This window comes from Luteimonas sp. KH_071 (assembly GCF_057838005.1).
In genome coordinates, this window is record NZ_CM174458.1 from 398,264 (window position 1) to 453,352 (window position 55,089).

Below are 55,089 nucleotides of genomic sequence, written 5' to 3' on the forward strand. Positions count from 1 at the left end.
GAAGACTGGGCGGATTTTCGCGCGCTGTGGGACGACGCGATCCGTACCTCGGCCACCACCGTCGGCATCCGGGGTAGCGTGCGCGACAGCCGTCCGCCGTCGCTGGATCCACCGGGGGTGGTCGTCATTGTGCGCGTCGACAGCTACCGATACGTCTCGACCGGCGCGCGCTACGGCCTCGGCGTGATGACCGGCAATGCACACATCAAGGCCAGCGCGCAGTTCATCGAAATGCCCAGCGGCAACGTCGCGGCGACGCGGACCTACGACACCACGTCGAGCGCATGGCAGGGCATCTTCGCGCCGATGACGGTCAAGCAGGTGCAGGCCATCACGGATCAGATCGTCGCCGAAGCGCGCGGGGGCTGATGCCGGAGACGCAAAGGGCCGCACACGGCGGCCCTTTGATTCGGAGAACGCAGGCGATCAGGCGCCGACGCGCGTGCGTACCTGCGTCACGTCGCGCACTGGCCGCACCTCGATGCTGCCGGTGCGCGCCCACGGGAACCCGCCGGCGATACGCAACGCCTCTTCCTCGCTGTCGGCTTCGATCAGATTGAAGCCGGCCAGCATTTCCTTGGTCTCCGAGAACGGACCGTCGAACACCTGCGTGCGGCCGCCGCGCGTGCGCACGGTCTTGGCGGTGTTCGCGTGCTCGAGCTGCTGGAACCCCAGCAACGTACCCTCGGCCTGCAGCGCATCGGCATGCTGCAGGCAACCGCGCATCATCGTGTCGTACTCGCCCTCGGCCAGACCGTCGAGCAGGGTGTCGTCGGTGTAGATCAGCAGCAGGTACTGCATCGGGCGCGTCCTCAGATGGGCGGATCAGGCGTCGAGATGGAAATAGGGTTCCACGGTGCCGCGCAACTTGACGGTCAGTGGCTGGCCGCGGCGATCGAGCGCACGGCCCGCGGCCACACGGATCCAGCCTTCGCTCACGCAGTACTCCTCGACGTCGCGACGCTCGTTGCCGTTGAAGCGGATGCCGATGCCGCGGTTCATCGCCGCCTCGTTGTAGTGCGGGCTGCGCGGGTCGTTGGAGAGATGGTCGGGCGGCGTATCGGTCATGGCGTCGGAATGCGGTGTGGAAACTGCGCGCAGGATACCGCCGCCGCGCGCAGGCTTCACCTACGACGCTTCGCCGCGTCCCTGCCGGCGCGCGTTCGCGATCACCGCGCGCACCAGCGCGCGATCGTCGTGACGCGAGATCGGCATGGCGCCCAGTGCGATCGCACGTTCGCGCATCGCCGCGGTCACGTCGTAATGCGCACCGCTGGTACGGTCCTGGAACGCGCGACGCGGGATGCCGAGCAATGCGGCGAATGCATGCAGTTCCTCAAGTGTGTCGGCGAGCAGATGCGCCCAGCGCTCGCCGCGCCAGGGATGGACCGCATCGTCGACATAGACGGTCATGAACGTGCCTGCACAACGGCATCATCGCCGTTCATGAATCATAGCCGGCGCGTGTGGCGACGCATGCATCGGGCGTTGCGCCCTGCCATTGAATTCTGATCACCGCGGCACCTTTGCCTGCAGACACCGCGTCCGGCGAGCGGAAGCGCGTGCGCGTTGCATTTTCATGGGCGCGTGAAAACCCCTGTTTTCGAGCCGTTTTCAGCAGGTTTGGAACTTCGTGGATTTGGGTGTTCGTGCAGAAATCATTAAGATGGCCGGTCTGCATTGCATATACGAGTTAATCGAGGAGGGCAGACCCGTCGTGATTTCGCGCGGTTTCAAATGGTTGTTGTGTGGTGTGTTCGTGGCTGCGGCGCCTGCCGTGTCGGCGCAGGAAAGTGCGGAGGAGACACCTGGTTTCGAACTCGGCGGCGCGGTCCGCTTCAACTACGGCTGGCTCGATTACGGGCCCAGCAGCGGTCCCGAGCTCGAACTGCTCCGGGTCGATGCGCGCGGTAACGCCGGCCCGGCTTTCTTCTCGCTGCAGTACCGCTGGTACGACGGATTCGATGCCGTGCACCATGCGTACGCAGGCTGGAAACTCGAAGACGGGACTCGGGGCGCCACCTCGGACATCCGCGCCGGCATCCAGCAGGTGCCGTTCGGTCTGCTGCCCACCGCTTCGCACAGTTTCTGGTTCGGCTCGGGCTATTACCTCGGTCTCGAAGACGATTACGACCTCGGCGTGGTCTGGCAGCGCCAGTCCGGCGCGCACCAGTGGCACGCGGGTGTCTTCGCCGGCGACGAGTACGGTACCGGCGCGAACTTCGACCGCTACTCGTTCGATGTCGCGACGACCGAAGACCTGCCCTACCGCGAGCGTGAACGCGGCATCGTGCGCTACGAGCACAGCAGCGAAGCGAACGGCTGGGAAACCACGTGGGGCGCATCGGCATTCGCCGGCCGTATCGAGAACCGCATCGACGGCGGCAAGCACGACCACACCGGCGGCGCCGTGCACGGGCAGTGGGTGCGCGGTCCGCTGACGCTGCAGGCGCAGTGGGCGCGTTACCGCTACGACAATCCGGAGCCGCGCATCGCGATGTCGGCCTTCATGTTTCCGTTCGAGATCGCGTCGGAAGCCGACGTGCCGACGTTCAACGTCGCCTACGACGTGCAGCGCACCGGCTGGTTCGACAGCATCACCTGCTACAACAACGCCAGCGCGACCTTGCCGGTCGGCAGCGACCCGGGCCTGCGCGATTCGATCCAGAACGTCACCGGTTGCAGCTTCGGCAAGGGCGTGATGCTGACGTATGTCGACTGGATCGCCGGCAAGAACATGTGGTTCGCCGGTGGTCCCGGCATCGGCGTGCGCGATCCTGCGAACGACGGCTGGCACTCGCGGCTCAACGTCAACGTCGGCTTCTACTTCTGATTTCTGGCCGGGCCCTGTGCCCGGCATTTCACGTGTCGCCGCGCAGACGCCGGCACGTTTCACCGGATGTCCACCGTCCTGCGGCAGTCTGCAGGGCGGCGTCGCCCGTCCCCTTCCAAAGGAAAAGGCATGAACGAACCCAACCCGCGCCCCGGCGCAACGCCCGAACCGGAAGTGCCGGAAGCCTGGCATTCGCGCATCCTCGGTCCGGTCTTCTATCCGTCCGCACTGATCATCCTGGTGCTGGTCGCGCTGTCGTTCATCGCGCCGGATGCATCGGAGACCGCGTTCAACGCGGCCAAGGAATGGGTGGCGGTGGACGCGGGCTGGTTCACCATCCTCGCGGTCGCGGGCTTCCTGGTGTTCATCATCGGCATGGCGGTCAGCAGCTTCGGCCGGCTGAAGCTGGGCCCGGATCACAGCACGCCCGATTACAGCTACCCCACGTGGTTCGCGATGCTGTTCGCGGCCGGCATGGGCATCGGCCTGATGTTCTTCGGCGTGGCCGAGCCGATCATGCATTACGCCGATCCGCCGGTCGGTGACGCCGAGACAGTGGCCGCCGCGCGCCAGGCGATGCGCATCACCTTCTTCCATTGGGGCGTGCATGCATGGGCGATCTACGCAGTGGTCGCGTTGTCGCTGGCGTACTTCTCCTATCGTCACGGCCTGCCGCTGCGCATCCGCTCATCGCTGTATCCGCTGATCGGTGATCGCATCCACGGCCCGATCGGCCACGCGGTCGACACGTTCGCGGTGCTGGGTACGATCTTCGGTCTGGCGACCTCGCTGGGCCTGGGCGTGATCCAGATCAATTCCGGCCTGAATTACCTGTTTGGCGTCACGGTCAGCACCAATGTCCAGGTCGTGCTGATCGCCGGCATCATCCTGATCGCCACCGGCTCGGTGTTCACCGGTCTCGACCGGGGCGTGCGCCGTCTGTCGGAGTTCAACATGATCCTGGCGGTCGGCCTGCTGGCGTTCGTGCTGGTCATGGGGCCGACGGTGTACCTGCTGCAGGCGTTCGTACAGAACACCGGCATGTACATCTCCAACGTGTTCTCGATGACGTTCAACCTCTACGCCTACGACCAGCGACCGACGTGGCTGGGCGGCTGGACGCTGTTCTACTGGGGCTGGTGGATCGCCTGGTCGCCGTTCGTGGGCATGTTCATCGCGCGCATCTCGCGTGGCCGCACGATCCGCGAGTTCGTCGTCGGTGTGCTGCTGGTGCCGCTGGGCTTCACGTTCCTCTGGATGACGATCTACGGCAACAGCGCGCTGTACCAGGTCATGGTCGAGGGCTCGACGGAACTGGTGGCCGCGGTGTCGGCTGACAGTTCGGTGGCGATCTTCCAGTTCCTCGAAGACTACCCGCTGTCGACGCTGACCTCGGGTATCGCGACGCTGCTGGTGGTGATCTTCTTCGTGACCTCGGCAGACTCGGGTGCGCTGGTCATCGACATGCTCTCGTCGAAGGGGGAAGAAGAGTCCCCGGTATGGCAGCGGATTTTCTGGGCACTGCTGGTGGGCGCGATCGCGATCGCGTTGCTGATCGCAGGCGGATTGAGTGCACTGCAGGCCGGCACGATCGCCTCCGCATTGCCATTCACCGTGGTCATGATCCTGATGTGCTGGGGCATGGTGCGGGCGATGCGGCTGGAGGTCGTCAAGCGCAACAGCATGCGCGATGCGCGCATCGCACCGGTCGGTCTCGGTGGCGGCGGCGACTGGAAGGTGCGCCTGCGCGCGCTGTCGCACAACCCGCCGCAGAAGGAGGTGCTCGCGTTCCTGTCGGGCCAGGTGAAGCCTGCACTCGAGGACGTGGCCGCGGAGCTGCGCAAGCAGGGTCTCGAAGTCCGCGTCGAGGAAGGCGAGGACGGACGCGTCTGGGTGGAAGTGGGACATGGCGCGGAAATGGACTTCTTCTATTCGGTGCGCCCGATCCCGTACGAGCCGCCGACCTTCATGCTGCAGGATCCGCGCCGCAAGCGCCGCGACGATGATCGCTTCTATCGCGCGGAAGTGCATCTGCGCGAAGGCGGTCAGGACTACGACGTCATGGGCTGGCGCAAGGACGAATTGATCCACGACGTGCTCGACCAGTACCAGCGTCACATGCATTTCCTCAGCGTGGTGCGTTGAGGGCGCTGCGCCGCCGGGGTGATCTCACGCGTCGGTTGATTTGATCGGGAAAAGGCCGCGTGTTTGCACGCGGCTTTTTCTTTGATTCGATTCGATGGATGTTGCAGCGCGTTGCCTGGGACTGGCGCGGAATGGGGTTTCCAGACCTGAGTGGCGGCCTAAGTTTCTGCTTCCGATTTTTCCGCTTTGCCTTTTCCTTTTCCTTTTCCTTTGCGCTTGTTCTTGCTCCTGGCTTTGGCTTGGCTCTCAGCTTTTGACTTGAATCGAGCCGTAGAGCGAGCCGAGCACCGGAGCCTGGCGTGGCCGAAGAGCAGCCCATGTCTGAGCGCAGCGAGTTTGGGCTGCGTGCCGCGTCAGGCGAGGAGCGGAGGGCACCGATGCGGTTTCATCGCATCGGCTCGCGTCCGGCGAAGACGGTTTTGCTTACTTTTGCCAAGACAAAAGTAAGCCGCGCGACAGCGCGGAAGCCCTGTCTTTGATCTTCGCTCCTGCGGTTGATCCATTGTTTTGTTCAGAAGATCAGAGTCGCAAAGCGACGAGCGACGAGCGACGAGCGACGAGCGACGAGCTAAGAAGCTGGAGCAAGTGCAGGGCTTTCGCCCGCTGCGCGTGCGAGTCCCTTTTGGATGGACCCAAAAGGAACCAAAAGGTCCCTTCGCCGGACGCGATCCGCCGCGATACAGCCGCGGCGGTCCCCTGCGCTTCTCGGACGACGGGGTACGCAGCCCAAACTCGCTGCGCTCAGACATGGGCTGCTCTTCGACCCCGCCGCCCTGCGATGCTCGGCTCGCTTTACGGCTCGATTCAAGTCAAAAGCTGAAAGCCGAAGCCGAAGCCGAAGCCGAAGCCGAAGCCAAGCCAGAAAACGGGGCCGAGAACCGAGGCCGAAAGTGCAGCACCGGTGACGATCGTGAGCACGCCCATCCGACCGCGGCGTGCTTGAGGCAAGCGCGTCGTCGCTGACCACAACGGGTCTGGCGCGCGCAAGAAAAAAGCCGCGCGATTGCGCGGCTTTCTCAAGCAGAGCGAACCGTCAACGCTGCGCGATCGCAGGCCGCAGATCACGCCGCAGCCAGTCGTCGACCAGCTGCTTCTCGTAGCGCAGCGCATCGCTGTTCATCGCGCTGCCGGCGCGGTTGAGGAAGCCCATGTCGCGCAGCTCGCGCGGGCCTTCCGCGATCACGGTGCCGGTGGCGTCGCGCAGCACGAAGTCGAGATCGATCCGCGGCGGGTAGTGATCCTTGATGATCCGCACGTGATCCATGCGCGGGCCGTTCCAAGGCTCGTACATGCCGGCGCGGCGGATGTCGCGGATGGTCACGTCGAGCGTGCTGCCGGCCGGTAGTTCGCGCTCCGCGCGCTGGCGCACGTACCGCGCGATCTGTTCGACCCAGTCGCCTCTGCGCGCTTCCCAGCGATTGCCGCTGAAGCGGATATCGGAGAACGCTTCGGGATCGGTCCACGCCACCGCGACCGGGCTGTCGCCGGTGAGGCTGCGCGGCAGTTCCGGATCGGTAACGTCGTTGCCGGCAAGCGCCGGCATCGCGAGGGCGCTGAGCGCGGCGGCGAGCAGCAGGGGCAGGGATCGGCGATTCATTGCAGGGACTCCCGACTGCGCAGGCAATGTGCGCAGGATGTAGGACTGGAATTCGAGCATGCGCCGGGCGGGCTTAACCGGCAATCAAGTGGTCGGCGCGGTTCAGGGCGTCAGGAACGCGTGCGGCTGTGCGCGTAATGCGCGCAGCAGGGGCAACGCGGCGGCCGCATAGGCGGGGATCGAAAGGCACCAGCACACGAGGAGTGCTGTCGAGGCGCCGCCCGGCGGAACGCGCATGAACGCGAGCATCAGGGTCGTGATCGTCAGGATGCCCAGTGGCAGCATGGTGAAGAACATGCGCACCGAATCCAGGCGGCGCCCCGCGAGGACAGTGGCGCACAGCACCAGGCTGCCGGCACAGACGCCGATCCACAGCAGCCCCATCAGCGCGACGTGGACCGCAGGCATGGCGCGGAACCAGACCAGCAGCAACTGCGCCGCCAGCGCAACCAGCAGCAGGCGACCCAGCCGCAGTCGCAGGCAGCGCAGCAGTGCGTCGCGTGCGCGATCGGGTCCGCCGAGGCCGGGCAGCAGGGCCAGCTCGGAGAACTCACCCGACGGCCGCAGCCGCTGCCGATGCAGGCGCAGTGCGAGTGTCCAGCCGGTCGCGAGCAGGCCGACCAGTCCGCCGACCACCAGCGCATCCCGGATCAGCGCGCTGTCGTCGTGCAGCGGCAGCACGAACACTGCGGCCAGCAGCACGGTCACCAAGGCCCATTGCTTCACCGCTTCGCGCGGTGCGACCCGACCCATCGCGCCGCCCAGGCAGGCGCCGATCGCGGAAGCGGGGTCGTGCGGGCCGGCATCATCTGCACGCGTGACCGGTGCCAGCCATCCGGCGCGGGCCTGCCATGCGTTGGCATCGGTGTCTTTGTCCGGCGTCGCGCCGAAGTCCATCGCGTTCTGCGGACGTGCCAGGACCGCCGGCCGGCGCCATTGTGGCACCGCATCCAGATCCCGCATGCGCACCACGGCCGACCAGCGCCAGACGACCAGCAGTGCCGTGCACACAAGCGACGGCAGCAGCAGGTCGGACGAGAACCAGGAGGCATCGGTGCCCACGAAGCGCTCGATGAGGGGACGCAGCATCGAGGCGCCGATGCTCGGCAGCATCACCAGTGCACACGCCAGCGGCCATGGCACCAGTACGAACAGCAGACCTCCCAGCGCACCGAGCATCGGCAGGCCGATCGCCTGCAGCGGATCGGCACCGCCCAGCAGCACGAGGGCCGCGCCCGGGACCACGACCGTCGCGCAGGCGCCCAACAGCAGGGTGCGTGCGACCGCGACGCGGATGCCGGGCAGGCACCATTGCGAAGTCTGGGTCTGCAGCAGTGCTAGGCGGCTGAACCAGCCGCTCCACAGGACGACGTTGGCAATGGCGACGAGACCGGTGAGCGCGATCGGAATCTTGTTCGCATCGCGCGCGACGAACGCGATGACCATAGCCGCCACGGCGAGCAGCGCGACGCAGACGCCCATCCAGACGCGATGCCGCAGCGAGGTAGAGGCCGCCATCACCGCCAGCGCGGTGGTCATTGGGCCCGCAGGCGCGTGCGCGGCCACGGCGCTCATGCCGACACCTCGATGAACAGATCCTCCAACGACAGCGCCTCGGCACGCACACCGGGTACGCGCAGCAAATCGGGCCAGGGTGCGTCTTCGCCGCGCAGCACCGTGATCGACAGGCCGCCGTAGGGATGCGGACGACGTGAGACTTCGCCGGGCACGTCGTCGCGCAGCTGCGCAGCCACCGCTTCGGGCACGTGCAGGCGCAGGTTGCGTTCCTTGAGACTGTCGAGCTCGCTGTGCAGCAGCAGCCGGCCTTCGTGGAGGAACGCGACATGCGAAGCGACGCGTTCGAGGTCGGACACGATGTGGGTCGAGAACAGCACCGTGGTGCCGGACTCGCCGGCGCGCGAGGCGATCTCGCGCAGCAGTTCGCGGCGGCCCACCGGATCCAACGCCGAGGCAGGCTCATCGAGCACCAGCAGTTCCGGTTGCGGCGCGAGCGCGCGCAGGATCGCGACGCGCTGGCGCTCGCCGGGCGAGAGCTTGGCCAGCATGCGATTGCGCGGCAGCTGCCAGCGCTCCAGCGTCGCGTCGACGTAGGTGGCATCCCAGCGCGGATAGAAACGCCCGATGAAATCCAGCATCTCGCCGACCTTCAGCCAGGCCATCGCCTCGGGCTGCTGTGGCACGTAGCCGAGCCGTTGCTTGATCGCATCGGTCAGGCGCAGTGCGGGCACGCCCCATACGCTCGCGCTGCCGGCGTCGGGTTCGATCAGGCCGAGCATCGCCCGGATCAGCGTGCTCTTGCCGGCGCCGTTGCGGCCGATCAGCCCGAGTACCACGCCGGGTTCGATCGCCAGCGACACGCCGCGCAGCACGCTGCAGTGGTCGTACTGCTTGATCAGACCTTCGACGGCGAGGGGCGCCGCCGTGTCGAAAGCGGTGTGGGAGCGTTCGAGCATGGCGTTCATTGCGGATCCTCCGTGAGTCGGGTCTTGAGACGGGCGAGCAGGGCGTCGGCCGGCAGTTCGAGTTCGCGCGCCTGGCGCGCCAGCGCATCCAGCGCTGGATCGATCAGGGTCCAGCGCGCGGCGAGATCAGGCGGCGCGACGAAATCGGCCACGACCATGCCCTTGCCGCGCAGGCGCAGCAGCACACCCTCGGCTTCCAACTGGCTGTAGGCCTTGGACACGGTCATGGGATTGATCGCATGCAGCGCGGCGACGTCGCGAACCGAGGGCAGCGCCTCGCCGGGCTGCAGCACGCCGCCCGCGACCAGCCGCCGGATCTGACCGGTGATCTGCCGGTAGAGCGGCTCGGCGGCATTGGGCTGGATCGAGAGCAGGCTTGCGTCCATGTGTATCAATACAACAATACACTTGCGGCGGTGTCAAGCGTGGTGGCCGCCAGGGCGAAAATGCATGCGACGCCCACTCGCCGACCGCTAAGCTCTGGCGCATGCGCATCCCCGTGCTCCGGACAATCCTGATCCTGTCGCTGCTGATGTCCCCGCCGCTGCTCCGGGCCGCTGACGCGACACTCGATACGTTGTCCGCCGCGGCGCCGGCACTCGATCGCGAGGTGCTGTCGCTCGCACTCGACGCACGCGCGTGCGCGGCACGCGGGCACGAGGTCGGACGCCGGCTCGCGGTCATCGACTATTCGCGTCCATCGACCGAGGTCCGCATGTGGATCTTCGATGTACAGGCCGGTCGTCTGCTGCATGCCGAGCACGTCGCGCATGGGCGTGGCAGCGGTGACGACGTGCCGACCGTGTTCTCCGATGTCGAAGGCAGTTACCAGTCGAGCCTGGGTCTGTTCGCGACCGCCGAGACCTACACCGGACAGAACGGCTATTCGCTGCGCATGGACGGACTCGAGCCCGGCATCAACGGCCGCGCGCGCGAGCGGTTGATCGTCATGCACGGCGCTGATTACGTGGATCCGACCCAGGCACGTCGGCAGGGCCGGCTCGGCCGCAGCTGGGGATGTCCCGCGGTGCGCGATGAAGTGGCGCAGGCGGTGATCGACGATCTCAAGGGCGGCCAGTTGCTGTTCGCCTACGCCAACGATCCGGCGTGGCGGCGCGACTCGAAGCTGCTGCGCTGCCCGGCACGCTGAATGGACCACGTGCGGCTTCACGCGGCTGGCGCGCGCGCGCCGTGAGGATGCGGCGTCTCGAGCCCAAGGAACGACGCCATGCCCGCCCACTGGATCCGCACTGCCCGCGCGCCTGTCTGCGCATTCGCCCTGCTGCTGGTCGCCGCGCCCGCATTCGCGCAGGACGCGCCCGCACGCGATGACACTGCGCAGAACGCCGAAGCGTCCTCGGCGCTGACCGCCCAGTCGGTCAATGCAGCGGACATGGACGCCGGCGATGCGGCGATGCTGCGCACCCAGGTGCTGCTCGATCGTGTGCATTTCTCGCCTGGCGAAATCGACGCACGCGGCGGTACCAACACCACACGCGCGATTGCCGCGTTCCAGCGCTTTCGCGGCATCGAGGCGACCGGCGAACTCGATGCGCGCACCTGGGAGGCATTGACCGGCGACGATACGCCCGCGCTGCTCGCGCACACGCTGACGGCCGAAGACGTCGCCGGCCCGTTCGTCGCGGTGCCCGACGACATGATGGCGCAGTCGAAGCAGGACGCCCTCGGCTTCGAGAACGTCGTCGAAGCACTCGGCGAACGCTTCCATGCATCGCCCGCGCTGCTGCGCCGGCTCAATCCCGGCAGCGACTTCAAGGCCGGGACGCGCCTCGTCGTGCCGAACATCGCCGAGGCCGCGCCTCTGGCCGAGCCTGCGCGCGTGGTCGTGAGCAAGTCGGATTCGGTCGTGCGCCTGGTGGATGCCGGCGGCAAGGTCTACGCGCAGTTCCCGGCGTCGACCGGTACCGAGCACGATCCGCTGCCGATCGGCGAGTGGAAGATCGAAGGCGTCGCCACCGATCCCACCTTCCACTACAACCCGGACCTGTTCTGGGATGCGGATCCGTCGCACGCCAAGGCCGCGTTGCCGGCCGGCCCCAACAACCCGGTGGGCACCGTGTGGATCGATCTGTCGAAGCCGCATTACGGCATTCACGGCACACCCGAGCCGCAGAATATCGGCAAGACCCAGTCGCACGGCTGCATCCGCATGACCAACTGGAGCGCGCGTCGCGTTGGCGATGTGGTCAAGCCGGGTACGGTCGCGCTGCTCGAGGAATAAGCGATGAAACGGCCGGGAACCTGGATCGCGCTGATTGCGGTGCTGCTGCTGGTCAATCTCGCGTGGTTCGTCTGGCAGGACGGGCCGTTGTTGGAGCGGGGCGCGAGCCAGGCCGATGACGTGGTCGATGCGGTGCCTGCGCAACCGGTTCCCGGCAATGCGATTTCCGGGCGCACGCCACCACCCCCCACCGCAGCGGTGATCGACGCGCCGGGCGCGGGGCCGTCACCAGGTCGGCCGACCACGCAGCCGACCCCTGCACCTGTCCTGGATGCCGCATCGCCTGCAGGTCTGCTGTTGCCGGTGCAGGGGATTGCCATCACCGACATCCAGGACACGTTCGGCGATGCGCGCGGCAGCGAGCGCCAGCACGAGGCGCTCGACATCATGGCGCCGACGGGGACGCCGATTCTCGCGGTCGCCGACGGCACGATCGAGAAGCTGTTCACCAGCGACCGGGGCGGGCTGACGATCTACCAGTTCGAACCCAGCAGGCAGTTCGCGTACTACTACGCGCATCTGCAGGCCTACGCGCCGGGGCTGGCCGAGGGCGTCACCGTGAAGCGGGGCGATGTGCTGGGTACCGTCGGCAGCAGCGGCAATGCCGATCCTGCCGCGCCGCATCTGCACTTCGCCATCTTCCGGCTGACACCGGAGAAGCAGTGGTGGACCGGCACACCGGTGAACCCCTATCCGCTGCTGCGCGATGCGGCGGGGGTATCGGCCGCCCGGTGACGGCCGCGGGAGTGCTGTAACGGCCCTCGGTTGCCGCTCCCGACGCGGCATCGGGCAGCCGGCCCGGCTCGGAATGACGCGCACGAAAAAAGGAGGCGATCCGAAGACCGCCTCCTTCCGGAGACACGCGGACCAGACGAGGAGTCCGCATGGAGTGCGCCCATGCCGGCATCGCCTCGAAGGCGATGCCGGCGGATGGGTTACGGCATCAGGACGGTATCGATGACGTGGATCACGCCGTTGCTCTGGCGGACGTCGGCGGTGGTGACCGTGGCCACATTGCCCTTGGCATCGGTCAGCGTGACCTTGCCGCCGTCGGCCTTGGCGGTCAGCTCTTCGCCCTGCACGGTCTTGAGCATCGCGCTGCCACCACCGGCCTGGATCTGCTGCGTCAGCGCAGCGGCGTCGACGTTGCCGGACACGACGTGATAGGTCAGGACCTTCGCCAGGTCGTCCTTCATTTCCGGCTTCAGCAGGCCGTCAACGGTACCGGCCGGCAGCTTCTCGAATGCGGCATTGGTCGGCGCGAACACCGTGAACGGGCCCGGACCCTTCAGGGTGTCGACGAGGCCTGCGGCCTGGACCGCGGCGACCAGCGTGGTGTGATCCTGCGAGGTGGACGCGTTGGTGACGATGTCGCGGTCGGCGAACATCGGCGCGCCGCCCACCATCGGGTTCTCGGTCTGTGCGGAGGCATCGGCCTCGGCGGACATCGCCGGATCCATGGCCGTGGTGTCCTGCGGCGCGGCAGCGGGGGCCTCGACCGGCGCGGTGGCGGCTGCGGTGGTCTCGGTGGCGGCGTCCTGCTGACAGGCGGTCAGGGCGGCGATCGAGGTGAGCAGCATCGTGGCGAGCAGATTGCGCTTCATGTCGGATTCTCTTGATGTCGTCCGGAGACGGGGATGAGGCCTGCCACATCTGCGGCAGGATCGACATGCACTACGCACATGCAGGGCGCACTGGATGCATCACGCGGCGCTAACATTTACAACGTGCGTTGCGATCAGCGCAGCAGCGGCTGCAGCGCGGGCCACACATGGTCGAGCAACTGCGCCTGCACTGCCGCGGTCGGATGCAGGTTGTCGTCCTGGAAGTTCGCGCGATCATTGGCGATCGGCTCAAGCAGGAACGGCAGCAGCGCGGTGTCGAAAGTTTTTGCCAGCAGGCGATAGTTCTCTTCGAAGCCGCGGGTGTAGTCGGCGCCGAGGTTGGGCGGCATGCGCATGCCGACCAGCAGCACCTGCGCGCCAACGTGCTGGGACGCGCCGATCATCCGCGCGAGGTTGCGGCGCGCATCGGCCAGCGGCAGGCCGCGCAGGCCGTCGTTGGCACCGAGGGCGATGATCACGATGTCGGGCTGCTCGCGGACCACGGCCTGGACGATCCGGGATGCGCCACCCGCGCTGGTTTCGCCCGAGATGCTCGCATTGACCACCCGCCAACCGGGCGCATCGCGCTGCAGGCGCTGTTGCAGCAGCGACACCCAGCCTTCGCCAGCGGACATGCCGTAGCCCGCGGAGAGTGAATCACCCATGACCAGAATGGTCCTGGCATCGCCGTCCGGCGCGGCTGCAGGCGACGCCGACTGCGCCTGTGCTAGAACGGGCAGGGCCAGCAGGCACGCCAACATCCAGCGCGCACAGCGTGCTTGCATCCGGCGGCGCGCGGCCGCAGTTCCCTCAGTCATTCCCACATCTCCGGTCGGTCCGGCGACGCCGCTGCTTGGCGACGTGCGCGGCGCTGGTTCGAAACATCGAAGGATATCTATGCACGACGGTACCCCCACGCAAGATGAAACCCCGCGCGCGGGCCATGCACTGGATGTCGCAGGACTGGGCAAGCGCGTGGCACTGCCGTCGGGCGAGCTGACGATCCTGCAGGACGTGGGCTTCCGCATCGGCCATGGCGACACGGTGGCGATCGTCGGCGCGTCGGGTTCCGGCAAGAGCACGCTGCTGTCGCTGCTCGCCGGCCTCGATACGCCGAGTACCGGCACGGTGGTGCTCGATGGTGCGCCGATCTCGACGCTCGACGAGGACGGCCGCGCGAAGGTGCGCGGCGAGAAGGTCGGCTTCGTGTTCCAGAGCTTCCAGCTGCTGCCGTCGCTGACCGCGCTGGAGAACGTGATGCTGCCGCTGGAACTGCGCGGCGATCGCGAGGTGGAAGGTCCGGCCCGCGACGTGCTCGCGCGCGTGGGACTGGCCGAGCGCCTCGGCCATTACCCGCGCCAGCTCTCCGGCGGCGAGCAGCAGCGCGTGGCACTGGCGCGTGCGTTCGTAACCCGACCGTCGCTGCTGTTCGCCGACGAGCCCACCGGCAACCTCGATACCGCGACCGGTCAGTCGATCATCGAACTGCTGTTCGCGCTCAATGCCGACGCCGGCACCACCCTGGTGCTGGTCACCCACGACGATCACCTGGCGCAGCGCTGCAAACGCCGGTTGCGCATCGACAGCGGCCGGCTGGTCGCCGACGAGGCGATGCCCGCATGAGGACCGCCGCGCTCGCGTGGCGCCAGCTGCGCCGCGACTTCAAAGCCGGCGACATCCGCATCCTGTTCGCCGCGCTGGTGCTCGCGGTCGTCGCGGTCACCGCGGTCGGCTTCGTCACCGATCGCGCCGAGCGCGCGCTGGCGATCGAAGCCAACCGCCTGCTCGGCGGCGACGCGGTGGTACGCGGCGACGCACCGATCGAAGGCGCGATCCGCGATGCGTCGACGGCCCCCGGACTCGAATCGGTCGACACCGTCGAGCTCGACAGCATGATCCGCGTCGGCGCGGGCGACACCGCGAATCTGCAGCTCGGCGACGTGCGTGCGCTCGGCGACGGCTTCCCGCTGCGCGGCAGCTTCCGCATCGCCCGCGCCGACGGCGTCGAACGCGATGCCGAGGCCGTGCCCGAGCCCGGCACCGCATGGATGAGCCGCGCCGGCGCCGACACGCTCGGCGCGTCGGTCGGCGACACCGTGTTTCTCGGCGACCGCAGCTTCCGCCTGACCGCGCTGGTGCTGCAGGAACCGGATGCGTCGATCGATTATTTCAACGTCGCGCCGAAGGTGTTCCTGCATCTGTCCGATCTCGAGGCCACCGGCCTGATCCAGCCCGGCAGCCGCATCCGCTATCGCCTGGTGATCGCCGGTGACGCGAACGCGGTCGACGTCTTCGCCAACGCCGCGCGCGCGAACATTGGCCGCGGGCAGCGCGTGGAAACCATCGGCGATGCGCGCCCGGAAGTGCGCTCCTCGCTTGATCGCGCCGGTCGTTTCCTCGGCCTCGCCGCGCTGGTCTCGGTGATTCTCGCTGCGGTCGCAGTGGCGATGGCTGCGCGCCAGCACTCGGCCCGGCATCTGACGTCCGTCGCGGTGATGCGCTGCATGGGCGCGCAGCAGCGCACCCTGGTCGGCATCCATGTCGGCGAGCTGCTGCTGCTCGGTGTCATCGCCTGCACGCTGGGCGTCGTCGTCGCCTTCGGCCTGCAGTGGGGTATCGGCCGCTGGCTGGAATCGCTGCTGGGGCTGTCGATCCCCGCGGCCGGACTGATGCCGGCGCTGCAGGGCTACGGCGTCGGCCTCGTCGTGCTGATGGCCTTCGGTGCGCCGCCGGTGCTCGCGCTGCGCCGTGTGCCGGCCTTGCGCGTACTGCGTCGCGATCTCGGTGGTTTCGAGCCGAGTGCGTGGCTGGTCGGCGGCGCCGGTTTCGTCGGCCTCGCCGCGCTGCTGTGGTGGAAGGCGGGCTCGGCGACGCTGGGCGGCGCGATGCTCGCCGGCATCGCGGCGACGTTCGCGGTGCTCGCATTGCTCGCCTGGGGCCTGATCCTGCTGGTGCGCGCGCTGCGGTCGCGGCTGCGCGGCAGCCTGCGCTACGGCCTGGCCAATGTGAGCCGGCGCGCAGGCACCAGCGTGGCCCAGGTCACTGCACTCGGCCTCGGCCTGATGGCGTTGCTGCTGCTGACCTTCGTGCGCACCGATCTGCTCGACCGCTGGCAACTCGCGATCGGCCAGGACGCGCCGAACCGCTTCATCATCAACGTGCAGCCCGACCAGCTCGATCCGGTACGCGCCTTCATCGCCGATCAGGGGATCGATGCGCCGGTGCTGTTCCCGATGATCCGCGCGCGTCTGATCGAGCGGAACGGTGAGCCGGTGCGCGGCGAGGATTTTGCCGGCCGCAGCGGCGACGAAGCGCAGGATCGCCAGGCGCAACGCCGCGCCGAACGCGAGTTCAACCTGTCGATGCAGAGCGATCTGCGTGACGACAACCGGGTGACCGCAGGCACATTCTGGGGCGAGGCCGCGCCGGCATCCTCTGAAATTTCGGTCGAGGAAGGCTTCGCCAAGGACCTGGGCTGGCAGCTCGGCGACCGCATCGTCTTCGACATCGCCGGCCAGCGCTTCGAAGCGCCGATCACCAGCTTCCGCAGCATCGAGTGGGAGAGCTTCCGGCCGAACTTCTTCGTCGTCGCCTCACCTGGCGCGCTGGATGCGTACCCGGCCAGCCACATCACCGCGGTCCGCGTGCCGACCGACAAGCCGCGCTTCACCGCCGATCTGGTGCAGCAGTTTCCGAACCTGTCCGTGGTCGACATCGACGCGGTGCTGACCCAGGTGCGCAGCACGGCCGACCAGGTGTCGACGGTGGTGCAGGTGGTGTTCTGGTTCTCGCTGGCGGCCGGCGTACTGGTGCTGCTGGCGGCGGTCAGCGCCAGTCAGGACGAGCGTCTGCTCGAAGGCGGCGTGATGCGCGTGCTCGGCGGAAAACGCGCGCAACTGCGGTTGGCGCAGGCATCGGAATTCGCAGCGATCGGGCTGCTCGCGGGACTGGTGGCGTCGATCGCGGCCTCGGTACTGGCCGGCGTGATCGCCGTGCGGGTATTCGACCTGCCGTGGACACCGAACTGGGCGTTGGCCGCGGCCGGCGGCGGCATCGGCGTGCTGATGACGTTGTTGGCCGGACTGTGGGCGACGCGCAAGGTGCTGGATGCACCGCCGTCGGTGACGCTGCGCGCGCTGCAGGAGTGATGGTGATGCGCGCCCGGCAGCGGATGCCGGGCGCGCTCCAGGCTCAGCCCACGATGGTTTCGCGGGCCCCGAAACGCCGCGCGTAATCACGCTCCTCGCTGACGCGCTGTACGTCTTCGTGTGCGATGTCCGGGCCGCCATAGACCGCGTAGACAACCTCGTCGTCGCGCCTGCCGATCGCATGCAGGCGATAGCGCGACTGGCCGCCACCGGTGTCGGGCGGATAGCGGTGCGGCGGCTCCGTGCCGTCTAGATCGAGCTCGCTGTTGTCGATGGTGCCGCCAACGAACAGGGCGTGGATGGGCATGCAGATCTCCTCTGTGGGGTTCGGTCCATCGTGCGGAGGGCGATGTTGCGGTTTCATCAATCTTGCGTTCGCGTCGCGTGCGAAGCCGGGCGCGGCCGGCGCACTGGCGGGGCCGGTAGAATCCACGGCCGTCCCACCCTGTCCGAACCGATGTCCGATCCCGCCCTCGACGCCCTGTTCCTGCCGCTTGAACAGCGCCAGATCCCGTGGCCCGACGATGGCGCGCTGTTCCTGCGCGCGCGTCCGGGTGTGCCGACGACCGGCGGTCGCTGGCCGGGTCTGGTCTGCGAGCAGAGCTTCAAGCCGCTGCATGCGGCCCTGCAGCGCGCGGGCCTCGATGCGTTGCCCGGCGACGCCGACGATGTGGCACTCCCTCGCAAGCCGCTGGTGCTGGTGCTGCCGCCGCGCCAGCGCGACGAATCACGCGCGGTGCTGGCGCGTGCGCTGCAGTCGGTGACGCCGGGCGGTTGGGTGCTGGCCAGCGTGTCCAACGATGAAGGTGCGAAGTCCGCGCAGGACGATCTCGCGAAGCTCGCCGGCAACATCGGCGCGCTGTCGAAGCACAAATGCCGCGTGTTCTGGGCGCAGGCCGGCGACACCGTGGACACCGCGCTGGTCGAGCGCTGGGCCACGCTGGACCGTCCGCGCGAGGTACTCGGCGGCCGGTTCCACAGTCGCCCGGGCGTGTTCGCTTGGGACCGCATCGATCCGGCCTCCGCGCTGCTGGCCTCCCATCTGCCGGCCACGCTGGGCGGGTGCGCCGCCGATCTGGGCGCCGGCTACGGCTATCTGTCAGCGGAACTTCTGCAACGTTGCAAGGGCATCACCGCGCTGGACGTCTTCGAAGCAGAAGGCCGCGCGCTGACGCTGGCGCGCCGGAATCTTTCCGCACTCGGCGCGGGCGCGACGCTGGCCTACCACTGGCACGACGTGACCACCGGCGTGCCGCAGGGCTACGACGTCATCGTCAGCAATCCGCCGTTCCATGCGCATGGCCGCGAAGGCCGGCCCGATATCGGCCGTGCGTTCATCGGCGCCGCCGCGGTCGCGTTGAAGCCGGGCGGCGCGCTGTGGCTGGTCGCCAACCGGCATCTGCCCTACGAGGAGGTGCTCGATGCGCGTTTCAGCGAGGTCAACGAGGTGGCGTCCAGCGGTGCGTTCAAGGTGATCCACGCAGTGCGCGCCCGCGCGACGCCGGCGAGGCGCCGCGCATGAAGCTGGTCAAACTGCTGGCTAATCTCGGCTACGGCAGCCGCAAGCAGGTCGCGTGGATGTTCCGCGAAGGCCGGGTGACCGATGCGACGGGCGACGTGCTGTACGCCGACGACCAGGTGGGTCACGACGACGTGCGCGTCGACGGCGAACCGCTGGATCCGCCGCTCGGCCTGACCCTGTTGCTGCACAAGCCGTCCGGCTACACCTGTTCGACCAAGGACACCGGGCGCCTCGTCTACGACCTGTTGCCGCCGCGTTTCCGGCTGCGATCGCCGGTGCTGTCGACGGTCGGTCGACTCGATCGAGAGACCAGTGGGCTGCTGCTGTTCACCGACGATGGCCAGCTGCTGCACCGGATCATCTCGCCCAAGGCCGCGTTGCCGAAGGTCTACGAGGCCACGCTCGCCGAGCCGTTGCGTGGCAACGAGGCCGTGCTGTTCGCCAGCGGCGCGATGCTGCTGGAGGCGGACAACACGCCGCTCAAACCCGCGGTGCTCGATGTGCTGTCACCGACGCAGGCGCGGCTGACGATCACCGAAGGCCGCTATCACCAGGTGCGGCGCATGTTCGCCGCGGTCGGCAACCACGTCGTCGCGCTGCATCGCAGCCGCGTCGGCGGACTCGCGCTCGATGATCTGCCGGAAGGCGCGTGGCGTGCGCTCGATGCCGCGGATATCGAGAGGCTGATGACCGCCCATGGTTGAAATCGCGCCGCTGCCGTTCCGACCCGCGGCGGTGATCTTCGACATGGACGGGCTGCTGCTCGACAGCGAGCGCGCGATTCTCGATTGCTTTCGTGAGGCCGCGGCAGAGCGGGGCGCGGACATCGAGCCCGACTGGTGGCTGGGCATGACCGGCCGCGGAGATGCGGTCTGCCGCGCGTTGCTGGTGGATCGTGTGGGCATTGCCGCGACCGATGCGTTGCTGGCAAGCGGACACGCCCGCTACGTGGCGATGGCCGAGGCCGGCCTGCCGCATCGACCGGGCGTCGTCGCGTTGCTGGAGTTGCTCGTCGCGCACGACATGCCCCGTGCGGTCGCGACTTCGACGCGGTCGTCGCTGGCGCAGCGCAAGCTCGAAGCAGCGGGACTCTCGAAGTATTTCGACGTGGTCTGTACCAGCAGCGATGTCGCGCAGCCCAAGCCGGCGCCCGATGTCTACCTGCTCGCCGCCGAGCGCATCGGCGTGCCGCCGGCGCAGTGTCTGGTACTGGAGGATTCGCCGACGGGCGTGCGCGCCGCGCTCGCGGCGGGCATGACCGCGGTGCAGGTGCCGGATCTGCTGGCGCCCGACGATGACGTGCGCGCGCTCGGGCATCGCATCGTCGCGTCGCTGGAGGACGCACAGGCCCTGCTTGCGCCGTGGCTGATGGCGAAGCAGACAGACTGATCGACGTCGCGGGTTTCGCTGTGTTCTAGCCAACCTGCAAAGCACACGTGCCCTCACCGCAGGATGCGCAGAGCGCAGCGAAATCCGGCGGCTACACGCCTCAGGTCTGCGGTCGCAACCGCGCCAGCTCGCTCGCGCGCTCGGTGGTCATCTGACGCCTGCAATCCACCGACATCACCGTGGCCAAGGTACCGCCCTCCGGGTCCGCCAGGAACCTGCAGTTCGCGTCCCTGTACTGCACCCACAGCCGCTGCGCGGTGCGCAAACGGGCCTGTTGGCCTTGGGTCAAAGCGGCCAGCGTTTGACGGTACTCGCTGTTGAGGCGTGCATCCTGCAGCACAATCTCGGCGTCGATGCAGTTGAGCATGTCGACGGTCACGCCTTCGGAGGCGTCCATGCACCGGGCAAAACCTGCAGACGCGTCGTCGGCAGCCACGGGCCCGGCATGTGTCGTGGCCAAGGCCAGGAGCACCAACGGAAGTACGTTGCGGAACGGATTCGACATGGCGATGTACTCAGCGACGGTCGGCAAGTGCAGTGTGGGCACAGCGTCTGCGGACGGCGTGAACAGACGCAATAACTAGTCAGGCGTGCTCGCCGGTGTGGTCGAGCATGTCGCGCAGCATGTCCTGCACGTGGGCGTCGTCGGCTTCGTACAGGATCTGGCGTGCCTGACGCTCACCGCGCACCAGCCGCGCGCCGCGCAGCAATCGCAGGTGATGGCTGACCAATGGCTGCGAGGCGCCGGTACGACGTGCGATTTCGCCGACGGCGACTGGACCGTCGAGACAGGTCAGCAGCACGCGCAGACGCGTGGGATCGCCGAGCAGCTTGAAGGTCTCGGCGAGGAGCGCCAGCCGCGTATCGTCGACGGTCATCACCGCGTAGGCCCCGACGCGTGCGGCGTGTCGTGCGGGTGGTCGCGCATGCCGTCGTGATCGTGGTGATGCGCGTGATCGTGCGCATGCGCATGCGCATGCGCATCGCCGCTGCGCTGTCGCTCCAGCGCGCATTGCGCTTGTGGTACGTGTACGACCTCGACAGTCGCGTGCCCGATCGCGAACCGCTCGGCGAGCGCGCGCTTGACCGCAGGCACCACCAGCGCCGGCTGCGCGTCATCGGCCAGCGTGAGTTCCAGTGTCGCCAGCACCTTGCCCGAGGTGATCGACCACACATGCACGTGGTCGACATCGGCGACGCCCGGCACAGTGTGGCGCACGTGATCCTGCAGCACGGCGATGTCGATGTCCGGCGGCACGGCTTCCATCAGGATGTCGAACGCGCTGCGCAGCAACGCCCAGGCGCTGCGCAGGATCAGCAGACACACCAGCACCGACAGGATCGGATCGATCGGCATCCAGCCGGTGAAGTGGATCACCAGCGCGGCGATGATCGCCGCGACCGAGCCGAGCAGATCGCCAAGCACGTGCACCGTCGCGCCCTTGATGTTGACGTGCGACTGGTCGCCGCGATGCAGGATCCAGAACACCAGGCAGTTCACCAGCAGGCCGACCACCGCGACCGCGAGCATCGGTCCGGCCAGCACTTCGCCCGGACTGCGCAGTCGCTGGATTGCTTCCCATACGATCCAGATCACCAGCGCGAACAGCGTGACCGCATTGACCAGACCGGCCAGCACCTCGAAGCGCATGTAGCCGAAGGTGCGCCGCGCATCGGACGCGCGCCGCCCGATGCGGAAACCCACCCAGGCCAGCAGCAGCGCGGCGGCATCGGTGAGCATGTGGCCGGCATCGGCGATCAGCGCCAGCGAACCCGACAGCACGCCACCGACGACCTCGACCAGCATGAAGCCCGCGGTCAGCGCGAAGCCGGTCAGCACCACGCGTTCGTTGGCGGCGGAGACTGACGGCGCATGACTGTGGCCGTGTGCGTGGCTGTGATCGTGGTCGTGCGACATGGGGAAGAGGGGCGAGCCGGGATGAACGCTATTGTATAAACATATTTTTATGTGTTGATAGCCTGCTGGCCAGTGGTCCCGCCCGTGCAGCGTTCGGGTCAGGAATTCCCTGCACCGGCGCGGGCATTGCCCGCTCGCGCGCCTGCGCTACCCTCGACCCGATCGCGTACGGAAGCGCCGAGGTCGGAATGGACACGAAGGATCAATCAGGTCGCCACGTCCGCACGTTGCCGTGGCTCGCCCCGGCGGCCGGATGGTGGATGACATTGTGGCTGGCGGTATCGATCATCGCCCTGTCCGGCTGCGTGCTGGCCGTCCCACCTGCCGACACCTCGGGCGAGCGTGCCGCGGCCGCGCGCGCCTTCGACGATCCGAAACTGCAGGCGCTGGCAGCCGCAGCCGGGAGCGGCGATGCGGCCGCGGTCCGCCGACTGATGCGTGACGAAGGTGTCGATCCCGACGGCGTCTTCTGGGGCCGCGACGGCGGCACCCCGATGCTCGCGTGGCCGATCTATCGCGGCAATCCCGACGGTCTGCGCGCAATGCTGGAAAGCGGTGCGGATCCGAATGTCTTCAAGACCTACGAGACGAAGGATCGCGGCTCCCGGCACCACAACAATGCAATGGTCTGGGCCGCACAACAGAAGGATCCCATCTATCTGCAGACCCTGCTGGAACACGGCGGAGATCCGGACACGCGCAATTCCAACCGCGAAGCGCTGCTGTTCCAGGCTTTCGTACAGGGCAACCAGTGGCAGAACGTGCAGTTGCTGGTCGAGCGGGGCGCTGACGTCAATGTGCAGGCCTCACCCGGCAGCACGATCCTCGCAACCTATACCGGTCTCGGCGGGTTTCGAATGGCGCATTGGCTCCTGGAGCACGGCGCCGACCCGTCATTGCAGTACTCGTTCAGCAGGCCGGTGCAGCGTGCCGACTCGCACGCGATCGAAGCGATCTTCTGGCACCCCGGAAATCCCGATGATCCGGACTGGCAGACCAAGTGCCAGCGCTGGTTGTTGGCGAATGGCTTCGAGCGGCCGCCGATGCCGGAGCACTTCCGGAAGATGCGGGCGACGTTCGGATTTCCTGACAGCGAGGATCAGATTCCCCTTCCAGACATGGATGACGACGGAGGCGAGACATGACGACGCAACATGCGGAACGGCAGCGTCTGCTGGATGCGCTGCGCTCCAGCGGATTGAACGATGCAGCAGCCGAAGCGGACAGGCTCGAGGCGACCCATCACGCGCAGGAGATGGCCGGTCTGTCCCATGACGGCTACGACGCGGCCAAAGGTGCCGGTGAGCCACCGCCGGGCTGGATGCGCGTCAGTGCGACGCCTGCTCTGCTGCGCGAGATGCTTCCCGGGCTTCAACTGGACGATGGGCAAATCCTGGATCTGCTGCACCCTGAGAAATCCGGATTCCGTGCAGAGATCTATGTTCCGGACCCCGCTGTACTCGGGCCCGGCTTCAAGCCGACGCTCGTCTTCAAAGGATCGAGAGGCCATGTTGTCGAGAATGGCGAGCTGCGGGACACCTCGCTCGAGGATTTCATCGGCAACAACCTGCCGCAGTCGATCGGACTGGAAGCCGATTACTACACCAGGTCTATGGCGTTGGCGGAAATGCTCAAGCGCGCAGGACTCGATTTCGATATCACCGGTCACAGTCTGGGTGGCGGTATGGCGTCGGCAGCCTCCGCGGTAACGGGCATGCGCACGGTCACCTTCAACGCTGCAGGGCTGCATCCCGATACGGCACCCAATTTCCTGAAAGGACGGGACGGACCGTCGCTCTTCGACACGAAAGACACCGTCACCGCCTGGCAGGTGCAAGGCGAAATCCTCAACGACGGCGTGCAGCAGGACATCCGTGGCATGAGCGAGCTGCAACGCGATCGCATGGCGACGCTGATCACCCATGGCGCGGCCGCCGTGCAAAGCACGCCGGCGGGCCGTGACTATCTCGAACAAAGGCTGCTCCCAAGCATCCCCGAAACCTCACATCCCGCCGTGCGCGCACTGCTCGAAGCGCTCGAGCGCGGCGAAGCCGCCTCCATGATTCGGGATATGCCCGAGGCCGCAGGCAAACGCATGCCGCCGCTGATCGCGATGACGCAACAGGAACAGACCCTCGTCGCGCGCGAGAACCGCGCCTCGATGGCTGAGCTGCATCAGTTGGGCGGACCGATCCTGACTGTGCTCGCGATGGGCGCGCGCGGTGCGAATGCCGGCGCGCAGGCGGGTGAAGTGATCGCCAACGGAGGCCGCGCGCTGGGCGACGGACTCGCGAATGCGGGTGATGCGGCGCGCACCGGAACAGCGCTCGCCGGCGCCCACATCGACCGGACCTGGCAGGGCGCCGGCGTCGTGCTGTCGCAGGGCACGCAGGCGATGGGGGAATTCACCGCGCAGGCGCGGATGGTGGGCGCGCATGGCGCGGCGGCGATTGATCATGCGCAAGGCTGGGCGCAGGCAGGTGTTGCGAGCGCGCGTGGCGGTCTTCTGCGCAACGTGGGGGATGCGGCGGGCGTGTTCTCCGACAGATGGCGCGAGGGTCTGTACGCGCGCGCGGAGCGTGTCGAGACAGAAGGTGATGCCGCGCTGGAACGCAACCGAAGCGAAGCCGCGGCTGCGATCGAACAGGGGCGCGCTGCGGCGCAGGGCCGGCGCGAGATGGCCGGCGCCCTCGCAGACGGTGTCCAGGTGGGCACTGGCGCGGTCGGCACCCAGGCGCGCAATCAGCTGGTCTACGTCGGCGAGCGGCTGGATGCCGGCTTCGATGTCGCAGGCGCGCAACTCACGCAGGTGACGGCGCAGGCGCCAACGGCCGGTGCGGGGCTCGGCGGGCTGAGCGGCGTGATCGTCGGCGGCGCACTCAGCTTCGACCCGCGCACGCCGCAGGGTATCCAGAGCTGGTCCGGTGCGATCGAACTTGTACGCGAGGCCGGCCCGGCGCTGTCAGAAGCGGTCGGTCGCCACGGCATGGCATCGGCCGTGCTGCCCAGCCTTGAGCGTCACGTCGCCGAACAGGAAGCGGCCGCGCGGGAGATGCTGCGCGAACCTGACCGGAAGGTCGAAGCGCCAACATTGCAGGCGCAGTCCGCGCTGCTGTCAGGTGGCACAGGCGCCGCGTTGGAACGTCTGTTCTCGGCGGTCAGGCAGGGGGATACGGAGACCGCGAAACAGGCGTCGTCCGCACTGATGGAGACGGCAGGCGCGCAGACATGGCTGGCCGAAGGTCAGGCGCGACTCACCGCGCGCGATCAGGCCGCTGCGCAGACGCCTGAGGTGGAACGACAGCAGGCCCTACAACCGCAGGCACTCCAGAGCCTCCCCGAGCACACAGCGCCAGCGCACTGAGCTGACGTCTCTGCCGTGGCCAGGGACGCGACGCGACCGCGCTTGGCGCTGCTCTCAGTTCGCCTCGGTGAACAGCCGCGCCCATCCAGCATGTCCCAGTGTTTCGAGCGTGCCGAGATTCCGGTCGATGATGCTGTCCGGTTCCGGGTACGCCTCCACCGCGCGCGCCACACTCTCTTCGCGCAGCAGATGCAGCGTCGGATACGGCGCGCGGTTGGTGTAGTTGCCGATGTCGTCGGGGGCGGTGCCGGCGAACTGGTAGTCGGGATGGAAGCTCGCGACCTGCAGCACACCGTCGAGCTCCAGCGCCTCGACCAGACCATCGGCCTCGTCGAGAAAATCGTTGTAGTCGAGGAAATCGCCCAGCACCTGCGGATGCACGATCAGCGTGGTGTCGATCTGGCTGGCCGGTGTGTCGCGCAGGCGCAGCAGCTCCTCGCCGAGTTCTTCGAGCAGGGCTTCTGGCGTGGTCGCGTCGCTCAGCACGAAACGCACCTGGTCCTTGACCACGACGGCCTTGGCAAACGGGCACAGGTTCAGCCCGATCACCGCGCGCTCCAGCCACAGGCGGGTGTCGGCGATCGGGTCGGCGCTCGGAAACATGCGGATCAGTCGCGGAAGTTGTCGAACTGCAACGGCAGGTCGAACTCGGCGCCGCGCAGCAGGGCCATCGCGGCCTGCAGGTCGTCACGCTTCTTGCCGTTCACGCGCAGCTTGTCGCCGTTGATCTGGCTGTCGACCTTGAGCTTGGCGTCCTTGAGCGTGTTCTGGATCTTCTTGGCCAGGTCGCGCTCGATGCCCTGCTTGACGGTGACGGTCTGCCGCGCGCCGGCGAGGTTGGTCTCGATGTCGCCGAACTCCAGGCACTTCACGTCGATCTTCCGCGCGGCCAGGCGCTGGCGCAGGATTTCGGTCATCTGCTGCACCTGGAAGTCGCTCGGCGCGGATTGCTTGATGGTCGACTCGTCGAGTTCGTAGGAGGCCTCGACGCCCTTGAAGTCGAAGCGCGTGGTCAGTTCGCGATTGGCCTGGTCGACGGCGTTGGTCAGCTCGTGGGTGTCGACTTCGGAGACGATATCGAAGGAAGGCATGGGGCACCTGCAGGTGGGACGAAGGCGCGCAGATTACCGCACGGGCGGTATGGGCTGTTCCGCCACTGCGGTGTCAGCGACGTGCCAAGGAGCGCAAGATGGCCAATCCCCCAACCGCCATGAAGAGGGCGCCGCCATGCTCGATACCCCCGCCTATGCTGCCGCCGACGCCAGTTCGCCGCTGGCGCCGACCACGATCCAGCGCCGCGCGCCGCGCGCCCACGAGGTCCTGATCGATATCGCATTCTGTGGCGTCTGCCATACCGACCTGCACCAGGTCCGCGACGAGTGGGGCGGCTCGATCTTTCCGATGGTCCCGGGCCACGAGATCGTCGGCCATGTCGCCGAAGTCGGCAGCGAGGTCACGAAGTTCAAGATCGGCGACACCGTCGGCGTCGGCTGTTTCGTCGACTCCTGCCGGTCCTGCGCGCAATGCCAGTCGGGCGAGGAGCAGTTCTGCGAGCAGGGCATGACCAGCACCTACAACGCGATGGAACGCGACGGCAGCGCGCCGACCTACGGCGGCTATTCCACCCGCATCACCGTCGACCAGGACTACGTGCTGCGCGTGCCGGAATCTCTGCCGCTCGACGCCGCGGCGCCGCTGCTGTGCGCCGGCATCACCACCTACTCACCGTTGCGCCATTTCGGCGTCAAGGCCGGCGACGCGATTGCGGTGGTCGGCCTCGGCGGTCTCGGCCACATGGCGGTGAAGTTCGCCGTCGCGATGGGTGCACGCGTGACGGTGCTCAGCACGTCCGAATCCAAGCGCGACGATGCACTGAAGCTCGGCGCGCACGATTTCGCCGCGACGCTTGACGAGGCGACGTTCAAGACGCTGGCCAAGACCTTCGACTTCATCGTCGACAGCGTGTCCGCGCCGCACGACTACAACGCCTACCTGTCGCTGCTGAAGGTCGACGGCACGATGATCCTGCTCGGCGTGCCCGACCAGCCCGCGCCGGTCGCCGCAGGCTCCTTGATCATGCAGCGCCGCCGCCTGACCGGCTCGCTGATCGGCGGCATCCGAGAGACCCAGGAGATGCTCGACTTCTGCGCCGAACACGGCATCGTCTCCGACATCGAGCGCATCGGCATCGCCGACATCAACACCGCCTACGAGCGCATGCTCAAGGGCGATGTGCGCTACCGCTTCGTCATCGATACGGCGACGTTGAAGGGCTGAGTGCTCTGCACCTTCCCCCGCGAGCGGGGGATGAGAGTGGTCCGCTTGCGCGGCACCGCCGCGTGGATCGATCGAATGCCCGGCGTGCTTCGCCGGGCCGGGCAGGCCGGGATGGGGGCGAACCGTGCGTGCCGGAGCAATACACCGGGCGCGATCTCACCGACGAACTCGCACGAGCGGAGGCAGTGCCGGACTCGGACCGCTTGCCCCACCCAACCCTCCCCCGCGGTGCGGGGGAGGGTTGGGTGGGCTGCTTGCGGAGACGCAATGCGGATCGGTGATTGGCTGGATGATATAGAGAGTTCAGCACGTCCCGACGCAGCCCACCTCGCCCGCCCATGCGAGGATGCGCATCCGCACCACCGCCTCACCCATCGTCATGTCCGCTTCTTCCGCCCCCACCGATGCCCGCGCCGCCGCGATGTGGATGTTGTTCGCCGTGCTCGCATTCGCGGGCATGGACGCGGGCATGAAGTGGATCGCCAAAGACTACTCCGCGTTCCAGGTCGCCACCTTCCGCAGCCTGACCACGCTGCCGCTGATCGTCGGCTGGCTGCTGCTGCGCGGGCGCGCGGGCACGCTGCTGCGCATCCACTGGCCGTTGCATCTGCTGCGCGGGATTCTCGGCGTCGGCATGATCGCGGGCTTCGTCTATGGCCTGGCGCGGATGCCGCTGTCGACGGCCTACGCGATCGTCTTCGTGTCGCCGCTGATGGTCACCGCGCTGGCCGTGCCGCTGCTCGGCGAGAAGGTCGGGCCACGGCGCTGGACCGCGATCGCGCTCGGCGTCGTCGGCGTGCTGGTCGTGCTGCGACCGACCGGCGAAGGCATGGCGACGCTGGCGGGTCTGGCGGTCGTCGGCGGTGCGCTGTGCTACGCGATCGCGTCGATCACCGTGCGCAAGCTCGCCCAGCGCGACAGTCCCGAAGCGCTGGTGTTCTGGTTCCTGGTGTTGATGGCGGTGTTCGCCGGTGCGCTGGCATGGCCGGATTGGCAGCCGCTGCAACGTGAACACGGGTGGGTGCTCGCGCTGATCGGCGTGACCGGCGCGCTGGGCCAGGTGGGCCTGACGCATGCGTTCCGGCTCGGTGAGGCCAGCCAGGTCGCGCCGCTGGAATACACCGCGCTGCTGTGGGTCGTGCTGCTGGACCTGTTCGTCTGGCAGGTGTTGCCCGACGGCATGACGTGGCTGGGCGCCGGCATCATCGTCGCCAGCGGCCTCTACATGTTCCGTCGTGAAAAGGTGCTGTCGGAAGCTGGCACGGTGGACGCGGAGATCAAGCGTCTCGACGGGACCCCGCCGCCGTAAGCGCGTCCCCTTTCATCGTGGTCGCGCGCTGGATCGCCGATCATGCCGTCCTCGATACGCCGGAATCTGCGAGACCTCGATGCCTCTTCTGCTGCTCGCTGTGGTCCTGCTCGCCATCTTCGCGCTGCTGCTTCTGCTGTGGCCGCTGGCGCTGTGGAACCGCTATCGCGTCGGCACGTCGCGCCGGCGCCCACCACGCTGGCTGACCCGGCTCAACGCCTGGCTGATTCCGGCGTCGGCGCTGGTGTTCCTCGGCGGCATGGGTATCGCTCAACTGTTCGTCGCGCACGCGTTTCCGTATGCCGCGCTCGGCGTGCTGACCGGACTGGCGCTGGGTGGGATGGGCTGGGCTCTCACGCGCGTCGAGCACCGCCCGGGCCAGGTCTGGTACACGCCGAACCGCTGGCTGGTCCTGGCGCTGACACTGGTCGTTGTTGCGCGGGTATTCGCCGGTATCTGGCAGGCCTGGGAGCGCATGCGCGGCGATACCGCGGCGCTGGCCGCGTGGGGACCACTGGGCGAGCCGGCCGGTCTGTTCGCGGTCGCCGGGCTTGTTGTGGGTTACCACGCGATGTATGCAGTGCTGCTGCAATGGCGGCTGGGCCGCTGGCTGTAACCGGCTTCGCGTTCGAATCCGGAACCCCGAAACCAGCCCAAAAAAAGACCCGCCGAAGCGGGTCTTCCCTGGTGCACGACTCTGGGAGAGAGGTCAGAAACGTGCGCCGATACCGACACCCACGGTCCACGGGTCGAGCTTGAGCTCCTGACCGGTGGAGACGCCCGCCTGGTTCACGTCAGCGCGGCTGCGCAGGTAACGCGCATCGGCACGGGCGAACCAGGTGGGGGTGATGTTCATGTCGACGCCAACGGTACCGATCGCGCCCTTCGGCGTGGACAGGCTGACGTGCTCGCCGCCCGGGTTGAGGTCTTCGCCACTGATGTTGGAGTGGTGATAACCCAGACCCACGAACGGACGGAAGGTGTTGTCCGCTTGGCCGAAGTGGTACTGGCCGCTCAGCGCGATCGGCTGCTGCTCGACGGTGCCGACCTTTCCGGCATCGTTGCGGACGCGGTGGTCGAACTTGTCGAGCGCGCCCCACAGTTCGGCGCTGATGTTGTCGGTGAAGTTGTACGAGACCGACGCGGTCGGTGCCGGGCCGCCATCGACTTCGACGCCGTCGTTGGCACTGCGGTTGGTCGGCTCGAGCAGGGTGGCGCCGCCGACGACCGAGAAGCGCTTGCCGGACGCGGTGTCACCGGCGTCCTGGGCGAATGCGACCGACGAAACAGCGAAGCTGGCCAGAGTGGCGAGAGCAAGAACGCGCTTGTTGGACTTCAGCATGGGGTGTGCTCCTTCTTGAAGGCCGGACCGTGTCGCGGGGCCGGCGTTGCAACGTGTCGCGGCGTGCGGGGGCAGCGCTGCGACCTTCCTCTGCGGGAAGGCGGCGCCATGCTCGCAATCGGAACCTGAATAGACGATTTCCGCTTTCTGAAGCGTGCACAACGCTTCACGATGCCTTCGGAAACCTGCGCGGGCAGTTCATCGGAAAGCCGCTTTCGATGCGGCTGGCGCCCAGCTGCGGAGTCGGAAAATCGATGTACGACACACGAACATCGCGAACGTGACGCAGCGTTCTGTCATCGGCGTCTGGCGCACACAGGGGTCCGAGGTGGGCCGTACATGCATCGCATTCCATGCGCGTCCGTACGCGATGCAACAGTTGGCGTGAACCCTGCTGGGCCGCACAATAGCCGGTCACGAGATGCCCGGAGGGCCGCATGGCCGACCTGAAAGAAGCACGCGTTCCCGACATTGGCGGGTTTGACGATGTCCCGGTGATCGAGGTGCTGGTCGCCGTCGGCGATACGGTGTCGGTCGACCAGGGGCTGGTCACGCTCGAATCGGACAAGGCCACGATGGAAGTGCCGGCGCCGTTCGCGGGCGTGATCAAGGAACTGAAGGTCAAGGTCGGCGACACCCTGTCGGAAGGCGGCGTGGTCGCGATCATCGAAGCCGACGGCGGCGACGCTCAGGCCGAGGCACCGGCGAAAGCCGAAGCGCCAGCGAAGACCGAAGCCCCGAAGGCCGAAAAGCCTGCCGCCGAGAAAGCCGCGCCGGCTGCGAAGGCCGAGGCGCCGAAGGCACAGTCCGGCGGTGGCGGCGCCCAGGAATCGAAGGTCCCCGACATCGGCGGTTACGACGACGTGCCGGTGATCGAAGTGCTGGTCGCGGTCGGCGACACGGTCGAGAAGGATCAGGGGCTGATCACGCTGGAATCGGACAAGGCCACAATGGAAGTGCCGGCCTCGGTCGCCGGTGTCATCAAGGAACTCAAGGTCAAGGTCGGCGACACGCTGTCGGAAGGCGCCGTGGTCGCGATCATCGAAGCCGCGGGCGATGCACCTGCCGCGGCGTCCGAGCCGGCGGCGGCGCCGGCCAAGGGCACCGACGACAACGCGGTCGAACCCGTCGCGGCGCAGGCCAAGCCCGACAAGATCGCCGAAGCCTCGATCGAGCATCGCGTGCCGGGCGGCGGCAACCCGCCGGTGCGCTTCGATGCCGATGCGATCCTCCCCGACAAGGTGCCCTACGCGAGTCCAGCGGTGCGTCTGTTCGCACGCGAGCTCGGCGTGGATCTGACCCAGCTCAAGGGCAGCGCCAAGGGCGGCCGCATCATCCGCGAGGACGTGCAGTCCTTCGTCAAGAATGCCTTGCAGGGCGGTGGTGCGAAGACTGCCTCCGGCGCGCCGGCATCGGCGGGCGGCGGTCTCAACCTGCTGCCGTGGCCGAAGGTCGATTTCGCCAAGTTCGGCGAGGTCGAGGTCCAGGAACTGGGCCGCATCCAGAAGATCTCGGCGGCGAACCTCGCACGCAACTGGGCGATGATCCCGCACGTCACGCAGCACGACGATGCTGACATCACGGATCTCGAAGCGCTGCGCGTGCAGCTCAACAAGGAAAACGAGAAGGCCGGCGTCAAGCTGACCATGCTCGCGTTCCTGATCAAGGCCTCGGTCGCGGTGCTCAAGCAGTATCCGCGCTTCAACAGCTCGCTCGACGCGACCGGCGAGAACCTCACGCTCAAGAAGTACTTCCACATCGGCTTCGCCGCCGACACGCCCAACGGTCTCGTCGTCCCGGTGATCCGCGACGCCGACAAGAAGGGCGTCATGGAAATCTCGCAGGAGATGTCCGCACTGGCGAAGAAGGCGCGCGACGGCAAGCTCGGCCCGGCCGACATGCAGGGCGGCTGCTTCTCGATCAGCTCGCTCGGCGGCATCGGCGGCACCAGCTTCACCCCGATCGTCAATGCACCCGAAGTCGCGATCCTCGGCGTGTCCAAGTCGGCCATGAAGCCGGTCTGGGACGGCAAGGCCTTCCAGCCGCGCCTGACCCTGCCCCTGTCGCTGTCCTACGACCACCGTGTGATCGATGGCGCAGCCGCGGCGCGCTTCACCGCGACGCTGGCGCAGCTGCTCGGCGACATGCGTCGCGTGCTGCTGTAAGCGTGCCGGTGACCAGCGATACCACGCGGGAAAAGGCGCGGCTGACCGTCCGTCATGCGACGGTCGCCGACATCCCGGCGATCGTCGCGCTGTCGGACACGGTCTACGGCGAGGAAGGCGGCTACACGGCCGAGATGCTCACCGGGCAGGTCGCCCAGTTTCCGCAGGGCGTGTTCGTCGCCTGCTACGAGGATGTGGCGGTCGGTTACTGCGCCACGTTCCGGATCGACGAGGCGAGCGCGATGGCGCCGCACCGCTGGACCGAGATCTCGGGCGGGGGCTATGGCGCGCGCCATCTGACCACCGGTGACTGGCTCTACGGTATGGAAGTCTGCGTGGATCCCGCGTATCGCGGGCTGCGCATCGGTCGCCGTCTGTACGAGCTGCGCAAGCGCCTATGCCAGGAACTCGGCCTCAAGGGCATCGTGTTCGGCGGGCGCCTGCCGGGCTTCTCGCGCCGCGCCAAGGCCTACGGCAACGACGCCCACGCCTACGTCGCCGACGTGCGCGCGGGCCGGATTCGCGATCGCGCGCTGAGCTTCCAGCTCAGCAACGGGTTCGAGTTCATCGGCCTGTTGCGCAATTACCAGCCGGCCGATCGCGAATCGCGCGGTTACGCGGCGCACCTGGTCTGGCGCAATCCGAAGATCGACCCGAACGTGCGCACGACCGGCACCGCGCGCCAGCTCCCCGATTCGGTGCGCGTGGCGACGGTGCAGTACCAGCAACGCCGCGTGGCCTCGTTCGAAGAGTTCGCCACCCAGGTCGAGTACTTCGTCGACATCGCGGCCGATTACCGTGCCGATTTCGTCGTCTTCCCCGAGCTCTTCACGCTGCAGTTGCTGTCGGTCGAGAACAAGCCGCTGTCGCCGCAGGATTCGCTGTTGGCGCTGACCGGCTACACCGAGCGCTTCGCCGCGCTGCTCAGCGAACTCGCGGTGCGCCACAACATCAACATCATCGGCGGCTCGCATCCCACGCGGACCAGCGACGGCCCCGACGCGAACGTGCGCAACATCTGCTACGTCGCCCTGCGCGACGGCTCGCTGCACACCCGCGACAAGCTGCATCCCACGCCCAACGAGCGCACCTGGTGGGGCATCGGCGGCGGCGACAGTGCGCGGGCGATCATGACCGACTGCGGGCCGATCGGCGTCATGATCTGCTACGACAGCGAGTTCCCGGAACTCGGCCGGCACCTGGTCGACCAGGGCGCGATGATCCTGTTCGTGCCGTTCTGTACCGATACCCGCGAAGGCTATCTGCGCGTGCGCTACTGCTCGCAGGCGCGCGCTGTGGAAAACCAGTGTTACGTGGTGCTGTCGGGCAACGTCGGCAACCTGCCCGGCGTCAACAACTTCGACATCCAATACGCGCAGAGCTGCATCCTGACGCCCTGCGATTTCCCGTTCGCGCGTGACGGCATCGCCGCCGACACCACGCCGAACGTCGAGCAGGTCGCGTTCGCCGATCTGCGTCTCAACGATCTCGTCGTCGCCCGCAACGACGGCACCGTGCAGAACCTCAACGACCGCCGCCACGATCTGTATTCGCTGACCTGGGCCCGTCGCCCGGCGTCGCGCATCGCGGCGCCGGACCCCACGCAGCAGACTCCGGAGAACCCGTGATGGCCCAGACCCTCGAAGTGAAAGTCCCCGACATCGGCGGCTATGACGACGTGCCGGTGATCGAGGTGCTGGTTGCGGTTGGCGACACCGTCGCCAAGGACCAGAGCCTGGTCACGCTGGAATCGGACAAGGCGACGATGGAAGTGCCGGCCTCGAGTGCGGGTGTCATCAAGGAACTGAAGGTCAAGGTCGGCGACACGCTGTCGGAAGGCAGCGTGGTTGCGGTGATCGAGGCCGAGGGCGATGCGCCTGCCGCCGACACGAAGGCCGCTGCGCCCGAGAAGACAGAAGCGGCACCTCCGAAGAAGAGCGAATCGCCCGGTAGCCATCCGCCGGTCGCGCGCTCGCACGCTGCGCCGGCCGAGCCGGATGCGGTCAAGGCCGCGCCGTCGTCGGGCCGCACTGCCGATGTCGAATGCCGCGTCGTCGTGCTCGGCTCAGGCCCGGGCGGCTACACAGCCGCGTTCCGCGCCGCCGATCTCGGCCTCGATACCGTGCTGATCGAGCGTTACGAAACGCTCGGCGGCGTCTGCCTCAACGTCGGCTGCATTCCGTCGAAGGCGCTGTTGCACGCGGCCGAGGTCATCGACCAGGCCAAGCACGCCAGCGACTATGGCGTTGATTTCGGTACGCCGACGATCGCCCTCGACAAGCTGCGTGGTTACAAGGAAAAAGTCGTCGGCCAGCTGACCAAGGGCCTGACCGGCATGGCCAAGCAGCGCAAGGTGCGCGTGGTCACCGGCGAAGGCCTGTTCGTGTCGCCGAACGAGATCGAAGTCACCGGCGCCGACGGCAAGACCCAGCTCGTGCGTTTCGAGCAATGCATCATCGCCGCCGGCTCGCAGGCGCTGAAGCTGCCTGGCTTCCCGTGGGACGACCCGCGCGTCATGGATTCGACCGACGCGCTGGAACTCGCGGAAACGCCGAAGAAGCTGCTCGTCGTCGGCGGCGGCATCATCGGGCTCGAGATGGCGACGGTCTATCACGCGCTCGGTTCCGAAGTGACGGTCGTCGAACTCGCCGACCAGCTGATGCCTGGCGCCGACAAGGATCTGGTGAAGCCGCTTGCCGATCGCCTGAAGAAGCAGGGCGTGTCGGCCCATCTCAAGACCAAGGTCGTCGAAGCGAAGGCCGCGAAGAACGGCATCGATGTCGTGTTCGAAGGCGAGAGCATTCCGGAGACGAAGACTTTCGACCGCGTGCTGGTGGCGGTGGGCCGCACGCCCAACGGCGGCAAGATCGCAGCCGACAAGGCCGGTGTGCGTGTTTCGGACCGCGGCTTCATCTCCGTCGATGCGCAGATGCGGACCAACGTCCCGCACATCTTCGCGATCGGCGATCTCGTCGGTCAGCCGATGCTCGCCCACAAGGCGACGCATGAGGGCAAGCTCGCGGCCGAAGTCGCGGCCGGCGAGAAGAAGGAATGGGTGGCGCGGGTGATTCCGTCGGTCGCCTATACCGATCCGGAAATCGCGTGGGTCGGCATCACCGAGACCGAAGCCAAGGCCAAGGGCCTGAAGGTCGGCGTGGGCAAGTTCCCGTGGGCGGCCAGCGGTCGCGCGATCGGCATCGGTCGCACCGAGGGGTTCACCAAGCTGATCTTCGACGAGGCCACGCACCGCATCGTCGGCGCCGGCATCGTCGGCGTGCATGCGGGTGACCTGATCGCCGAAGCGGGTCTGGCGATCGAGATGGGCGCCGAAGTCGCCGATATCGGCCACACCATCCATCCCCATCCCACGCTCAGCGAATCGGTGGCGATGGCGGCGGAAGTGTTCGACGGCACGATCACCGACCTGTACATCCCGAAGAAGAAGTAAAGGCGCCGGACGTCGCATCCGTGCCAAAGAAAAAGCCCCGGCATGCCGGGGCTTTTCTGTGTCCACGCGCCTGGTACCGGGCGCGTGGATGCGTGCCGCGATCAGAAGCGGAACGTCACGCCGGCCATCGGGCCGTGGACATTCAGATCGCCGGTGATTTCGCCGGAGTACGGGAACGGACCCGCATCGACACCCGACGGCGCGCGCGCGGTGCCGCGGTACTGGTCCTTGAGCTTCAGGCGGAACCAGTCGTAGCCGACGTGGATGCCGACGCGCTCGCTGACCATGTACTCGACCAGCAGGCCGCCGCGCTCGAAATGACCTTCCTCGTCGAGGATGTTGCCCCAGGTCGTATCCAGGTACTGCGCCTCCAGGCCCACGGTCCAGCGCTCGGCCGGCGTCCAGGTCAGGCGGGTGTGCAGGCCCGGCGACACGCCATCGCGCTCCCAGCCGATGCTCTCGAATTCCGGATCCAGCAGGTCGGTGCCGGTGGTGCTGCCGTTGGCGGTGGCTTCGAGCTTGGCATAGGTCACGCCCAGGCCCAGCCCCCACTCGAAGCTGTCGTTCTTGACCACGGCGTACTCGTAATTGAGGTTCGCCAGGCGGAACGACAGGCGGCCGTCGATGCGCGCCGACGGGATCTCGATGGCTTCGCCGCCCGGGATGATCGTGCCGGTGTCGAGGACATTGCCGCCGTACTCCCAGGTCTCGTCACGGCGGTAGTCGTAGAAGTTGCCGATCAGCGCCTGGCGCTCGCTGATGCGGAAGCCGATCGCGCCGCGGGGGCGCCATTCGCGGCCGGTGTCGAAGCTTTCGTCGAAGCCGAAGGTGGCGTCGTCGGTGCCGTCGGTCACGACGCCATTACCGGAAAAGCCGAGTTCGGCTTCCGGGTTGAACGCGCTCAGACGCAGCACGAAGCGGTCGTCACGGCTCTGCGCCTGCGCGGCAGTGGCGAACGTGGCGAGGATGGCGGTTGAAAGCAGGGCGAGTGCGAGGCGTGAAACGGGTCGTGACATCGGGAAGTCTTCCTGGGGGAGGCGGGCGATGTTCGTTAACCCGCAGTCATTCCGACGTGAAGCCTTCACGGGACCGGTGCTGCTTCCCGTCGATACGGCGCCCGAAAAGGCCGGTGCGCGCCAGGCCGCGCTGCGAAAAAAAAGAGCCCCGGCGGCGGGCCGGGGCTCGGGGTGGCGATCTGCAGACGGGACCGACGAGGAAGGACGGCAGATCGGACACATTGGGTACGACTGGCGCGGCGCAGCGAAGTTCCAGGGTTTGATGAAAAAAGGCCGACAAAATTGTGAATGCGGGAGTCTCCAGGTGTCCTGCGGTCGCCCCCCGGGCCGCATGACGAAACAGGACCTCCGCCGGTTGTGGGGGAAATGGGCCCGCTGCTATACTTTTGCGGCTCGACGGGGCCGATTCATGCGCCCCGTGTCCTCCAGACAGTGGAATCCTTTGAAGTGTTGACGTCCGTCGCAGTGGGTCGGCGGCTGGCACAGCGCGCAATTGCCTGGCAGGCGGTTGCAGTCGCGGTGACAGCGCTCGCCTTCCTCGCAAAGGGAGCCGACTGGGCGCTGGCGGCGGGTCTCGGCGGTGCGGCGATCGCACTCGGAGGCTGGCTGTCGAGCGTCATCGCGCTGGGGGGTGGGGTCAATCCGTCGACAGGCGCGCTTGCGCGGCTGCTGGCAGGGGTGGCGTTGAAGTGGGTCGTGGTGGTGGCGGTTCTGCTGCTGGGCGTGGGGAAGGCGGGTTTGTCGCCGGTTCCGATGCTCGCCGGGGTCATCGTCGCGCTCTTCGCGCAGTTGCTCGCAATGTCCCGGCCTCTGGCCAGGCACTGAACCAATCACAGGCAGGGTTTTCGATCTTATGGCAGCTGATGCGGAACTGACCCCAACCAGCTACATCCAGCACCACCTGCAGAACCTGACCGCGTCGACCGGCGAAGGCGGCTTCTGGACGCTGCACGTGGACACGCTGATCACCGCGCTGCTGATGGGCGGCCTGATGGTGTTCGCGTTCTGGATGGCGACCCGCAAGGCCACTGCCGGCGTGCCGGGCAAGTGGCAGGCGTTCGTCGAGATCTGTCTCGAATTCGTCGACAAGCAGGCCCGCGACACCTACCACGGCTCCAGCAAGCTCGTGACGCCGATCGCGATCACGCTGTTCTTCTGGATCCTGCTGATGAATCTGCTGAAGATGATTCCGGCGGACTTCATCGCCAAGCCGCTCGAACTGATGGGCGTGGCGTACTGGAAGCCGGTGCCGACCGCGGACGTCAATGCGACGCTCGGCCTGTCGATCAGCGTGTTCTTCCTGACGGTCTTCTTCGCCCTGCGTGCCAAGGGCCTGGGTGGAATGACCAAGGAATTCCTGTTCGCGCCGTTCGGCAAGTGGATGGTGCCGTTCAACCTGATCCTCAACATCGTCGAGTGGCTGAGCAAGCCGATTTCGCTGGCGATGCGACTGTTCGGCAACATGTTCGGCGGCGAGATCGTGTTCCTGCTGATCTGGGTCCTCGGCGGCGCGAGCCTGCTGGGCGTGCTCGGCGGCGGCGTACTCGGTCTCGGCTGGATGCTGTTCCACCTGCTGGTCATTCCGTTGCAGGCCTTCATTTTCATGATGCTCTCGATCGTCTACCTCAGCCTGGCCGAGGACGACCACTGATCGGCAGCATCACGCGACACCGGTTTCGTTCCACCCCATCCGTCTCACCCTTACCAAGCAATCCGCTCCGGAGAAAACAATGGAAATCGCACTGACCTCGTTCGCCCAGATCCAGGCTTCGACCGTTCTGGCCATCGGCATCATGATCGGCCTGGCTGCACTGGGTGCGGGTCTGGGCCTGGCCATCATGGCCGGCAAGTTCCTCGAGTCGGCCGCGCGCCAGCCGGAGCTGATCCCGGTGCTGCAGGTCCGCATGTTCATCACCGCCGGCCTGATCGACGCCGCGTTCATCATCTCGGTCGCCGTCGGCCTGCTGTTCGCGTTCGCTTCGCCGTTCATCGGCCCGGTCGCTGCGCAGCTCGCGGGCTGATCCAGCTGACGCTTCCAGTGCGGTGCATGCTTCGCGCATGACCGCACCGGTGGATGACAGGGGGCGCGCGTGCGCGCCCATCCCTTCACGACAGGCAGTCACAAGCCCATGAATATCGGTCTGACCCTAATTGCCCAGGCACTGGCGTTCGCCGGTCTGATCTGGATCATCGCGACCAAGATCTGGCCGCCGCTGCTGGCTGCTATCGAAGAGCGCCAGAAGAAGATCGCCGAAGGTCTGGCCGCGGCCGACAACAGCCAGCGTGCGCTGGCACAGGCGCAGGAAACCGCCAACGAGGAACTCAAGGCCGCGCGTGCGAAGGCCAACGAGATCATCGAGCAGGCGCACCAGCGCGGTCTCCAGATCGTCGAGGCCGCCAAGGCCGAAGCGGTCACCGAGGGCCTGCGCCAGAAGGCGATCTTCGACGCCGAACTGCAGGCCTCGGCCACCCGTGCACGCGAAGAGCTGCGTCGTCAGGTATCGAGCCTGGCGGTGACCGGCGCCGAGCGTCTGCTCAAGCGTGAGATCGACGCCAACGCCCACAAGGCGCTGCTCGACGAACTCGCCGCGGAGATCTGAGTCCGATGAGCCAGGCCATGACGATCGCCCGTCCTTATGCCCGCGCCGCGTTCGCGATCGCGCGTGACGACGGCCAGTTCGCGCCGTGGTCGGACGCGCTCGCGTTCTCGGCCCGCGTCGCTGCCGATCCGCAGGCGGCCGCGCTGCTCGGCCATCCTGCGTTGTCGCACGACGATGCCGTCGCGCTGCTCGCACCGGAGGGCGTCGACGAGAAGTTCGCCGATTTCCTCGCGTTGCTGGCGACCAACGGCCGCCTCGCACAGTTGCCGGAGATCGCCGGCCAGTACGAGGAATTGCGTGCCGAGGCCGAGCACATCGTGCTGGCCACGGTGACATCGGCAGCCGAACTGCCGGACGCAGAAGTGGAGCAGATCCGCGCCGCGCTCAAGCGTCGTTTCGGTCGCGAGGTCCAGGTCGAAACGGCCGTGGACGCATCGCTGATCGGCGGCGCGGTGATCTCGGCCGGTGATGTGGTGATCGACGGCTCGCTCAAGGGCAAGCTGGCGCGCCTGCAGTCCGCTCTGACGCACTGACACGATTTTCAATTGCAACGTCGGCGGCAACGCCGGCTCAAGGGAACCCCCGATGGCTACCACGCAACTCAATCCTTCCGAAATCAGCGAGCTGATCAAGTCCCGCATCGAGAAGGTCAAGCTGAGCGCCGAATCGCGCAACGAAGGCACCGTGACCTCGGTCGCGGACGGCATCGTGCGTCTGCACGGCCTGGCCGACGTGATGCAGGGCGAAATGATCGAACTGCCGCTCGCGGCGGACGGTTCCGCCACATACGCACTCGCCCTTAACCTCGAGCGCGACTCGGTCGGCGCCGTGGTGCTGGGTGACTACGAGCACCTGCGCGAAGGCGATGTGGCCAAGACCACCGGCCGCATCCTCGAAGTGCCGGTCGGTCCGGAAATGCTGGGCCGCGTGGTCAACGCGCTCGGCGAGCCGATCGACGGCAAAGGTCCGATCGACGCCAAGCTCAGCGCGCCGGTCGAGCGCGTCGCGCCCGGCGTGATCTGGCGCAAGTCGGTCGACCAGCCGGTGCAGACCGGCTACAAGTCGGTCGACTCGATGATCCCGATCGGCCGCGGCCAGCGCGAGCTGCTCATCGGCGACCGCCAGACCGGCAAGACCGCGATGGCGATCGACGCCGTGATCAACCAGAAGACCACCGGCATCAAGTGCGTCTACGTGGCGATCGGCCAGAAGGCCTCGACCGTCGCCAACATCGTGCGCAAGCTCGAAGAGAACGGCGCGATGGCCCACACCGTGGTCGTCGCCGCGACCGCGTCCGAATCGGCGGCGATGCAGTACATCAGCGCCTACTCGGGCTGCACGATGGGCGAGTACTTCATGGACCGCGGCGAAGACGCGCTGATCGTGTACGACGATCTGTCCAAGCAGGCCGTCGCCTACCGCCAGATCTCGCTGCTGCTCAAGCGTCCGCCGGGCCGTGAAGCCTATCCGGGCGACGTGTTCTATCTGCACTCCCGTCTGCTCGAGCGCGCCGCACGCGTGTCCGAGGAGTACGTCGAGAAGTTCACCAACGGCGCCGTGACTGGCAAGACCGGCTCGCTGACCGCGCTGCCGATCATCGAAACGCAGGCCGGCGACGTGTCCGCGTTCGTGCCGACCAACGTGATCTCGATCACCGACGGCCAGATCTTCCTGGAAACCGACCTCTTCAACGCCGGCATCCGCCCGGCCGTGAACGCCGGCATCTCGGTCTCGCGCGTCGGTGGCGCTGCGCAGACCAAGATCATCAAGAAGCTTTCGGGCGGCATCCGCATCTCGCTCGCCCAGTACCGTGAGCTGGCCGCGTTCGCGCAGTTCGCCTCGGATCTCGACGAAGCCACCCGCAAGCAGCTCGAGCGCGGTCAGCGCGTCACCGAGCTGATGAAGCAGAAGCAGTACAAGCCGATGTCGATCGCGCACCAGGCGCTGACGATCTATGCCGTCAACGAGGGTTACCTCGACGACGTGCCGGTCGCCAAGCTGCTCGCGTTCGAAGAAGGCCTGCACGCGCACTTCGACAACACCGCGGGCGAGCTGGTCGGCAAGATCAATCAGACCGGCGGCTGGAACGACGAGATCGAAGGCGCCTTCAAGCAGGGCATCTCCGACTTCAAGACCACCGGCAGCTGGTAAAGCGATCGCGGCGGACGTTTGTCCGTCCGATGCGGTGAGCACAGGTAAGCCAAGGCGGGTTTCACCCGCCCCAAGCAGGGATATGAGATGGCCGGCGGCAGAGAAATCAAGACGAAGATCAAGAGCGTGCAGAACACTCGCAAGGTGACGCGCGCGCTCGAGATGGTCTCCGCGTCGAAGATCCGCAAGGCGCAGGATCGGATGAAGGCATCGCGCCCGTATGCGAACGCGATGAAGCAGCTGATCGGGCATCTCGCCCAGGCCAGCTCCGAGTTCCAGCATCCGTACCTGGTCGAGCGTGAGGTCAAGCGCGTCGGTTACATCGTCGCGTCTTCGGATCGCGGCCTGGCCGGCGGTCTGAACAACAACATGTTCCGCAAGCTGCTGGGCGAGATCCGCACCTGGCAGGACAAGGGCGTGCAGGTCGACGTGGTGACCATCGGCCAGAAGGCGACGGTGTTCTTCCGCCGCCTGAAGGTGGACATGGTCGGCAGCGTTACCCACATCGGCGACACGCCGGAAGTCGAGCAGCTGGTCGGCATCATCAAGGTGATGCTCGACGGCTACAACGACGGCCGCGTCGACCGTGTGTTCCTGGCCTACAACCACTTCGTCAACACGATGGTCCAGAAGGCCAGCTTCGACCAGCTGCTGCCGCTGCCGGCCGCCGAGACGCAGGTGGTCAAGCACGACTGGGATTACATCTACGAGCCGGACGCCGAATCGGTACTCGGCCACGTGCTGACGCGTTACATCGAATCGCTGGTCTACCAGGCGGTGATGGAAAACGTGGCGTCCGAACATGCCGCACGCATGGTCGCGATGAAGTCCGCGAGCGACAACGCCACCAAGCTGATCGACACGCTCAAGCTGGTCTACAACAAGGCCCGACAGGCGGCGATCACCCAGGAAATCTCCGAAATCGTCGGCGGCGCTGCGGCGGTTTAAGAGCCGGAACCCGGGAGTTGGACATCGGGATTGGCAAGTGCAGCGAACCGCGCCTTTCGAATCCCGGATCCCCAATCCCGACACCAGATCAAACAGACATCAGTGGAGTCACTCAAATGAGTCAGGGCAAGATCGTTCAGATCATCGGCGCGGTCGTCGACATCGAGTTCGCGCGCAACGAAGTACCGAGGGTCTACGACGCACTGAAGGTCGAAGGCACGGAGATCACGCTGGAAGTGCAGCAGCAGCTCGGTGACGGCATCGTGCGCGCGATCGCGCTCGGTTCCACCGACGGCCTGAAGCGCAACCTGATCGCGACCAACACCGGCCGCGGCATCTCGGTGCCGGTCGGCGCCGGCACGCTCGGCCGCATCATGGATGTGCTGGGTCGTCCGATCGACGAGGCTGGCCCGGTCGAAGCGACCGACCATTGGGAAATCCACCGCGCGGCGCCGAGCTACGAAGACCAGTCGTCGGCCACCGAGCTGCTGGAAACCGGCATCAAGGTCATCGACCTGATGTGCCCCTTCGCCAAGGGCGGCAAGGTCGGCCTGTTCGGCGGCGCAGGCGTCGGCAAGACCGTCAACATGATGGAACTGATCAACAACATCGCCAAGGCGCACGAAGGCCTGTCGGTGTTCGCCGGCGTGGGTGAGCGCACCCGCGAGGGCAACGACTTCTACCACGAGATGAAGGACTCCAACGTCCTCGACAAGGTGGCGATGGTCTACGGCCAGATGAACGAGCCGCCGGGCAACCGCCTGCGCGTCGCGCTGACCGGCCTGACGATGGCGGAGTACTTCCGCGACGAGAAGGACGCGTCTGGCCGCGGCAAGGACGTGCTGCTGTTCGTCGACAACATCTACCGCTACACGCTGGCCGGTACCGAAGTGTCGGCGTTGCTGGGCCGCATGCCGTCGGCCGTGGGCTACCAGCCGACGCTCGCCGAGGAAATGGGCGTGCTGCAGGAGCGCATCACCTCGACGAAGTCGGGCTCGATCACCTCGATCCAGGCCGTCTACGTGCCCGCGGACGACCTGACCGACCCGTCGCCGGCGACGACCTTCGCCCATCTCGACTCGACGGTGACGCTGAGCCGCAACATCGCCTCGCTCGGCATCTATCCGGCCGTCGATCCGCTGGACTCCACCAGCCGCCAGATGGACCCGAACGTCATCGGCAACGAGCACTACGACACCGCCCAGCGCGTGCAGTCGACGCTGCAGAAGTACAAGGAGCTCAAGGACATCATCGCGATCCTGGGCATGGACGAGCTGTCGGAAGAAGACAAGCAGGCCGTGTCGCGCGCGCGCAAGATCGAGCGCTTCTTCTCGCAGCCCTTCCACGTGGCCGAAGTCTTCACCGGTTCGCCGGGCAAGTACGTGCCGCTGAAGGAAACGATCCGCGGCTTCAAGGGCATCGTCGACGGCGAATACGACCACCTGCCCGAGCAGGCGTTCTACATGGTCGGCAGCATCGACGAAGCGGTCGAGAAGGCGAAGAAGATCGCGGCGTAAATGCCGTGAGGTCGTGAGGAGGCGAGGGCGTCAGTCCTGCCCCCGCTTCCCTCACCACCAGAGCGTGCGCCGCACGCGCCCGTTCTCACGCTTCACCCCTTACACGTCGAGCAGAGCGAGACCGCCATGACCACCACCATCCGTTGCGACATCGTCAGCGCAGAAGCCGAGATCTTCCACGGCGAAGCGACCATGGTCGTGGCCACCGGCGAGCTCGGTGAGCTCGGCATCGCGCCGCGTCATGCACCGCTGATCACGCGTCTGAAGCCGGGCAAGGTCGTCGTGACCCAGGCCAACGGCGAAGTGCTCGATTTCGCGATCGGCGGCGGCATCCTCGAGGTGCAGCCGCAGGTCGTGACGATCCTGGCCGATACCGCGATCCGCGCCGACGACATCGACGAGGCCGCCGTGAAAGCCGTCAAGGAAGAAGCCGAGCGCATCCTGGCCGGTCGCGGCGAGGCAATGGACGTCGCCGAGGCGCAGCAGAAGCTGGTCGAGGCCGTGGTCCAGCTGCAGGCGCTCGAGCGTCTGCGCAAGAACCTCAAGCACTGACGGGCGTCGGGCGCCAAGCCCGGTTGCCGTGAACCGCACGACCCCGCTCCGGCGGGGTCGTCGCGTTTGGACGTCGGAAAGAACGCGGGTCCTTTCGAGCGAACTCTCGGCGGCTCACACGCTGGCGATGACGCATCCGAACCTTCGCGTGTGTATGCGTCCGGCGGCCAGGCCCAGTCAAAAGCGGCATCTGTCCGCCGCTCACGAGGGTGCACAGCCTTGCGGCCAAGCGCTCGAATCAGCGCTTGTAGATCCAGTAACGCGACAGCACAAACCCCACTGCGCCCAGCGCGAGTTCGATCGCCGGCTTCGCCACCCAGACCCAACGCAAACCCAGCACGTCATCGATTTGGGTCAGGGCCCAGGTGCTGAACAGGGTCGTGGACACCCACATCAGCATGAAGCGCTGGAATTGTGTGGTCCCGACAGTATTGCGGTCGTTCGCAAAGGTCAGCTTGCCGTTGAGCCAGAAACCGATCAGCGCGCCGCTGATGCGGCCGATTACATTCGAGGGCGCCACAGGCAGTCCCAAATGTGTCAGGCCGACTACCACGCCCCAGTCGATCAGCCACTGCAGCAGACCGATGGCCAGGTAGTCGCGCCCCTGTCGGGTGAGGCTCATCACGGTTCCAGTTCCGGATGGAGAGCGTCGCGGGATTTCTGACGCGACGGCATCTGAATCGTACGCAGGCGCCCGTTAGATTTTCCTGCGCGTACGGCAGGCGAGGCGCTATCAATGCCGCGCACATTGCGGCCTGCTCGGGCGCGCGCGGCGCGCGATGCCCGGTGGGATGCTGGCGGAGTCATGGCGCGACCGCGCCGTCGTCCGGCGGCGTCCTTCGCCACAGCGCGATGCCCTGAAGCGATTCCACGTGCTCGATGGACGGGTCGACCGTCAATGCCCGTATCAGCGCCGGCGACGCACTGTCTTCGGTGACGAGAATCCATCGTGCGTCGAGTTGCTCGAACACCGCCCGCCACGCTTCACCGTCGCTTCCTCGGTCGGCCGCCTCGCGCGCAGCAGCGAGTGCGGGCGCATGCACGGACATCTGTCGGCCACGTCCAGCGAGTTCGGCGACGTGACCACGCTGGGGGTCGGTTGCCAGCACCACGCCCGCGTCGTCGGCAGGCAGCCGCGCGATCAACGTACGTTCGGCGACGTAGTAGGGCAGCACCGCGTCCGGTGTGCCCGGCGCACGAATAACACGCTTGAGCGCGGCCGAATGGTGCGTCCAGCCGCTGTTGGCCTGGTAGGCCAGGCTGAGCACGCACAGCATGACGATCGGCCACAGCCAGATGCGCCCCCCGGTATCCGCACGGCTGCCGCTCAGCGCGGGCAGCAACAGCAGGAGCAGTCCGGGAAACGCGTAGCGCGCGTACTGCATAGGCATCAGCGGCAACAGCGCGATGCAGATCGCGATGCAAGCGAACGCTCGCGTGGCGCGCCGGCGCAGCCCGAGGCACCAGGCGCCTGCGAGACCGATCCACAGGAACCCGATGCCGCCATCCCAGGCTTCGACGAACCGGCTGCTCTCGAAGGTCATGTGCCATGGCAGCGTCGGGCCGAAGCCGGTGAGCCAGCGGGTGTCGGACATGTTCTCCAGCGGGTAGTGCGGCGACTGGAACACCGCGTTGAACAGCGGAAAGAACGGGCTGCCGGTATGCCACCACGCGTGCGCATAGCTCGAACCCGCGATCACGACGAACAATGCGGCCAGCCGCGGCAGGTGTCGCAGCACACGGCCAGGTGCATACCCGCCGGCATACGCCAGCAACGGCAGTGCTGCGAGCGCATGCATCGGCTTGAGGGCGGCCAGCGCCGCCATCAAGAGCGTCATCGCGGCCAGATGACGCCCGTGACGGTCGTGCAGGACCAGCGCCACCAGGGAAAAGAGCACCGCCATCGCAGGCAGTTCGGTCTGCATGCCGGCCATCAGCCAGACCAGCGGCGGAAAACATGCAAACAGCGCGACCACTGCAATGCGTTCCACCGGCATCGCGCCGAGTGCGCGTGCGCATCCGGTCAATGCGACCGCTGCGCTCACCAGCCAGAACGTGTTCACCGCGCCGCGCGCTTCGCGACCGGCCAGCAACCAGGCCACCCCCTGGCCGACATCACCCATCCATGGGGAGTAAGTCCAGGCGCTGTGGGCGGGATCCGCGAGATAACGTGCGTGATGTGCGAGCTGCGCAGGCAGATTCAGGTGGTAGGTCAGATCGTCCATCTGCATGGTGGGCAGCCATGCGCCGGTGGAGGCCAGCCCCAGCAGCATCACCGCGGCAGCGGCCCCTCGCGGCGATGCGTCGACGAACGTGTGCCAGTCGCTGCGAGCGGCCTGATACTGGCTCTTCAATCCACGGCGGTTCGATGCGATCAGCAGCGCCAATGCAAGCAGCCACACCACCGCGAAATGAAGCGGCAAGGACACCAGCCAACCCGTGACGCCGGTGATCACCGCATAGCCCGACACTGCTGAGATCGCGATCCGGGCCGGTGCGTCGGCGGGAATCCAGCGCAGACCCAGCGCCAGGCCGGCAGTCGCGATCAGCGCGGTCGCCAGAACCGGCAAAGGACCGGCATACAGCACGAGCGCCGCGCACCACACGGTCGCGAGCGCAGACGCCCGGCGCCATCGTGCGAAGCGCGCAAGAGGCCATGCGACCAGCGCGGCGACAGCGGCGAGCACGAGCGACAGCGCGAAGCGCTCCCACGGCAGTACCCGCCAGACACCGTGCACCGTCAGGCCGACCAGGACGAGCGCCGGCCCGAGCAGCCAGAGCACGGTTTTCCAAGGCGATCCGGTAACCGGCTGCATGTTCGCTTCGATGCGGGACATCGTCGATCCTGACGTGAGGGGTGCATTATCATCGAACGCCCTCACGCTTTTCGAACGCCATGACCGCACCCCTGCACGTCGTCATCCTCGCCGCAGGCGAAGGCAAGCGCATGAAATCGTCGCTGCCCAAGGTGCTGCAAAAGATCGCCGGCCGGCCGATGCTGTGGCACGTCATCGAGGCGGCGCGCGCGCTGGAGCCTGCAGGGATCCATGTCGTCTACGGCCATCGCGGCGAGCAGGTGCAGGCCGCGTTCGCCGAGCAGACGGATCTGCACTGGTCCGAGCAGCGCGAACAGCTCGGCACCGGTCACGCGGTGCGCCAGGCGATGCCCGAAGTGCCCGATGGTGCGCAGGTGCTGGTGCTCTACGGCGACGTGCCGCTGATGCGCGCGGAGACGCTGCGGCATCTGGTCTCGGTCGAAGGCCGGCTCGCGGTATTGGCCGCGCAGCTCGAGGATCCCACCGGTTACGGCCGCATCGTGCGTGATCCCGAAGGTCACGTCGGCGCGATCATCGAACACAAGGACGCGAGCGACGAACAGCGCCGCATCAACCTCGTGAACACCGGCATCCTCGCCGCCGAGGCGACCGCGCTCAAGGCGTGGCTGGCGCGGCTGTCGTCCGACAATGCACAGGGCGAGTACTACCTGACCGACGTGTTCGCGATGGCCGCCGACGAGTACAGCGCTGCACAGATCGTGCTGGTCGATGACCCGCTCGAAGCCGAAGGTGCGAATGATCCCTGGCAGCTTTCCCAGCTCGAACGCGCGTGGCAGCTGCGGGCGGTCCGTGCGCTATGTGTCGCCGGCGCGCGCTTCGCCGACCCGGCGCGCGTGGATATCCGCGGCGAGGTCATCGTCGGCAGCGATGTCGAGATCGATGTCGACGTGATCTTCGAGGGGCGCGTGGCGCTCGGCGACGGGGTGCGCGTCGGTCCGTTCGTCCGTTTGAAAAACGCGCACCTCGGCGCGGGCACCGAGGTGCGCGCGCATTGCGACCTCGACGGCGTACGCGCCGAAGGCGCGGTGACGATCGGTCCGTTCGCGCGCCTGCGTCCGGGCACGGTGCTCGCCGACGGCGTGCACATCGGCAACTTCGTCGAAACCAAGAACACCACGCTCGGCGTCGGCAGCAAGGCCAACCACCTGACGTATCTCGGCGACGCGGAGATCGGGGCCGGCAGCAACATCGGCGCCGGCACCATCACCTGCAACTACGACGGCGTGAACAAGTCGAAGACCGTGATCGGCGACCGCGCCTTCATCGGTTCGAATGCAGCGCTGGTCGCGCCGGTGCGCATCGGCCACGACGCCACGACGGCGGCCGGTTCGGTGATCGTCAACGATGTGCCGGACGGCAAGCTCGCGGTCGCACGCGGGCGGCAGACGGTCGTCGAAGGCTGGGAGCGGCCGAAGAAGCGCTGAGCTTCACTCCACGCGGCGGTAGCCATCGTCAGCCGGCGACCAGCGATACAGCTCGCCGCCCCCATCGCCGCGCTCGCGCAGGCGCAGGTCCCGGCGGCCGTGGTGCGCGCGCGGTTCGACGATGAGTACACCGGCCCATTCCTCGATGTCGTGTTCGCGCGTGCCGTCGTCGTTCCAGCTGCCGGCGATGTCGCGGTACATCGACATCTGCGCGCCGAATACCTGCTTGAGCGTGTCGCCGCGAAGTTCGAACAGATACAGCGCCGAGTAAAACGCGCCGCCCCCGGCATACCCTTCCGACAAGCCGCCACGCAGACCCAGTGCGGGCGGGCCGTCCGACAGGCGATAGGGGGCGAGATCGAAGCGTTCCCAACGCTCCGGGATCGCGGATGCGCCGGCTTCTTCCATCTGCAGCGGCTGCGCGCCGTGCCAGGCAAGCAGCGGCCACGCAATACCGTCGTCGAGTCGCAGGCGCGCGACCAGCTGCGCATCGCCCGCATCACTGACACGCAACACACCGAGCACTTGCGCAGTGTCTCCGGTGTCGCAGGTCGGCTCCGCGGACGGATTGCGTGCGACGGTCTCGCGATAGCAGACGAGCGCGACGATATGACCGGGGTGCTGCGTCCAGCGGCGCGCGCCGAGCAGCACGATACGGTCGCCTGCGACATCGGGCACCAGCAGCTGTCGCAGCATATCGGCGTCGACGCCGGCGAGATCGCGGGTGCCGAAATGATCGGGCGCCGGGCGTCCTTCCATCTGTTCGGCCCAGACGGCTTTCGCCTCCGGACTTTTCAGAAGACCGGGCACCGCGTCGAGACTTTTCGCGCGTTGTGCGAAGGCGGGTGCGGTCGCCAGGCATGCAAGAGCCAGCGCGAGCGTGTGGAGTCGGAATCGCATCGGGAATCGCCGGGAATCGGGCCTTCGATTCTGCCCGAGCTTCGCATCTGCGACCGCTCTTCGGATCAGTCCGGCAACACCAGCGAGACGCAGAGTCCGCCGCCTTCCCGGTTGAGCAGGGCGATGCGGCCGCCGTGCGCTTCCGCGATCTCGCGTGCAAGCGCCAGGCCAAGCCCCGTGCCGTTGCGCTTCGTCGAATAGAACGGCAGCAGTGCGTTCGCGAGCACTGCCTCGTTCATGCCGGGGCCGCGATCGAGCACATCCATACGCCAACCGTCCATCGCGCGCCGCAGCCCGACCGCCACCGCGTCAGGATCGCCATCGGCCTCGTGTGCGTTGCGCAGCAAATTCAACAGCGCCTGTTCGACCTGGGCGGCATCGAAGGACGCGGTGAACGCATCGTCGATGGGGCCGGCATCCACGAACGGGACCTGCGAACGCAACTGGTCGAGGAACGCGCGCCAGCGGACCGGCTCGCGGCGCGGTGCCGGCAGCTTGGCGAAATGCGCATAGCCACGGATGAAGCCTTCCAGATGCCGCGCGCGCTCCTCGATCGTACGCAGGGCGTCCGGCAGACGTGCGGTCTGCCCGCGACGCAGCAACTCCGCGCCCGAGTGCGCGAGCGAGGCGATCGGGGCCAGTGAGTTGTTGAGTTCGTGGCTGATGACGCGAATGACCTTCTTCCAGGTCTGTACTTCCTGGCGGCGCAGTTCGGTCGTCATCTGCCGCAACAGCAGCAGTTCGTGGCGGCGTCCGTTGAGCCGGAAGTGCCGGCGCGACAGATGATGGATTTCTTCGGTCTCGCCATCGCCGACGGTGAACAGCCCATCGCCGCCGCGCGCGAACGCCTCGGCCAGCGCCGCCGGCGCATCGACGAGCAGCGCCGTAAACGCCTGCCCCTCCAGCTTGCGACCACCACCGAATGCGCGACGCGCGGCGAGGTTGGCATGCACCACGCGGTCGCCGGGATCGAGCAGCAGCATCGCGACCGGTGTGTTCTGCACCATCGTGTCGAGCAGCAGTTCGCGCTGCACCAGCGACAGGCGCTGCGCGCGCAGCGTCTCGCCGAGTTCGTTGTGTGCGGCCACCAGTTCACCCAGCGCACCGCGTCCCTGCCATGTCACGCCGAACGCGTAGTCGCTGTCGCGATAGCTGGCCACGGTGCCGGCGAGTGCGCGGAACAGCGCATGCATCGGCGCGAACGCGCGGTGCAGCGACCAGACGAGCGACGGCACTGCGCACAGCGCGCCGCCGGCCACCGCGGCCCACGGTGACCACCAGCGCAGCAGCAACACCGCGAATCCCGCGCCCAGCGCAACGTGCGCCAGTGCGATCACGACGACTGTTCCCGTCAGCGGCAGTCGCTGCGCCCAGCGCATGTCAGTCGCGACGGATGCCGAGGCGGTCGAGGCGCCGGTACAGCGCCTGCCGCGACAGTCCGAGTTCGCTGGCGGCCTGCGCCAGGACGCCGCCGCTGCGCGCGAGCGCGGCTTCGATCTCGGTTCGATCCGGCTCACCTGCTTCGGTTTCGAGGGCCGCGGCGACGGGGGCGGGCAACGCGAGATCGCGCGCCTCGATCTGCGCCTCGCGCGCCAGCAGTTCCGCACGCTGGATCACATTGCGCAGTTCGCGCACGTTGCCCGGCCAACCGTGTTGCAGCAGGGCGCGCTCGGCGCCCGTCGACAACGGTTTGCGACCGGCGAGGAAGTGTCGCGCCAGCGGCAGGATGTCGCGCGGCCGCCGCGCCAGCGGCGCAAGCCGCAGCTCGATGCCGTTGAGCCGGTAGTAGAGATCCTCGCGGAAGCGGCCGTCGGCAATCATCGTCGGCAGGTCGGCATTGGTCGCGCTGAGCACGCGCACCGACACGCTGCGTTCGCGATTGCCGCCCAGTCGTTCGAAGCGCCCGGTCTCGAGCACGCGCAGCAGCTTGATCTGACCGGCGGGCGGCAGCGTACCCACTTCGTCGAGGAACAGCGTGCCGCCATCGGCGGCCTCGAACTTGCCTGCGCGTGCGCGCGTCGCACCGGTGTAGGCGCCGGCTTCCGCGCCGAACAGTTCCGCTTCGATCAGATCGTGGGGCAACGCGCCGCAGTTGACGGCGACGAACGGTCCCTCGCGCACGGCCGAGTTGGCATGCAGGATTTCCGCATATTTCTCCTTGCCGGCGCCATTGGGACCGGTGACCATCACCGGCAGATTCGAACGCGCCACCTGCAACGCCAGCGCCAGCGTGGTCTCGCTGGCCGGATCGTCCCAGATCAGACCACGCAGATCATGGCCCTGCACCAGCGCGTCGCGACGACGACGGTCGTCACGCGTGCGTGCGTCCAATGCGCGGCGCGTCGCGGACAGTTCCAGCAATGTGTTGACCGTGGCCAGCAGCTTGCCGTCGTCCCAGGGCTTGCCGAGGTAATCGGCCGCGCCCGAGCGGATCAGTTCCACCGCCGATTCCAGCCGCGTCCAGGCCGTCAACAGCACCACCGGCAGATCGGGATCGAAGCGCCGGATCGCATGGAACAGCGCGATGCCCTCGTCGCCGGACGTGGTGTCGGCGTGGAAGTTCATGTCCTGCACCACCAGATCGATGCCGCCGGCCTGCAGCCGGGCGATGCCGGCCTCGGATGTCGCCGCGTGTTCGCAGGCGATGTCGTGCAACGAGAACAGCACCTCCAGCGCGGTGGCGACGGCGGGGTTGTCGTCGATGACGAGGATCGTGGGCATCAGGCGTTGGACATCCGGTGGGAACGTGAGTGATCGAAGGGCATGGTCGTCGCCGGCCACGTTCGACGCAACCGGCGACATGCTCGCGCGCGCGATCAGATACTGCGCGTCGCCACCGCCGGCGGCACCGAGGCCGCGCGCTTCGCCGGCCAGTACACCGCGATCTGCCCGAGCAGCCACAGCGCGATGGCGCCGATCGGCAGATACATCAGCGGCAGGCGGCCCAGTTCGTAGCGCGACATCAGCAGCTGGTTGAGGCCGTAAGCCAGCAACATGCCGAGCACGATGCCGATGGTCGCGAGCAGGAAGTTCTCGACCTGGAAGTAGCGCAGGATCTGGGTCCGCGTCGCACCGAGCGCGCGGCGGATGCCGATCTGCTTGGTGCGCTGTTGCACCCAGAAGCTGGCCAGTCCCACGATGCCGAGCGCGGTCACGACCAGCAGCGCGATGCACACCACGACCAGCAGCAACGCCATCGCGCGATCCTCGCGGTAGTACGTCTCGCGCAGGTCGGACATCAGGTCGGCATTGACCGCGACGCGGTTGGGATCGATCTGCTTGAGTGTGGCAACCGCGGCGTCGAGCACCTGGCGACGCTGCGCCGGATCGGTGCGGATCACGTAGTTGATCCCGTTGGAATCGTCGCGGACCGGAAACAGCATCGTCGCGTCCACGTTGCCGTTGCTGTCGTTGGGCAGCGCCAGTGTCTCGACGACACCGACGATCCGGATCGGCGCATCTCCCCAGCTGTAGAACTGTCTGCCGACCGCGTCCTCACCCGGGAACAGGCGCTCGGCCATCGCCCGGTTGACGATGGCGGCCGGCACGCCGACACCGCCGCCTTCGCGGCTCAGATCGCCCATGTCGACGAACTCGTCCGGATTGAACCGCCGGCCGGCCACCAGCTGCAGACCGAAAGTGTCCAGGAGGTCTTCCGTACCGAGGTAGGGTGAGGCCAGCATCGTGTTGTTGCGCTGGTCGGGGTTGAGCCGCACGCCACTGGTCGAGCTGCTGTTGCCGTAGGGAATCTGCGTCACCGCGGCGACGTGACGTACGCCCGGGAGTGCGCGCAGGGCGGCCAGGTCGCGCTGGATGCCGACTTTGCGGTCCACGTCGGCGGTCTCGTCGATGCTCGGCATCTGGATGCGCAGCAGCTCGTTCTCGACCGTGCCGCTGGGACGCGACATGTGGTCGATCCGACGGTCGATCAGGTAGATCGCGTTGCAGATGATCGCGCAGGCCAGCGCGATCTCGATCACGATCAGTGCGGCCGCGGTCTTGTGCCGGCGCAGTGTCGAGAAGATGGGTCGGATGTCCATGGGAGTCCTCGGGAAAATTCGGATCACTGCGACTTGAGCTGGATCGCCGGGGTCACCTGCATGGCGCGCCATGCAGGCAGCAGGCCGGCCAGCAGGCTCGCGACGATCGACAGGGCGAAGGTGGTCAGCAGCATCGGCATGTCGAGCTGGGCGAGCCCGGCGTAACTGCTCGGGTTCTGGCGTACGGCCCACAGGCCGAGCAGGGCCAGGCCCAGGCCGACCACGCCGCCCGCCACGCCGATCGCGCCGGCCTCGATGAGGAACTGGGCAAAGATCGCGCGACGCGACGCACCCAAGGCGCGGCGGACGCCGATCTCGGATGCACGGCGCAGGCTCTTGGCGAGCAGCAGGCCGACCGTGTTGACCAGACACACCAGCAGAAATCCGATCGCGAGCCACAGTTGCAGGCGCACATCGCTGGGCACCACCTGGTGGTGGTCGAGCAGGGCCGGCACGTCGCGCAGGCGTACGTTGTTCGGACGTTCGAAGCGGCCCGCAGTGCGCTGCTGGTCGGAGTAGCTGTCCAGATAATCGCGATACGCCGCCGCGTCCGCTGGAGAGCCGAGTTCCACCCAGTACTGCACCCAGCTGCAGGGTGCGTTCAGCGCATTCGGGTCCGTGCCCGAATCCCCCCAGCAGTTCATGCTGCCCATCCGCGAGAGTTTCTGGTCCATCGCGGTCGAGAACGGGACGAACACCGATTCCAGCGTGTTGAAGCGATCCAGCGTCAGGTCCCAGAAGCGTGGCGTCGGCATCCACGGGCCGAGCACGCCGATCACCCGGAAATCGGCGCCGTTGATGCGCAGCGTCTTGCCGGTGCTGTCGCCGCCGCCGAACACCTTCTGGTTGGTGTCGGCCGAGATCACCGCGACGCGCGCGCGCGCCGCGTCATCTTCGGCGGTCCAGGCGCGGCCGTAGTCCAGCGGCGCGTCGAACATCGGGAAGAAGTCCGCCGAGGTGTAGCGCGCATCGGTGAAGAAAGGTGTGCGTGTGCCATCCGGTGCGATGGCAACAAACCCGCCGCTCATCATGGCCTGGCGCGTGCCGCGCGCTTCGCGCAACAGCGTCTCGGCGTCTCGGCGTGTCATATTGGCGTCGGGCTCTTCGCTGGCGACGAAACCGCTCATGTTGGCGGCGTCGAGCTGCACGTAGAACAGACGATCGCTCTTGTCGGGAATCGGATCGCCCGACAGCACGTGGAATACCGTGATCGTGGTCATGCTGGCGCCGATGCCCAGCGCGATCGCCAGCACCATGAGCGCGGTGAGCACCTTGCTGTTGCGGAAGCTGCGCAGCGCGAGCTGCAGGTAGTAACCGA

55 protein-coding genes (2 of these 55 only partly in view) are annotated in these 55,089 nt (G+C 67.2%); 30 read left to right on the forward strand and 25 right to left on the reverse strand.

Annotation, left to right across the window (positions count from 1 at the left end):
- Positions 1–369, forward strand: the 3' portion of a protein-coding gene (locus tag AC3IRM_RS01795; RefSeq protein ID WP_489204613.1) for a hypothetical protein. 210 nt of this gene lie to the left of the window's left edge; only the last 369 of its 579 coding nucleotides appear in the window; its start codon lies beyond the left edge, outside the window; its stop codon occupies positions 367–369.
- Between the two features lie 57 nt (positions 370–426).
- Here AC3IRM_RS01795 and AC3IRM_RS01800 read toward each other — a convergent pair whose 3' ends face one another.
- The 4 genes from AC3IRM_RS01800 to AC3IRM_RS01815 are packed head-to-tail and all read right to left on the reverse strand — an operon-like array spanning position 427 to position 1,681.
- Positions 427–801, reverse strand: coding sequence for a YciI family protein (locus AC3IRM_RS01800; protein ID WP_489204614.1), 375 nt, complete (start codon positions 799–801; stop codon positions 427–429).
- Between the two features lie 24 nt (positions 802–825).
- A complete protein-coding gene (locus AC3IRM_RS01805; RefSeq protein WP_055249995.1) occupies positions 826–1,068 on the reverse strand; it encodes a DUF3297 family protein in 243 nt (80 codons plus the stop codon).
- Between the two features lie 60 nt (positions 1,069–1,128).
- Positions 1,129–1,413: a DUF4031 domain-containing protein gene (locus tag AC3IRM_RS01810; RefSeq protein WP_489204615.1), complete on the reverse strand. Its 285-nt coding sequence runs from the start codon at positions 1,411–1,413 to the stop codon at positions 1,129–1,131.
- A 31-nt stretch (positions 1,414–1,444) separates the two neighbouring features.
- Positions 1,445–1,681: a hypothetical protein gene (locus AC3IRM_RS01815; protein WP_489204616.1), complete on the reverse strand. Its 237-nt coding sequence runs from the start codon at positions 1,679–1,681 to the stop codon at positions 1,445–1,447.
- A 78-nt stretch (positions 1,682–1,759) separates the two neighbouring features.
- Between AC3IRM_RS01815 and AC3IRM_RS01820 the strand changes: the two genes are divergently transcribed.
- The 3 genes from AC3IRM_RS01820 (at position 1,760) to AC3IRM_RS01830 (ending at position 5,235) form a co-directional block, all read left to right on the forward strand.
- Complete coding sequence (locus AC3IRM_RS01820; RefSeq protein WP_489204617.1) at positions 1,760–2,833, forward strand: hypothetical protein; 1,074 nt, start codon at positions 1,760–1,762, stop codon at positions 2,831–2,833.
- A 129-nt stretch (positions 2,834–2,962) separates the two neighbouring features.
- Positions 2,963–4,978 carry a BCCT family transporter gene (locus tag AC3IRM_RS01825; RefSeq protein ID WP_489204618.1) on the forward strand — a complete coding sequence of 672 codons (2,016 nt, stop codon included), beginning with the start codon at positions 2,963–2,965 and terminating at the stop codon, positions 4,976–4,978.
- Positions 4,979–5,037: 59 nt separating this feature from the next.
- The gene (locus AC3IRM_RS01830; RefSeq protein WP_489204619.1) at positions 5,038–5,235 is read left to right on the forward strand and encodes a hypothetical protein; all 198 of its coding nucleotides are present in this window, start codon (positions 5,038–5,040) and stop codon (positions 5,233–5,235) included.
- Positions 5,236–6,011: 776 nt separating this feature from the next.
- On the opposite strand, the gene AC3IRM_RS01835 is transcribed toward AC3IRM_RS01830, so the two are convergent.
- From AC3IRM_RS01835 to AC3IRM_RS01850, 4 genes are all read right to left on the reverse strand, one after another.
- Positions 6,012–6,575 carry a DUF3016 domain-containing protein gene (locus tag AC3IRM_RS01835; protein ID WP_489204620.1) on the reverse strand — a complete coding sequence of 188 codons (564 nt, stop codon included), beginning with the start codon at positions 6,573–6,575 and terminating at the stop codon, positions 6,012–6,014.
- Between the two features lie 102 nt (positions 6,576–6,677).
- Positions 6,678–8,150, reverse strand: coding sequence for a hypothetical protein (locus AC3IRM_RS01840; protein WP_489204621.1), 1,473 nt, complete (start codon positions 8,148–8,150; stop codon positions 6,678–6,680).
- Entirely contained in the window at positions 8,147–9,058 is a 912-nt protein-coding gene (locus tag AC3IRM_RS01845; protein ID WP_489204622.1) for an ABC transporter ATP-binding protein, read from the reverse strand. The genes AC3IRM_RS01840 and AC3IRM_RS01845 overlap by 4 nt, the downstream gene beginning before the upstream one ends.
- A complete protein-coding gene (locus AC3IRM_RS01850; protein ID WP_489204623.1) occupies positions 9,055–9,444 on the reverse strand; it encodes a GntR family transcriptional regulator in 390 nt (129 codons plus the stop codon). Before AC3IRM_RS01850 ends, AC3IRM_RS01845 begins: the two co-directional genes overlap by 4 nt.
- A gap of 113 nt (positions 9,445–9,557) precedes the next feature.
- Between AC3IRM_RS01850 and AC3IRM_RS01855 the strand changes: the two genes are divergently transcribed.
- From AC3IRM_RS01855 to AC3IRM_RS01865, 3 genes are all read left to right on the forward strand, one after another.
- Positions 9,558–10,208, forward strand: coding sequence for a murein L,D-transpeptidase catalytic domain family protein (locus AC3IRM_RS01855; RefSeq protein ID WP_489204624.1), 651 nt, complete (start codon positions 9,558–9,560; stop codon positions 10,206–10,208).
- A 78-nt stretch (positions 10,209–10,286) separates the two neighbouring features.
- A complete protein-coding gene (locus AC3IRM_RS01860) occupies positions 10,287–11,300 on the forward strand; it encodes a L,D-transpeptidase family protein (RefSeq protein WP_489204625.1) in 1,014 nt (337 codons plus the stop codon).
- 3 nt (positions 11,301–11,303) lie between these two features.
- Positions 11,304–12,035, forward strand: coding sequence for a M23 family metallopeptidase (locus AC3IRM_RS01865; protein WP_489204626.1), 732 nt, complete (start codon positions 11,304–11,306; stop codon positions 12,033–12,035).
- 200 nt (positions 12,036–12,235) lie between these two features.
- Here the strand turns inward: AC3IRM_RS01865 and AC3IRM_RS01870 are convergent, their stop codons facing one another.
- The gene (locus AC3IRM_RS01870; RefSeq protein WP_489205800.1) at positions 12,236–12,760 is read right to left on the reverse strand and encodes a fasciclin domain-containing protein; all 525 of its coding nucleotides are present in this window, start codon (positions 12,758–12,760) and stop codon (positions 12,236–12,238) included.
- Between the two features lie 278 nt (positions 12,761–13,038).
- Positions 13,039–13,722 (reverse strand): arylesterase, encoded by a 684-nt coding sequence (locus AC3IRM_RS01875; RefSeq protein WP_489204627.1) that lies wholly within the window; start codon positions 13,720–13,722, stop codon positions 13,039–13,041.
- Between the two features lie 79 nt (positions 13,723–13,801).
- Here AC3IRM_RS01875 and AC3IRM_RS01880 point away from each other — a divergent pair, with 79 nt between their 5' ends.
- Positions 13,802–14,527, forward strand: a complete 726-nt coding sequence (locus AC3IRM_RS01880; RefSeq protein ID WP_489204628.1) for an ABC transporter ATP-binding protein — start codon at positions 13,802–13,804, stop codon at positions 14,525–14,527.
- On the forward strand, positions 14,524–17,052 hold the full coding sequence (locus AC3IRM_RS01885; RefSeq protein WP_489204629.1) for an ABC transporter permease: 2,529 nt from the start codon (positions 14,524–14,526) through the stop codon (positions 17,050–17,052). The genes AC3IRM_RS01880 and AC3IRM_RS01885 overlap by 4 nt, the downstream gene beginning before the upstream one ends.
- Positions 17,053–17,095: 43 nt before the next feature.
- On the opposite strand, the gene AC3IRM_RS01890 is transcribed toward AC3IRM_RS01885, so the two are convergent.
- Positions 17,096–17,353, reverse strand: coding sequence for a hypothetical protein (locus tag AC3IRM_RS01890; protein WP_489205801.1), 258 nt, complete (start codon positions 17,351–17,353; stop codon positions 17,096–17,098).
- Positions 17,354–17,509: 156 nt separating this feature from the next.
- On the opposite strand from AC3IRM_RS01890, the gene AC3IRM_RS01895 reads away from it, so the two are divergent.
- Genes AC3IRM_RS01895 through AC3IRM_RS01905 form a run of 3 tightly spaced genes read left to right on the forward strand, consistent with a single transcriptional unit; the run spans position 17,510 to position 19,963 of the window.
- Entirely contained in the window at positions 17,510–18,574 is a 1,065-nt protein-coding gene (locus AC3IRM_RS01895) for a class I SAM-dependent methyltransferase (RefSeq protein ID WP_489204630.1), read from the forward strand.
- Complete coding sequence (locus tag AC3IRM_RS01900; protein ID WP_489204631.1) at positions 18,571–19,278, forward strand: pseudouridine synthase; 708 nt, start codon at positions 18,571–18,573, stop codon at positions 19,276–19,278. Before AC3IRM_RS01895 ends, AC3IRM_RS01900 begins: the two co-directional genes overlap by 4 nt.
- A complete protein-coding gene (locus tag AC3IRM_RS01905; protein ID WP_489204632.1) occupies positions 19,271–19,963 on the forward strand; it encodes an HAD family hydrolase in 693 nt (230 codons plus the stop codon). Before AC3IRM_RS01900 ends, AC3IRM_RS01905 begins: the two co-directional genes overlap by 8 nt.
- Positions 19,964–20,063: 100 nt before the next feature.
- Here AC3IRM_RS01905 and AC3IRM_RS01910 read toward each other — a convergent pair whose 3' ends face one another.
- The 3 genes from AC3IRM_RS01910 to AC3IRM_RS01920 form a co-directional block, all read right to left on the reverse strand.
- Positions 20,064–20,468: a lysozyme inhibitor LprI family protein gene (locus AC3IRM_RS01910; protein ID WP_489204633.1), complete on the reverse strand. Its 405-nt coding sequence runs from the start codon at positions 20,466–20,468 to the stop codon at positions 20,064–20,066.
- Between the two features lie 79 nt (positions 20,469–20,547).
- Positions 20,548–20,841, reverse strand: coding sequence for an ArsR/SmtB family transcription factor (locus AC3IRM_RS01915; protein ID WP_489204634.1), 294 nt, complete (start codon positions 20,839–20,841; stop codon positions 20,548–20,550).
- Positions 20,841–21,881 (reverse strand): cation diffusion facilitator family transporter, encoded by a 1,041-nt coding sequence (locus AC3IRM_RS01920; RefSeq protein WP_489204635.1) that lies wholly within the window; start codon positions 21,879–21,881, stop codon positions 20,841–20,843. The genes AC3IRM_RS01915 and AC3IRM_RS01920 overlap by 1 nt, the downstream gene beginning before the upstream one ends.
- Here AC3IRM_RS01920 and AC3IRM_RS01925 point away from each other — a divergent pair.
- Positions 21,851–23,026, forward strand: a complete 1,176-nt coding sequence (locus AC3IRM_RS01925; protein ID WP_489204636.1) for an ankyrin repeat domain-containing protein — start codon at positions 21,851–21,853, stop codon at positions 23,024–23,026. The genes AC3IRM_RS01920 and AC3IRM_RS01925 overlap by 31 nt on opposite strands.
- The gene (locus AC3IRM_RS01930) at positions 23,023–25,245 is read left to right on the forward strand and encodes a Tle-like phospholipase domain-containing protein (RefSeq protein ID WP_489204637.1); all 2,223 of its coding nucleotides are present in this window, start codon (positions 23,023–23,025) and stop codon (positions 25,243–25,245) included. Before AC3IRM_RS01925 ends, AC3IRM_RS01930 begins: the two co-directional genes overlap by 4 nt.
- Positions 25,246–25,299: 54 nt before the next feature.
- Here the strand turns inward: AC3IRM_RS01930 and AC3IRM_RS01935 are convergent, their stop codons facing one another.
- Both AC3IRM_RS01935 and AC3IRM_RS01940 read right to left on the reverse strand, forming a co-directional pair.
- Positions 25,300–25,848: a DUF1415 domain-containing protein gene (locus AC3IRM_RS01935; RefSeq protein WP_489204638.1), complete on the reverse strand. Its 549-nt coding sequence runs from the start codon at positions 25,846–25,848 to the stop codon at positions 25,300–25,302.
- Positions 25,849–25,853: 5 nt separating this feature from the next.
- The gene (locus AC3IRM_RS01940; RefSeq protein ID WP_489204639.1) at positions 25,854–26,336 is read right to left on the reverse strand and encodes a YajQ family cyclic di-GMP-binding protein; all 483 of its coding nucleotides are present in this window, start codon (positions 26,334–26,336) and stop codon (positions 25,854–25,856) included.
- A 136-nt stretch (positions 26,337–26,472) separates the two neighbouring features.
- Here AC3IRM_RS01940 and AC3IRM_RS01945 point away from each other — a divergent pair, with 136 nt between their 5' ends.
- From AC3IRM_RS01945 to AC3IRM_RS01955, 3 genes are all read left to right on the forward strand, one after another.
- Entirely contained in the window at positions 26,473–27,522 is a 1,050-nt protein-coding gene (locus tag AC3IRM_RS01945; RefSeq protein ID WP_489204640.1) for an NAD(P)-dependent alcohol dehydrogenase, read from the forward strand.
- A gap of 352 nt (positions 27,523–27,874) precedes the next feature.
- Entirely contained in the window at positions 27,875–28,831 is a 957-nt protein-coding gene (locus AC3IRM_RS01950) for a DMT family transporter (protein ID WP_489205802.1), read from the forward strand.
- Between the two features lie 79 nt (positions 28,832–28,910).
- The gene (locus tag AC3IRM_RS01955) at positions 28,911–29,447 is read left to right on the forward strand and encodes a DUF1453 domain-containing protein (RefSeq protein ID WP_489204641.1); all 537 of its coding nucleotides are present in this window, start codon (positions 28,911–28,913) and stop codon (positions 29,445–29,447) included.
- Between the two features lie 93 nt (positions 29,448–29,540).
- On the opposite strand, the gene AC3IRM_RS01960 is transcribed toward AC3IRM_RS01955, so the two are convergent.
- Positions 29,541–30,173 (reverse strand): OmpW/AlkL family protein, encoded by a 633-nt coding sequence (locus AC3IRM_RS01960; protein ID WP_232137421.1) that lies wholly within the window; start codon positions 30,171–30,173, stop codon positions 29,541–29,543.
- Positions 30,174–30,610: 437 nt separating this feature from the next.
- Here AC3IRM_RS01960 and aceF point away from each other — a divergent pair, with 437 nt between their 5' ends.
- From aceF to lpdA, 3 genes are read left to right on the forward strand one after another with little or no spacing between them, the layout of a single operon-like run.
- Positions 30,611–32,338, forward strand: a complete 1,728-nt coding sequence (gene aceF / locus AC3IRM_RS01965; protein WP_489204642.1) for a dihydrolipoyllysine-residue acetyltransferase — start codon at positions 30,611–30,613, stop codon at positions 32,336–32,338.
- 8 nt (positions 32,339–32,346) lie between these two features.
- Positions 32,347–33,966, forward strand: a complete 1,620-nt coding sequence (locus AC3IRM_RS01970) for a GNAT family N-acetyltransferase (protein ID WP_489204643.1) — start codon at positions 32,347–32,349, stop codon at positions 33,964–33,966.
- On the forward strand, positions 33,966–35,786 hold the full coding sequence (gene lpdA, locus AC3IRM_RS01975; RefSeq protein WP_489204644.1) for a dihydrolipoyl dehydrogenase: 1,821 nt from the start codon (positions 33,966–33,968) through the stop codon (positions 35,784–35,786). Before AC3IRM_RS01970 ends, lpdA begins: the two co-directional genes overlap by 1 nt.
- A gap of 101 nt (positions 35,787–35,887) precedes the next feature.
- Here the strand turns inward: lpdA and AC3IRM_RS01980 are convergent, their stop codons facing one another.
- Positions 35,888–36,802, reverse strand: coding sequence for a hypothetical protein (locus tag AC3IRM_RS01980; RefSeq protein ID WP_489204645.1), 915 nt, complete (start codon positions 36,800–36,802; stop codon positions 35,888–35,890).
- Between the two features lie 447 nt (positions 36,803–37,249).
- On the opposite strand from AC3IRM_RS01980, the gene AC3IRM_RS01985 reads away from it, so the two are divergent.
- The 9 genes from AC3IRM_RS01985 (at position 37,250) to AC3IRM_RS02025 (ending at position 44,570) form a co-directional block, all read left to right on the forward strand.
- Complete coding sequence (locus AC3IRM_RS01985; RefSeq protein WP_310155935.1) at positions 37,250–37,627, forward strand: ATP synthase subunit I; 378 nt, start codon at positions 37,250–37,252, stop codon at positions 37,625–37,627.
- Between the two features lie 28 nt (positions 37,628–37,655).
- Positions 37,656–38,453 carry a F0F1 ATP synthase subunit A gene (gene atpB / locus AC3IRM_RS01990; protein ID WP_489204646.1) on the forward strand — a complete coding sequence of 266 codons (798 nt, stop codon included), beginning with the start codon at positions 37,656–37,658 and terminating at the stop codon, positions 38,451–38,453.
- 79 nt (positions 38,454–38,532) lie between these two features.
- Positions 38,533–38,823, forward strand: a complete 291-nt coding sequence (atpE, locus tag AC3IRM_RS01995) for a F0F1 ATP synthase subunit C (protein WP_159681455.1) — start codon at positions 38,533–38,535, stop codon at positions 38,821–38,823.
- 108 nt (positions 38,824–38,931) lie between these two features.
- Positions 38,932–39,402, forward strand: coding sequence for a F0F1 ATP synthase subunit B (locus AC3IRM_RS02000; RefSeq protein WP_310155929.1), 471 nt, complete (start codon positions 38,932–38,934; stop codon positions 39,400–39,402).
- Positions 39,403–39,407: 5 nt separating this feature from the next.
- The gene (locus tag AC3IRM_RS02005; protein WP_489204647.1) at positions 39,408–39,935 is read left to right on the forward strand and encodes a F0F1 ATP synthase subunit delta; all 528 of its coding nucleotides are present in this window, start codon (positions 39,408–39,410) and stop codon (positions 39,933–39,935) included.
- 52 nt (positions 39,936–39,987) lie between these two features.
- A complete protein-coding gene (atpA, locus tag AC3IRM_RS02010) occupies positions 39,988–41,553 on the forward strand; it encodes a F0F1 ATP synthase subunit alpha (RefSeq protein WP_489204648.1) in 1,566 nt (521 codons plus the stop codon).
- Between the two features lie 87 nt (positions 41,554–41,640).
- A complete protein-coding gene (gene atpG, locus AC3IRM_RS02015; protein ID WP_489204649.1) occupies positions 41,641–42,501 on the forward strand; it encodes a F0F1 ATP synthase subunit gamma in 861 nt (286 codons plus the stop codon).
- Positions 42,502–42,617: 116 nt separating this feature from the next.
- Complete coding sequence (atpD, locus tag AC3IRM_RS02020; RefSeq protein WP_310155917.1) at positions 42,618–44,018, forward strand: F0F1 ATP synthase subunit beta; 1,401 nt, start codon at positions 42,618–42,620, stop codon at positions 44,016–44,018.
- Between the two features lie 126 nt (positions 44,019–44,144).
- Positions 44,145–44,570: a F0F1 ATP synthase subunit epsilon gene (locus AC3IRM_RS02025; RefSeq protein ID WP_489204650.1), complete on the forward strand. Its 426-nt coding sequence runs from the start codon at positions 44,145–44,147 to the stop codon at positions 44,568–44,570.
- 238 nt (positions 44,571–44,808) lie between these two features.
- Here the strand turns inward: AC3IRM_RS02025 and AC3IRM_RS02030 are convergent, their stop codons facing one another.
- Positions 44,809–45,192: a GtrA family protein gene (locus AC3IRM_RS02030; protein WP_489204651.1), complete on the reverse strand. Its 384-nt coding sequence runs from the start codon at positions 45,190–45,192 to the stop codon at positions 44,809–44,811.
- Between the two features lie 181 nt (positions 45,193–45,373).
- Complete coding sequence (locus AC3IRM_RS02035; RefSeq protein WP_489204652.1) at positions 45,374–47,407, reverse strand: hypothetical protein; 2,034 nt, start codon at positions 47,405–47,407, stop codon at positions 45,374–45,376.
- 59 nt (positions 47,408–47,466) lie between these two features.
- Here AC3IRM_RS02035 and glmU point away from each other — a divergent pair, with 59 nt between their 5' ends.
- On the forward strand, positions 47,467–48,831 hold the full coding sequence (gene glmU, locus AC3IRM_RS02040) for a bifunctional UDP-N-acetylglucosamine diphosphorylase/glucosamine-1-phosphate N-acetyltransferase GlmU (RefSeq protein WP_489204653.1): 1,365 nt from the start codon (positions 47,467–47,469) through the stop codon (positions 48,829–48,831).
- Between the two features lie 3 nt (positions 48,832–48,834).
- Here the strand turns inward: glmU and AC3IRM_RS02045 are convergent, their stop codons facing one another.
- The 5 genes from AC3IRM_RS02045 to AC3IRM_RS02065 all read right to left on the reverse strand — a co-directional run.
- Positions 48,835–49,731, reverse strand: coding sequence for a hypothetical protein (locus tag AC3IRM_RS02045; protein WP_489204654.1), 897 nt, complete (start codon positions 49,729–49,731; stop codon positions 48,835–48,837).
- Between the two features lie 65 nt (positions 49,732–49,796).
- Positions 49,797–51,110 (reverse strand): sensor histidine kinase, encoded by a 1,314-nt coding sequence (locus AC3IRM_RS02050; protein ID WP_489204655.1) that lies wholly within the window; start codon positions 51,108–51,110, stop codon positions 49,797–49,799.
- Position 51,111: 1 nt separating this feature from the next.
- A complete protein-coding gene (locus tag AC3IRM_RS02055; protein WP_489205803.1) occupies positions 51,112–52,452 on the reverse strand; it encodes a sigma-54-dependent transcriptional regulator in 1,341 nt (446 codons plus the stop codon).
- A gap of 95 nt (positions 52,453–52,547) precedes the next feature.
- Complete coding sequence (locus AC3IRM_RS02060) at positions 52,548–53,771, reverse strand: ABC transporter permease (RefSeq protein ID WP_489204656.1); 1,224 nt, start codon at positions 53,769–53,771, stop codon at positions 52,548–52,550.
- Positions 53,772–53,794: 23 nt separating this feature from the next.
- On the reverse strand, positions 53,795–55,089 hold the 3' portion of the coding sequence (locus AC3IRM_RS02065; RefSeq protein WP_489204657.1) for an ABC transporter permease. Its footprint extends 4 nt past the window's final position; 1,295 of the gene's 1,299 nt are visible here — the last part of the coding sequence; its start codon lies beyond the right edge, outside the window — the gene reads right to left on this strand; it ends in the stop codon at positions 53,795–53,797.

What these genes read in the sequence shown, in the direction of transcription:
- AC3IRM_RS01800 (WP_489204614.1), bottom strand. Translation starts at nt 801, where the DNA reads ATGCAGTACCTGCTGCTGATCTACACCGACGACACCCTGCTCGACGGT.
- AC3IRM_RS01805 (WP_055249995.1), bottom strand. Translation starts at nt 1,068, where the DNA reads ATGACCGATACGCCGCCCGACCATCTCTCCAACGACCCGCGCAGCCCG.
- AC3IRM_RS01810 (WP_489204615.1), bottom strand. Translation starts at nt 1,413, where the DNA reads ATGACCGTCTATGTCGACGATGCGGTCCATCCCTGGCGCGGCGAGCGC.
- AC3IRM_RS01815 (WP_489204616.1), bottom strand. Translation starts at nt 1,681, where the DNA reads ATGCAGACCGGCCATCTTAATGATTTCTGCACGAACACCCAAATCCAC.
- AC3IRM_RS01825 (WP_489204618.1), top strand. Translation starts at nt 2,963, where the DNA reads ATGAACGAACCCAACCCGCGCCCCGGCGCAACGCCCGAACCGGAAGTG.
- AC3IRM_RS01835 (WP_489204620.1), bottom strand. Translation starts at nt 6,575, where the DNA reads ATGAATCGCCGATCCCTGCCCCTGCTGCTCGCCGCCGCGCTCAGCGCC.
- AC3IRM_RS01840 (WP_489204621.1), bottom strand. Translation starts at nt 8,150, where the DNA reads ATGAGCGCCGTGGCCGCGCACGCGCCTGCGGGCCCAATGACCACCGCG.
- AC3IRM_RS01845 (WP_489204622.1), bottom strand. Translation starts at nt 9,058, where the DNA reads ATGAACGCCATGCTCGAACGCTCCCACACCGCTTTCGACACGGCGGCG.
- AC3IRM_RS01850 (WP_489204623.1), bottom strand. Translation starts at nt 9,444, where the DNA reads ATGGACGCAAGCCTGCTCTCGATCCAGCCCAATGCCGCCGAGCCGCTC.
- AC3IRM_RS01860 (WP_489204625.1), top strand. Translation starts at nt 10,287, where the DNA reads ATGCCCGCCCACTGGATCCGCACTGCCCGCGCGCCTGTCTGCGCATTC.
- AC3IRM_RS01865 (WP_489204626.1), top strand. Translation starts at nt 11,304, where the DNA reads ATGAAACGGCCGGGAACCTGGATCGCGCTGATTGCGGTGCTGCTGCTG.
- AC3IRM_RS01870 (WP_489205800.1), bottom strand. Translation starts at nt 12,760, where the DNA reads ATGGATCCGGCGATGTCCGCCGAGGCCGATGCCTCCGCACAGACCGAG.
- AC3IRM_RS01875 (WP_489204627.1), bottom strand. Translation starts at nt 13,722, where the DNA reads ATGACTGAGGGAACTGCGGCCGCGCGCCGCCGGATGCAAGCACGCTGT.
- AC3IRM_RS01880 (WP_489204628.1), top strand. Translation starts at nt 13,802, where the DNA reads ATGCACGACGGTACCCCCACGCAAGATGAAACCCCGCGCGCGGGCCAT.
- AC3IRM_RS01885 (WP_489204629.1), top strand. Translation starts at nt 14,524, where the DNA reads ATGAGGACCGCCGCGCTCGCGTGGCGCCAGCTGCGCCGCGACTTCAAA.
- AC3IRM_RS01895 (WP_489204630.1), top strand. Translation starts at nt 17,510, where the DNA reads ATGTCCGATCCCGCCCTCGACGCCCTGTTCCTGCCGCTTGAACAGCGC.
- AC3IRM_RS01900 (WP_489204631.1), top strand. Translation starts at nt 18,571, where the DNA reads ATGAAGCTGGTCAAACTGCTGGCTAATCTCGGCTACGGCAGCCGCAAG.
- AC3IRM_RS01905 (WP_489204632.1), top strand. Translation starts at nt 19,271, where the DNA reads ATGGTTGAAATCGCGCCGCTGCCGTTCCGACCCGCGGCGGTGATCTTC.
- AC3IRM_RS01910 (WP_489204633.1), bottom strand. Translation starts at nt 20,468, where the DNA reads ATGTCGAATCCGTTCCGCAACGTACTTCCGTTGGTGCTCCTGGCCTTG.
- AC3IRM_RS01915 (WP_489204634.1), bottom strand. Translation starts at nt 20,841, where the DNA reads ATGACCGTCGACGATACGCGGCTGGCGCTCCTCGCCGAGACCTTCAAG.
- AC3IRM_RS01920 (WP_489204635.1), bottom strand. Translation starts at nt 21,881, where the DNA reads ATGTCGCACGACCACGATCACAGCCACGCACACGGCCACAGTCATGCG.
- AC3IRM_RS01930 (WP_489204637.1), top strand. Translation starts at nt 23,023, where the DNA reads ATGACGACGCAACATGCGGAACGGCAGCGTCTGCTGGATGCGCTGCGC.
- AC3IRM_RS01935 (WP_489204638.1), bottom strand. Translation starts at nt 25,848, where the DNA reads ATGTTTCCGAGCGCCGACCCGATCGCCGACACCCGCCTGTGGCTGGAG.
- AC3IRM_RS01940 (WP_489204639.1), bottom strand. Translation starts at nt 26,336, where the DNA reads ATGCCTTCCTTCGATATCGTCTCCGAAGTCGACACCCACGAGCTGACC.
- AC3IRM_RS01945 (WP_489204640.1), top strand. Translation starts at nt 26,473, where the DNA reads ATGCTCGATACCCCCGCCTATGCTGCCGCCGACGCCAGTTCGCCGCTG.
- AC3IRM_RS01955 (WP_489204641.1), top strand. Translation starts at nt 28,911, where the DNA reads ATGCCTCTTCTGCTGCTCGCTGTGGTCCTGCTCGCCATCTTCGCGCTG.
- AC3IRM_RS01960 (WP_232137421.1), bottom strand. Translation starts at nt 30,173, where the DNA reads ATGCTGAAGTCCAACAAGCGCGTTCTTGCTCTCGCCACTCTGGCCAGC.
- aceF (WP_489204642.1), top strand. Translation starts at nt 30,611, where the DNA reads ATGGCCGACCTGAAAGAAGCACGCGTTCCCGACATTGGCGGGTTTGAC.
- lpdA (WP_489204644.1), top strand. Translation starts at nt 33,966, where the DNA reads ATGGCCCAGACCCTCGAAGTGAAAGTCCCCGACATCGGCGGCTATGAC.
- AC3IRM_RS01980 (WP_489204645.1), bottom strand. Translation starts at nt 36,802, where the DNA reads ATGTCACGACCCGTTTCACGCCTCGCACTCGCCCTGCTTTCAACCGCC.
- atpB (WP_489204646.1), top strand. Translation starts at nt 37,656, where the DNA reads ATGGCAGCTGATGCGGAACTGACCCCAACCAGCTACATCCAGCACCAC.
- atpE (WP_159681455.1), top strand. Translation starts at nt 38,533, where the DNA reads ATGGAAATCGCACTGACCTCGTTCGCCCAGATCCAGGCTTCGACCGTT.
- AC3IRM_RS02000 (WP_310155929.1), top strand. Translation starts at nt 38,932, where the DNA reads ATGAATATCGGTCTGACCCTAATTGCCCAGGCACTGGCGTTCGCCGGT.
- AC3IRM_RS02005 (WP_489204647.1), top strand. Translation starts at nt 39,408, where the DNA reads ATGAGCCAGGCCATGACGATCGCCCGTCCTTATGCCCGCGCCGCGTTC.
- atpA (WP_489204648.1), top strand. Translation starts at nt 39,988, where the DNA reads ATGGCTACCACGCAACTCAATCCTTCCGAAATCAGCGAGCTGATCAAG.
- atpG (WP_489204649.1), top strand. Translation starts at nt 41,641, where the DNA reads ATGGCCGGCGGCAGAGAAATCAAGACGAAGATCAAGAGCGTGCAGAAC.
- atpD (WP_310155917.1), top strand. Translation starts at nt 42,618, where the DNA reads ATGAGTCAGGGCAAGATCGTTCAGATCATCGGCGCGGTCGTCGACATC.
- AC3IRM_RS02025 (WP_489204650.1), top strand. Translation starts at nt 44,145, where the DNA reads ATGACCACCACCATCCGTTGCGACATCGTCAGCGCAGAAGCCGAGATC.
- AC3IRM_RS02030 (WP_489204651.1), bottom strand. Translation starts at nt 45,192, where the DNA reads ATGAGCCTCACCCGACAGGGGCGCGACTACCTGGCCATCGGTCTGCTG.
- AC3IRM_RS02035 (WP_489204652.1), bottom strand. Translation starts at nt 47,407, where the DNA reads ATGTCCCGCATCGAAGCGAACATGCAGCCGGTTACCGGATCGCCTTGG.
- glmU (WP_489204653.1), top strand. Translation starts at nt 47,467, where the DNA reads ATGACCGCACCCCTGCACGTCGTCATCCTCGCCGCAGGCGAAGGCAAG.
- AC3IRM_RS02045 (WP_489204654.1), bottom strand. Translation starts at nt 49,731, where the DNA reads ATGCGATTCCGACTCCACACGCTCGCGCTGGCTCTTGCATGCCTGGCG.
- AC3IRM_RS02050 (WP_489204655.1), bottom strand. Translation starts at nt 51,110, where the DNA reads ATGCGCTGGGCGCAGCGACTGCCGCTGACGGGAACAGTCGTCGTGATC.
- AC3IRM_RS02055 (WP_489205803.1), bottom strand. Translation starts at nt 52,452, where the DNA reads ATGCCCACGATCCTCGTCATCGACGACAACCCCGCCGTCGCCACCGCG.
- AC3IRM_RS02060 (WP_489204656.1), bottom strand. Translation starts at nt 53,771, where the DNA reads ATGGACATCCGACCCATCTTCTCGACACTGCGCCGGCACAAGACCGCG.